The organism is Streptomyces sp. NTD91 (assembly GCF_059510455.1).
In genome coordinates this window covers 57672-115143 of record NZ_JCAJZW010000023.1, presented here as the reverse complement: position 1 = coordinate 115143, position 57472 = coordinate 57672, and the positions used below count along the sequence as shown (strand labels likewise).

Below are 57472 nucleotides of genomic sequence, written 5' to 3'. Positions count from 1 at the left end.
GCGGGCACCGACGGAGCCATGGCCGCCTGGGCCGGCTGGCCGGGCTGGGCCTCCGAGGGTGTCTGCGCGGCGGTGGCGCGGGCGGCGGCGGCCTTGCCGGCACCGAAGCCGGGGCCTGCCGACGGCTTGGCGGCGGGGTCGGCGGCGGACGGCGGGGTGGACGAGGCCGGTGAGGCGGGTGAACCGACGCGACCCTGCGGTCCGAAGCCTCCCGTGCCGGCGGCGGGCGAGGCGAAGCCGGGGCCCTGGGGTGCGCCGGGCGGGCCGAAGCCTGAGGCCGCGGCGGCGTCCGCGCCGGAGGCCGGGGAGCCGGAGGGCGGCGGGCCGGACGCGGGCCGCGCGCCCCGCCCGCCCTGGCCCGGCACCGGGCGGAACGTCATCGTGCCGTCGTCCTTGACCGCCGCGGGTCCCGGGACCGGGCGGCGGAAGACGAAGGTGCCGCCGGGGTCCTGGTCGTCGACCTCCCCGGAGGCGGGGGTGCCGCCCTCGCCGCCCGGCCGGAACGAGCCCGACGGCACCCGCGGATCGGCGCCGCCAACGGCCCGCCCGGCACCGTCACCATGACCACCGGCAGCGGACCGACCGGCATCCTGGCCGCCGGGTCCCGCCTGGCCGCCCGTACCGTCCTGCCGGTGCGTGCCACCGGCGTCCGCCTGCCCCGCGGCGCCCTGATCGCCGTACCCGGCGTGCCCCGTGTCGCCGCGCGCGCCGGTGCTCCAGGCACCCGCACCGCCCTGGGCGTCGGCTGTCCAGGCGCCCGCGCCGTCCTGCGCGGAGGGCATCGGCTGCGGGTCCTCGTCGAAGAAGTGGGGGCCCGTCTCCTCGACGGCCGGGACCGCGGGGCGGACGCCGGGCGGCGGGGTGAGCCGTTCGCCGTCCTTCGGCGCCGGGCGGCTGGTGCCGGGCACCCAGGAGGCGCCGTTCCAGTACCGGACGTATCCGGGGATGGACGGGTCCGGGTAGTAGCCCTCGCGGGGCCTGTCGTCACCTGGGGCCGGGGTTGGGGCGCTCATGTCCGTCGTCCCGTATCTGCTCGGGGGTGGGATGGGGGCCTCCACATCTATCAGACCGCGGCCGCCTACAGCGCCAGTCCCGCAGGACCCACCCCTTTCCGGGCAACGCCGTACCGAGGTCTCATGCGTCCGCGAAAAGAATTCCTCCCGACCCGCGTCATGGCGCAGCCCCTGCCCGCTCCCTCTCTGCGCGGGCCCGGTCCGAGCGGCCCCCAGGGGAAAGGAGACGCAGATCATGCATCACACCGTGGTGGAGCGGGAGCTGGAGACGAGGCTCGTCCTGTCGCCGGAGCGGAGCATCCCGGTGCCGGCCCGGCTGAGCTACCGGTCCGACGATCCGTACGCCGTCCACATCTCCTTCCACATCGACTCGGACCGCCCCGTCAACCGGACATTCGCCCGGGACCTCCTGGTGGAGGGCGTGTTCCGGCCGTGCGGGCAGGGGGACGTGCGGGCGTGGCCGACGAAGGCGGACGGGCGCAGCGTCGTACTGATGGCGCTCGGTTCCCCGGACGGGAACGCGCTGCTGGAGGCCCCGGTCCCGCAGGTGTCGGCCTGGCTGGAGCGGACGCTGCGGGCCGTGCCGCCGGGGACCGAGGGCGGGCAGCTGGGCATCGACGACGCGCCCGACCAGTTGCTCGCCCGGTGAGCCCCGGTTCAGAAGAGCTTGCCCGGGTTGAGGATGCCGAGGGGGTCGAAGGCCTGCTTCACGGCCCGCTGCATCTCGACCCCGACGGGGCCGATCTCCCGGGCGAGCCACTCCTTCTTCAGCACACCGACGCCGTGCTCGCCGGTGATCGTACCGCCGAGTTCCAGGCCGAGGGCCATGATCTCGTCGAAGGACTCGCGGGCCCGCCGGGACTCGTCGTCGTCCCGGGCGTCGAAGCAGACGGTGGGGTGGGTGTTGCCGTCGCCGGCGTGCGCGCAGACGCCGATGGTCAGGTCGTACTCGGCGGCGATCCGCTCGACGCCCTCCAGCATCGCGGCGAGCCGCGAGCGGGGCACGCACACGTCGTCGATCATCGTCGTGCCCCTGACCGCCTCCAGCGCGGTCAGCGAGAGCCGCCGGGCCTTGAGCAGCATCTCGGACTCGGCCGCGTCCTCGGCCGGGACGACCTCGGTGGCGCCGGCGGCCTCGCACAGGGCACCGACGGCCGCGAGGTCGGCGGCCGGGTCCGTGGTGTCGAAGGCCGCCAGCAGCAGCGCCTCGGTGGTCTCGGGCAGACCCATGCGGGCGAGGTCGTTGACCGCCTTGACGGTCGTACGGTCCATCAGTTCGAGGAGGGAGGGGACGTGGCCTCCTTCCATGATCCGGCAGACCGCGTCGCAGGCGGTGGCCGCGGAGGAAAACTCGGCGGCCAGCACCAGCTGCTGCGACGGCTTGGGCTTCAGCGCGAGCACGGCCCGTACGACGATGCCGAGCGAGCCCTCCGAGCCGACGAACAGGCGGGTGAGGTCGTAGCCGGCGACGCCCTTGGCCGTACGGCGGCCGGTGGACATCAGCCGGCCGTCGGCGAGCACCACGTCCAGGCCGAGCACGTACTCGGCGGTGACCCCGTACTTCACGCAGCACAGGCCGCCGGAGCCGGTACCGATGTTGCCGCCGATGGTGCACATCTCCCAGCTGGAGGGGTCCGGCGGGTAGTACAGGCCGTGTTCCGCGACCGCACGCGACAGGGTCGCGTTGATCACTCCGGGCTCGACCACGGCGATGCGGTCGACGGGGCTGATCTCCAGGATGCGGTCCATCTTGGTGAGGGACAGCACGACACAGCCCTCGGTGGCGTTCGCGGCGCCGGACAGACCGCTGCGGGCGCCCTGCGGGACCACCGGCACGCGCAGGTCGCTCGCGACGCGCATGACGTGCTGGACCTGTTCGACGGTGCGCGGCAGGACGACGACGGCGGGGGCGCCGGCCGGGCAGAAGCTCGCCATGTCGTGGGCGTACGCGCCGGTGACGTCCGGGTCGGTGAGGACGGCCTCGGCGGGCAGGCCGGCCAGGAGCCGGTCGGTGAGGTTGCCGGTCGCCTCGTCGCGTGGGGCTTCGATACGGCTCATGATCACAAGGTTCGCACTCCCGGCCATCGGTGTGAACCCCGCCGGGCCCCCGTCCGCTCCGCCGGGAGCGGGGCGTCGCTCGGCCCGCGGTGCGCGTCCGGGCCGGCCGTGCGGCGCCCGCGCGTGTTCCGGCCACCGGTCTCCCGGACCGCCGTGCGGCTGTGGCGGCCCTCGGTGGTCCCCGTGGTCGTCGCGTGCCGACGCCGTCACCGCACGCCCCCTGGGCCGGCCAAGGGGCCCGGTTCCTGGAGATCCCGCCGAGCCGCACCCTGTCCGGGCTCCGTCAGCCCACCGACCGGCACGAGCGGGAGCTGTGCCCGGCACCGCTTTCCACTCGCGCGAGACGGCCACGGCGAGCGCGCGCCGTGGCCGTCCTCTGCGCCTACCAGCAGGCCGCCCTGCTCAGAGGTTGCCGCGCTTGGCCTGCTCGCGCTCGATCGCCTCGAACAGGGCCTTGAAGTTGCCCTTGCCGAAGCCCATCGAGCCGTGCCGTTCGATGATCTCGAAGAACACCGTAGGCCGGTCCTGGACCGGCTTGGTGAAGATCTGCAGCAGATAGCCGTCCTCGTCGCGGTCGGCGAGGATCTTCAGCTCGCGCAGGGTCTCGATCGGCACCCGGGTGTCACCGACCCACTCGCCGAGGGTGTCGTAGTAGGAGTCCGGGGTGTCGAGGAACTCGACGCCGGCCGCGCGCATGGTGCGCACCGTCTGGACGATGTCGTTGGTGTTCAGCGCGATGTGCTGGCAGCCGGGGCCGCCGTAGAACTCCAGGTACTCGTCGATCTGGGACTTCTTCTTGGCGATGGCGGGCTCGTTGAGCGGGAACTTCACCTTCAGCGTGCCGTCGGCCACGACCTTCGACATCAGCGCCGAGTACTCGGTGGCGATGTCGTCGCCCACGAACTCCTTCATGTTCGTGAAGCCCATGACGTTGTTGTAGAAGGCCACCCACTCGTCCATCCTGCCGAGCTCGACGTTGCCGACGCAGTGGTCGATCGCCTGGAAGGTGCGCTGCGCGGGCGGTTCGACGATCGGCCTTGCGGCGGCGTAACCGGGCAGGTAGGGGCCGTCGTAGCCGGAGCGCTCGACCAGCGTGTGCCGGGTCTCGCCGTAGGTGGCGATCGCGGCGAGGACGACGGTGCCGTGCTCGTCCTTCAGCTCGTACGGCTCCGCGACGCTCTTCGCGCCGTGCTCGACGGCGTAGGCGTGGGCGGCGCGGGCGTCGGGGACCTCGATGGCCAGGTCGACGACGCCGTCGCCGTGCTCGGCCACGTGCCGGGCGAGGAAGTGGCCCCAGGTGCTGCTCGGCTTGATCACCGAGGTGAACACGAACCGGGCGGAGCCGTTCTCGAGCACGTAACTGGCGGTCTCGCGGCTGCCGTTCTCCGGTCCGGAGTAGGCGACGAGCTTCATGCCGAAGGCGGTGGAGTAGTAGTGCGCCGCCTGCTTGGCGTTGCCCACGGCGAAGACGACCGCGTCCATTCCCTTGACCGGGAAGGGGTCGGCCTGCCGTGCGGTGTCGGGAGTGTGGTGTGTGGTCTGCGTCATGGCGGAAGCGTGGCCCCGCTCTGCAAGGTGCGCAATAGTTCGCGTATTCACTGGGCAATGTGTTCAGCAGTACGGCCGTTTAGGCGGTATTTCTGTACACGATGCCCACCCCCTGGAGGTTGCCGTGGCCATCGATCGTCTGGACGGGCGGATCATCGTGCTCCTCGCCCGGGAGCCGCGCATCGGCGTGCTGGAGATGTCCCGGCGGCTGGGCGTCGCGCGGGGCACGGTGCAGGCGCGACTGGACCGGCTTCAGTCGAACGGGGTCGTCCGCGGATTCGGCCCGCAGGTGGATCCGGCGGCCCTCGGCTATCCGGTCACGGCGTTCGCGACGCTGCAGATCCGCCAGGGCCAAGGAGCCGATGTCCGGGCGCACCTGGCGACCGTGCCGGAGGTGCTGGAGCTGCTGACCACCACCGGCAGCGGGGACATGCTGTGCCGGCTGGTGGCCCGTTCGAACGCCGATCTCCAGCGGGTGATCGACCGCGTCGTCGGCTTCGACGGCATCGTCCGGGCCTCCACGGCGATCGTCATGGAGAACCCCGTTCCGCTGCGGATCATCCCCCTGGTGGAACAGGCTGCCGCGGACAGCGCGGAAGGGACGTAGGCCGGTCCCGGGACGCACACCTGGTGCCGCGGCAGGCAACGTTTGCCCGTCGAGGAGCGGCGTCCGGTGCGTGCTCTCGGCGTGCCGGGTGCAAGCCCTCGTACTGGAGGTACTTGGGTTTGTGCCCGGTGCGGCGAGTGGGGGCACCTCCCACGCCCTTGAGGCAGTGGGGGAGCGTGCCGGGCGTCGCGACGGGGCGGACGTTGCCTGTGGCGGCACTAGGGCGTGTTTCGAAAGTAGCGTCGTCCGCCCGGAGGGCGGGGTCCGCGGCGTCTGGTGCGGTGCATCGCAAGGCGGAGGGTCGTCCTCGTACCGGGCGTACGTGGACGATCCCGACAACGCGGCGAGGTGCCGTGCCAGGCGTCGCGGACCAGACGGGACTTTCGAAACACGCCCTAGCAGCCCGGTACGGAACCTCTGCCGGTGTCCAGCGTGTCCAGGGCGTTCACCGCGCCCTTGAGCGTGCTGACCGGGACCAGGCGCAGGCCCTTGGGGAGTTCCGCCTTGGCGTCGGCGCACTCGGCCCTCGGGACCAGGAAGACGGTCGCGCCGTCCCGCCGGGCGGCCTGCGTCTTCAGAGCCACCCCGCCGACCGCGCCGACCTTCCCGGAGGCGTCGATCGTTCCCGTGCCGGCGATGGTGCGGCCGCCGGTGAGGTCGCCGCCGCTGCCGTTGCCGTGCAGCTTGTCGATGATGCCCAGGGTGAACAGCAGCCCCGCGCTCGGCCCGCCCACGTCGGCGAGCTTCAGGCTGACCCGGACCTTGTCGGCGCTCAGCCCGAGGTACTTCAGCGCCGCCTGGGTCGCCGCGTCCTGGGACTGCTTCATCTGGGCCTCATTGTGCTTCTCGATCTCCTGCACGGTGTCACCGCTCGGGTAGACCGCGTCGCGCGGCATCACCGCGCGGTCGGTGCGGAACCAGCTGCCGAACACGTCACCGAGGGTGACCCGGGCGTCCGGCCCGGTCGCCGCGATGGTCACCATGCGCAGCTGCCCGGTGGTCCGCCGTACCGGCGCACCGGAGACGGTGATCACCTTGCTGCCCCTGTTCTCACCGAGCACGTTCGCCGTCATGCCGGGCTGCGCCACGGAGAACGGCAGCGGCGCGAACACCGCCGTGGCCAGCAGGGCCACGACGGGTACGGCGCAGACGGCTACGGCCTGGAGACGCGTGAGACGTGAGAGCACGCCCTCAATCTAACGTGACCGGGGCCTGTGCCCTGTGCCGCGTACGGCTTCCGTCACCGTCGGGTGAACCTGCGCCGGGCGTCCGGAGGCGGCTCGACGCCGACTCCGGGGCCGGACGGGACCGGCAGGTGGCCGCCTCGGGGACGAACGGTCGGTGAGGTCCTCGGCGACGTGGCGCGGCAGGGCGGCGGCTCGGGGCCCGCGGGCGACCGCGGCCGGCCCTCGGCGGAGTAGGTGACGAGGTGCAGCAGGAAGGTGCCCTTCGCCGCCTCCTGTGTCCGGGCCGGCGGCGGCGCGGCTCGACGGCGCCCTCCGGCACCGGACGTGCCGGTCGTCGCGGCGGGCGAGGGTTCGTCCCCCGGGGGCGACGTGGACGAGGGGGCACCGGCGGGATCCGGGGGCTCCTGCGAGCGGACCGCCGCCCACCGGCCCCGGGTCGTCGTGAGCCGGCCGCTCCCGTCACGGGCCGCTTCGCGGCGCCGCGGTGCCGTCCGCCGCTCGGCGCGGTCCGCGTCAGCGCAGCGCCTCCGCCACCTCGCGGGCCGCGTCCACCACCCTCGGCCCCACCCGTTCCGGTACGGAGTCCGCGAGCATCACGACACCGACGCTGCCCTCGACGCCGGTGACCCCGATCAGCGGTGCCGCGGCCCCGCTCGCCCCGGCCTCCAGTTCGCCGTGCGTGAGGGTGTACCCGGGATCCACGGCCGGAGACTGCCGCGCGGCCAGGATCGCCTTGCCCGCCGCCCCCCGGTCCAGCGGGTGCCGGAAACCGGCCCGGTACGCCACGTGGTAGTCGGTCCACGTCGGTTCGACCACGGCGACGGCCAGCGCCTCCGTCCCGTCCACCAGCGTCAGATGCGCCGTCGCCCCTATGTCCTCGGCGAGCGACCGCAGGGCGGGCAGAGCGGCCTCCCGCACCAGCGGATGCACCTGCCGGCCGAGCCGCAGCACCCCCAGCCCGACCCTGGCGCGCCCGCCCAGGTCACGCCGTACGAGGGCGTGTTGCTCCAGGGTGGCGAGCAACCGGTACACCACGGTACGGTTCACGCCCAGTTTCGTGGACAACTCGGTGACGGTCAGCCCGTGGTCGGTGTCGGCCAGCAGCTTGAGGACGCGCAGTCCCCGGTCGAGCGTCTGAGAGGTCTCCGCGGTCACGACGCCCACTCCTTTGGTGGTGAGGTCGGCGGTCCCCTGTGCGACGGATGCGTCGCCGAGTCCCGTCGGCGACGCGCTTCAGAGGCCGCCGATCGGCAGGACGGCCCAGCGGCTCCGGGCCATGTCGCTTCACGGCTGCGCTCCGCGGCGGCGCTGCCACGGGGCGTGTGCGTAGCGGGACAGTAGCGAAGCAGGTTCGCTCAGCGGAAGTCTTCGTCCAGAATCCGGTCAAGCCGAGATCCGGCCTGCTGTCATTCGTCCGGAAACGCACAGCCCCCAGGAACTGACACGCGCCAGTCCCTGGGGGGTCCGGGGCGTGGCCCAGCCACCTGCTGGGCAGGTCATCTCATCCGGGTCGCCCACTCCTGCACCTTGGCGATGCGCTGCCGCAGCTGCCCCGCCGTGGCCTCCGCGCTGGGCGGTCCCCCGCACACCCGCCGCAGCTCGGTGTGGATCACCCCATGCGGCTTGCCGCTCTGGTGGACGTACGCACTGACCAGGGTGTTCAGCCGCTTGCGCAGCTCCATCATCTCCTTGTGCGTGACCACCGGCCGCCGCTCGGCCGGCAGCTCCAGCAGGTCGGCCTCGCTGTCCGGTTTCTTGCGGCTGTGCGCGATCTGCCGGGCCTGCCGCTTCTGCAGCAGCAGTTGCACCTGCTCGGGTTCCAGCAGCCCGGGAATGCCGAGGTAGTCCTGCTCCTCCTCGCTGCCCGGGTGGGCCTGCATGCCGAACTCGGCGCCGTCGTAGAGCACCCGGTCGAAGACGGCGTCGGACTCCAGCGCCTCGAAGGGCAGCATGTCCTGCTCGCCGGTGTCCTCGTCCTGCTGCTTGTTCGCCTCCTCCATCTCCTTCTCGGATTCGGCGTACGGGTCCTCCTCGCCCTCCTTCTTCGGCTTGTCGAGGGCGTGGTCCCGCTCCTTCTCCATCTCGCCCGCGAAGGTCAGCAGGTCGGGCACGGTCGGCAGGAACACGGACGCGGTCTCGCCGCGCCGCCGGGACCGTACGAAACGCCCGACGGCCTGCGCGAAGAAGAGCGGGGTGGAGATGGTCGTCGCGTACACGCCGACCGCGAGCCGGGGCACGTCCACACCCTCGGACACCATGCGCACCGCGACCATCCACCGGTCGTCGTTCGCGCTGAACTCGTCGATCCTCTTCGAGGCGCCGGCGTCGTCGGACAGGACGAGCGTGGCCTTCGTGCCCGTGATCTCCCGGATCAGCTTGGCGTACGCACGCGCCGAGTCCTGATCGGAGGCGATGACCAGGGCGCCGGCGTCCGGGATGGCCTTCCTGACCTCGGTCAGCCGCTGATCGGCGGCGCGCAGCACGCTGGGCATCCAGTCGCCGCGCGGATCGAGCGCCGTACGCCAGGCCTGGCTGATCGCGTCCTTCGTCATCGGCTCGCCGAGCCGCGCGGCGACCTCGTCACCGGCCTTCGTACGCCAGCGCATGTTGCCGCTGTAGGAGAGGAAGATGACCGGCCGGACGACCCCGTCCGACAGGGCTGAGCCGTAGCCGTAGGTGTAGTCGGCGGCGGAACGGCGGATGCCGTCCGGTCCCTCCTCGTACGTCACGAAGGGGATGGGGTTGGTGTCGGAGCGGAACGGCGTACCGGTGAGCGCGAGCCTGCGCGCGGCGGGCTCGAACGCCTCCAGGCAGGCCTCGCCCCAGGACTTGGAGTCACCGGCGTGGTGGATCTCGTCGAGGATGACGAGCGTCTTGCGCTGCTCGACCCGGTTGCGGTGCAGCATGGGCCGTACGCCGACACCGGCGTAGGTGACGGCGACGCCGTCGTACTCCCGGCCGAGCGGGCCCGCGCTGTATTCGGGATCGAGCTTGATCCCTATCCTTCCGGCCGCCTCCGCCCACTGCTTCTTCAGGTGCTCGGTCGGCGCGACCACGGTCACCTGCTGCACGACGTGGTGGTGCAGCAGCCAGGAGGCGAGCGTCAGCGCGAAGGTCGTCTTGCCGGCGCCGGGCGTGGCCACGGCGAGGAAGTCGCGCGGCTGCTCCTGGATGTACTTCTCCATCGCCCCCTGCTGCCAGGCACGCAGTTTGCCGGCGGTACCCCAGGGCGCGCGGCCGGGGAAGGCGGGCGACAGGTGGTGGGAGTGAGCGGAGGAAGCGGCGGTGGTAGTCACGGTCTCCGTGGTGTGGGGCTCGTCTTGCGGGGCTCGGCCAGTTCTGACAACCGGGCCACCTTACCGGCGCCCTGGCGGTGTCAACGCGCGAACGAGGCCGGGGCGCTCACGGGTGGGACCGAGGTCACATCGCCTCGCGCGGCGCCTTCGAACGCCGCGTGTTCGCCTTCAGTGAGTCCGAAGCCGCCGCGTCACCCAGACCCCTGCCAGCGCCACCCCCGCCATCGGCAGGAACACGGCGGCGAAGGCGGCGGGACGGGAACCTTCGGCACCCGTGGCCGTGGCGGCCGTGCTGCCGCCGCCCAGCGCGGCGAACGCGGCGCCGGTCGCCGCGAGCAGCAGCGCGTTGGAGAGGGCGTCGGAGATCTGGAGAGCGGCGGAGTTGGCGCCGGCCTCCTCCGGAGCGGACAACTGGAACAGCAGCACGCCGGTGGAGGAGATCACCAGGCCCATGCCGAAGCAGCCGAAGCCCCAGGCGACGGCGACGGTCCACACGGGCACGGCGTGCACGAGCACGCTCGGCACGGCGGTGATCGCGGCGGCGACCAGCAGCATGCCGAGGGTCATCAGCCGCTCCCGGTGCCGCTGCAGCCGCGGCCGGGACTGCACCCACGAGCCCAGCGCCCAGGTGCCGCCGCCCGCGGCCAGCGAGAACCCGGCGAGCGTCGGCGTCAGCCCGCGCTGGGTGACCAGCATCAGCGGCACGAAGGACTCGGCGGCGACGAAGGAGCCGGCGGACAGCCCGCGCAGCAGCACCACGGAGGGCATGCCGCGGACGGCCCGGTAGGTGCCGGGCGGCAGGAGTCCGAGGACGGCGGGCACGAGCAGGGCGGCGCCGGCCAGCCCCGAAAGGAGGGAGAGGGGGCGCAGGTCCTGGGCGGCGTACTGCAGAAGGCCCGCACCGACGGAGACGCCGAGGGCGAGCCGGATCCGCCGCCGGTCGAAGGAGACGGCGCCGGCCTCCCCGTCCACCGGGCCCGAGGCCCTGTGCCGTATCTGCGGCAGGGCGAGGGCGAGCGGCAGGACGACGAGGGCCGGGATGCCGAGGAAGACCCACCGCCAGCCGAGGTGCTCGGTGACGGCGCCGGAGGCGAGCGGGCCGACCACCGACGGGACGACCCAGGAGGCCGCGAACGCCGCCATGATCGCGGGCCGCAGCCGCTCCGGGTAGGCGCGGCCGACGACGACGTACAGCGCGACGATGACCAGCCCGCCACCGAGGCCCTGCACCGCGCGGCCGAGGATGAACACCCACATGACCTGCGCGGTCCCGGCGACGACGAGGCCCGCCGCGAAGGCGCCGATGCCGGTGGTGAGCGCGCCGAGGGGACCGCGCCGGTCGGACCACTGGCCCGCCAGGACCATGCCGAACAGGCTGGTGGTGAAGTACCCGGAGAAGGCGAACGCGTACAGGCCCACGCCGTCCAGGTCCCGCGCCGCGACGGGCATCGCGGTGCCGACGGCGGTCGCCTCGAACGCGATCAGCAGCACGACGGACACGATCCCGACGCTGAGCGCCCGGTGGGCCCGGCCCAGCACACCGTCACCCTGCTCGACGGGCTTCACGACATCGGGGTCACGCGACTCCAGGGCACTCATGGGCACCAGAGTAAGGTCCGCAACCGGACTTTGCCCCTGTCGGTGGCCCGAACCGGTCCCCGACCTTGGTCCTACGCCCCCTTTCATGAACGGCGTGTGGCAGTCCCGTTGCGTCGCCGCCGATTCCCTTGAGCCCTCCGAGCCCCCAGCCACAACGTCATGCCCACGAACACGGCCGTGTGCCCGAGTGGTTCAGGGGCTCGCCTGCAAAGCGAGTTACGCGGGTTCGAATCCCGCCACGGCCTCCGACTGCGTCCGACCGCCTGGCCAGGCAGACCGAAATCCTTGTGTCCCGTTCAGGAAAGACGCTGGATGGTCGACCGCGTCCCGCCCTACGGTGGCGCCATGAGCGATCACCCGAAAGCCCCTGTCGCGCCCGTCGAGGCCTTTGAACCCCCCTACTACGTGGCGGTCTTCACTACGGTGCGGACCCAGGACCAGAGCGGCTACAGCGAGACCGCCGCACGCATGGAGGACCTGGTGAAGGACGTCCCCGGGTTCCTGGGGATGGACCACGCGCAGACTCCTGGCGGGCTGGGCATCACCGTCGGGTACTTCCGCGACGCCGAGGCCCTCACGGAGTGGCGGAGCAACGCGGAGCACCGCGCGGCACAAAAGCGCGGGCGGGCCGAGTGGTACCGGAGCTACACGCTGCATGTGGCGAAAGTGGAACGCAGCCACGGGTTCACGCGAGCGTGAGCGAACCGGCACAAGGGCCCCGGTGAGGCCGTCGTCGTCCGGGCCGCGCCGACGACGGTCATCGTGGTGCCACGGGGTTGCACGACGCACAGCGCCCACCGCACCACGTCGTCGGCGGTGTCGGTGGTGTTCCTGGCGTCGAACCGGTGAACGTCGCTCTGGCACCACGACGACAGTGCCACACGACCGGCCTCCGTCACCGGTCGGTCACCGGGCACCCGAACGAACGCCGCTGGGCAGCCCCGGATCACGCTCCGGCCGGGCGGGGTCGGGGGACTCCGCCCGACTCGTCCTGGAACAGGTGCGTCCAGTTGTGCCAGTCGGTGCCGGGCCGTGTGGCGGTGGGGTCGACGGTCGACAGGGTGTGGAGCACGGCCGCGGCCAGGTGGTCGTAGGCGCGGGTGGTCAGTTCGTGGCCGAGGTGTTCGTCGATGGTGCGCTCGTGGTGGAGGAGCCAGAGCGTGTAGGCGAGGGTGGAGACGTCGGTGTTGAGGGGGTAGAGCGTGGCCTCTGGTTCGCCGAAGGTCAGGACCGCGCCCGTTCTGCCGTCGAGGACCAGGCTGTTGTCCTCGACGAGGTGGCCCAGGCGGATCAAGTGGTCGGCGTGGGGCGGGAGTTCGTCGAGGGGGTGGCCGCCGGTGCACTCGTCGGTGAAGTACTCCCGGAGCGTCGGCAGCGGGACGTCCGTGTCGGCGTGGAAGAGGACCGCCTCCTCCGGCAGGCCGGTCTCGTGCAGGAAGCGGCGGGTCGGCTCGTGCGTGAGCGTCGGGGGGAAGTCGACCTCCTCGAAACGGGTCACGCGGCCGTGCCCGAACTCCTGGTCCAGGAGGCGGGCGGGGACGTCCAGGGTGAGGCCGGAGGCGGTGCCGGGGCCGGCGACCAGGGAGAGCGGGCGGATCAGGGCCGCCGCCTTCCAGTACGGCGGGACTTCGCCGTCCGTGCTCTCCTCGAAGAGCGAGAGGAGACGGCGAGTGGCCTCGGCCGCCGTCTGGGGGCCGTACCGGCCGGCGAGGGAGGCGAAACGGCCGCGCAGGCCCGCCAGTTCCTCGGTGACCGCGGCGAAACGCAGCAGCGTGTCCAGGGAGGGCGCGAAGGGACGGGAACGGGAAGGGGCGAAGAGGTAGGCCGTCGTCAGCTCGCCCGTGCCGCCGTCGAGCAGGATCGACTCGCGCCGCATGCCCGCCGGGTTGAGCAGTTCGCCTATCACCAGCCGGTCCCGCAGCTCGTCCGCCACCCGGAACGGACCGTCCGCGGCGTCGGCGAGCGTGCGCAGGCCGTGTGCGCGCAGCGGGGAGAAGGTCAGCAGGTCGGTGCCCGCGGGCAGTCCCGCGCCGCCGAGCAGGCCGCGTGTCGGCCCGTGCGTGACATAGCGGTCCAGCTCCGCCTCGGTCAGCGTGATCGCCGGGACCCCGGCGTCGGTCGTGCTCATCGCTCCCCCGCGATCTTCCCCGTCGGTGCACCCGTGCGTCCGTCCGCACGGGTGCCCGTGAGTGCGAGTGCCCCCACCGCTCAGCACACTACGCCGCACCACTGACAACGGCCCTCACCGGGAAAGGACGCCCGAGGAGCGGCGCACGTTGCCCGGCAGCAGCGATCACCGGCACTCCGAGCCGTCCGCGGTCACCGGAGTGTGACCGGCCGGGTCACTGGGGCGTGACCACCGCCGCCTGCGGGCGGATCGGGAGGCGGTTGACCGGACGGCCGGTGGCCGCGCGGACCGCGGAGGCGATCGCTGCCGGTGACGTCACGACCGGGACCGCGCTGACGGACTTGGCGCCGAAGGGGGCGACCACGTCCCGTTCCTCGACCAGTTTGACGATCCGGATGTCCGGGGCGTCCAGTGCCGTCGGCAGGGCGTACCCGGTCAGGTCGGGATGGCGGATCAGGCCGCGCGGCGTGCGCAGGTTCTCCGTGAGGGCGATGCCGACGCCCTGGGTCACGCCCGCCTCGATCCGGGCGGCCAGCTGGGTCGGGTTGAGGACCCGGCCGACGTCCTGGGCGACCGCCAGCTCCACCACCCGCACCGAGCCCAGCTCGATGTCGACGTCGACGACCGCGCGGATCGCGCAGAAGGCCAGGCCCACGAACGCGTCGCCCTGGCCGGAGGCGTTCAGCGGCTCGGTGGGGTGCGGGCGGCACTGGGCCGTGGCCCACAGCTCCTTGCCGTCCATCGCCTCCGTGACGGTCGTCGAGAGCACGCCGTCGTACGAGGTGATCTTGCCGTCGGTGATCTGGAGGAGCTCGGTGGACATGCCGAACTTGTGGGCGAGGGGCTGCAGGAGCTGGGTGCGGACCATCTTGGCCGCACGCTCCACCGCGCCGCCCGACACCCACGTGTGCCGGCCGCGGCAGCCCGCGCCGGCCGGCGGCTGGTCGGTGTCGACCGGGGCGACGTGGACCTCCTCGATACCGAGGGTCTCCTGGACGATCTGCCGGGCGAGGGTGGTGAAGCCCTGTCCTGTCTCCACGGCCGCGCACAGCACGGTCGCGACGCCGTCGTGGACCTTGACCGTCGCCGTGGACACCTCGTCGGCGCCCTCCGCGCCGAGCATGTGCACCATGCCGAGGCCGTAGCCGACGCCCCGGCGCACGGCGCCCGGCTCGCCCGCGCCCTCGGGGCCGCCGGGCAGCAGCCACTCCTCCTCGGGAGTGTCCTTGGGAAGCGCCGGCAGGGGGAAGTCCCGTACGGCCTGGAGGAGTTCGGCGACCGGAGCCGGGCAGGTCACGGTCTGGCCGATCGGCAGGACGTCACCGGTCGCGAGCACGTTGCGCAGGCGCAGCTCGGCCGGGTCCAGCCCGAGTTTCCTGGCCAGCTTGTCCATCTGCGCCTCGTAGGCGGCGCACACCTGCATCGCGCCCTCGCCGCGCACATGGCCGGAGGGCGGGTTGTTGGTGCGGACGGCCCAGCCCTCGATGAAGGCGTTCGGGACGACGTACGGGCCGCACGCGAAGGAGACGGCGGCGGCCAGGGCGTCGGAGGAGGTGTCGGCGTAGGCGCCGGCGTCCAGCAGGATCTGCGCCTCCACCTTCACCAGCCTGCCCTCGGCGTCGGCGTGGTGGCGGTACCTGAGCAGCGTGGGATGGCGGTGGGCGTGCCCCAGGAAGGACTCCTCGCGGGTCGCGGTGAGCTTCACCGGGCAGCCGGTCCTGAGGGCGAGCAGGCCGAGCGGGAGCTGGAAGCCCTGGTCCTCGCGGTCGGCGGTGGCGCCCGGCACACCGGTGACGACGATCTTCACCCGATCCGGGGACAGCCCGTAGCAGGCCGCGGCCGTGTTGCGGTCGAAGTGCGGGTCGGTGGAGGCCAGGTACAGCTCCACGCCGCCGTCCGGGCGCGGCACGGCGAGGCCGGCCTCGGCGCCGATCGGGGCGGGGTCCTGGCGCCCTATGCGGTACAGGCCCTCGACGACGATCTCGCCGACGGCGTCCGGGTCGCCGTGCCGGAGCGGGATGTGCCGGATCAGATTGCCGTCGGGGTGCAGCGGCTCGGCCTCGAAGGCCTGCTCGGGGTCGGTGACCGGGTCGAGTACCTCGTACTCGACTATGACGGCCGCCGCCGCCATCCGCGCGGTGTCCGGGTGGTCGGCGGCCACGGCCGCGATGGGCTCGCCGTGGTGCCGTACGACCTCGGAGGCGAACACCGGCCGGTCGGGCGTGCCCCGGCCGTGGCGGGGGGTGCCGGGAACGTCCTCGTGGGTGACGACGGCCCGTACGCCGGGCATCTCGCGTGCGTGGCTGGTGTCGATGGACACGATGCGCGCGTGCGCGTGCGGTGAGCGCAGGACGGCCGCCCACAGCAGGCCCTCGGCCCACAGGTCGGCCGCGTACGGGAAGGTGCCCTCGGTCTTGGCGCGGGCGTCGGCGTGCGGGAGGGAGGCGCCGAGGCCGTGCGGGAGCGGCTCGGCCTCGGGGGCCGCTTCCGCGGCCGTGGTCGCCGTGGCGGCTTCGTTGCTCACGCCTGTCCTCCGTCCTGGCCGTAGCTCGGGCCGTGCGGTCCCGGTGTGCCGTGCGGCGGTGTGCCGTACGGGTCGGGCGTGCCGTACGGCGGCGTGTCGGCGTAGCCGCCGGGAGCGGCCTGCGGCGTGTCGAACGCGCCCGGTGCCTCGAACGCCGACGGGTTGACCCCGCCGGCCCCGGGGGCCGCCTGATGGGGAATGCGGGCCTCGTCCGCGTCCGCCTCGGCGTCGGCGGCGTGCGAGGCCTCGCGTTCGGCGACGACCTCCGCGACGGCGTCCAGCACGCCCCGGTAGCCGGAGCAGCGGCACAGGTTGCCGCACAGCGCCTGCCGGGTCTCCAGCTCGGTCGGGGCGGGGTTGCCCTCCAGCAGGTCGTGCACGGTCATCGCCATGCCGGGGATGCAGAAACCGCACTGCACGGCCCCGCAGCGGGCGAGCGCGCGCTGCACGTCGGAGGGCTGCCCGTCGGCGGCCAGGCCCTCGACGGTGCGCACCTCGCTGCCGGCCGCGGTGGCCGCCGGGACCAGGCAGGAGGCCACCAGACGGCCGTCGACCTGGACGTTGCAGGCCCCGCACTCGCCCTGCGAGCAGCCGTCCTTGGCGCCCGCGAGCCCGAGCCGCTCGCGCAGGACGTACAGCAGCGACTCGCCGATCCAGGCGTCGCTGACGGGCCGGTCGACGCCGTTGACGCGCAGGACGTAGGAGGCGAGCGGGTGGTCGTCGTGCGGAGGCAGGGGTACGGCGGGTTTCTCGGCGGTCTCGTCGTCGTCCGCCTGCGCGGGGTCGGGGGCCTCGGCGGGCTCACCGGTGGTGCCCTCACCGGATTCCCCGGCGGATTCCTCGCGCGTGCCGTACGGTGCGGCCGCGTCGGCCGCGTCCGGGTGTGTGACCGCGGTCCCCGAGGCGGAAGAGGCCTCGGTGCCGGCCGTGTCCGCCGCCGTGGCGACCTGTGGGGTGGTGCCGCGGTCCGTGGGACCCTCGCGCTCGGTACGTGCCGCAGCGGCGCCCTCAGGGGCCTGCGCGGGGGCGCGGCCGTCGACGGGGGGCGGCGTGTCCGAGGGTTCGGCCTCGCGTTCGGCCGCCGTGGACCGTGCGTGGTCCGCGGCGCCGTGCGCGAACTCCGCGGCGTCTGCCCCGCCATGGCCCGGCTCCGGGCGGCCGGACTCCGCGCGCCCGGCCCGGTCGTGTCCGAACTCCGGGTGCCGGCCCCCCTCATGGCCGTGCTCCGCGTGACCGGTCTCCGCGCGGCCCTGCTCCGCGTGGCCGTACCGCTCGTCGCGCGCGAACGTGTCCGGTGCCGGCGTGCCGCCCGCCGGATGCGTGCCGGTGCGGCCCGGCTCGGCGGGCCGGTCCCAGGAGCCGGAGGTGTCCCCCGTCGCCCAGGGCGCGGGCGCGCCGCCGGGCAGGGTGGCCGGCGGGGTGCCGCCCCACTGCTCGACCAGCGAGGACGTGGTGAACTCGCCCGATTCGTCCGGAAGGTCGCCGCCGGCGACCGGGATCGACCACTGCCCGGTGACGTCGTGTCCCGGCGCGGACGGGCCCGCGGGCTCCTCGAAGGTCCAGTGCTGGGTCGCGCCCGGGTTGTACGTGAACCGGTCGTCCGCGTGCGGCGCCTGCTGCGCGGCGTTCGCCTCGGGCCACTCGGCGCCGCCCGCCGGTGCGGACCAGTTGCCCGTCGCCGCGGGGTCGCCGGTGCCGGGGGCGGCCGCTATCTGCGGCGGCACATAGCCGTGACCCGGCGCGGCCAGCGGGCTCTCGCCGTTCAGCAGGGCTTCGATGCCGCCCTCGGGGAGCTTGACGAAGGCGGTGGCGCCGTCGTCGTAGTCGCCCTGGGGCAGCGGGTTCCAACGCCCGCCGCCCTGGGGCGTGCCCTCTCCGTGCTGGTCGTCGGTCACGACAGCGCCCTCCCCAGTGCTCGTCGGGCCAGCGCGGCGACGGTGCGCCGCAGGTGCAGTACGGCGGGCGGAAGCGGGGGCACCGAGCCGTCGGGCTCCGGTACCGGGTCCGGGATGCAGGCCGCGGCGACGTACTCGCCGAAGGCGTTCAGGGCCTCCGGGACGAGCGCGCGGTCGTTGTCCCAGTCGATCAACTGGGCGACCCACTGCTCGGCCTCCAGGGGCCTGAGCGGCATCGGCGCTATGGCACCGACGGCGCACCGCACGCCGCGCCGAGCGGGGTCGAGGACCACGGCCACGGAGGCCAGGGCACGGCCCGGCCCGGTGCGTCCGGTGGCCTTGAGGAAGACCTGCGGGGCGTGCAGGAGCGGCACACGCACGTACCCGATGAGTTCGCCGCCGCGCAGCATCTCCATGCCGGCCAGCAGATGCGACACCGGGATCTCCCGGCGGACTCCGCCCGGGCCCGCGATGATCAGCGTCGCCTCCAGGGCGGCCAGCACCGGCAGGGCGTCGCCGGTGGGCGCGGCCGAGGCGATGTTGCCGCCCAGGGTGCCCGCGTTGCGGATGTGCGGCGGGCCCGCGGCGCGCGCGGCGGCGGCGAGCGCCGGGATCAGGGCCGCGAAGTCGGGGCGGCCCATGCGCGCGTGGGTGAGGCCCGCCCCGAGCAGCGCGTGGCCGTCCTGGTACTGCCAGCCGCGGATCTCGCTGATCCGCCCGAGGCCCACCAGGGCGGCGGGCCTGAGCTGGCCGGAGTTGACGGCGGCCATCAGGTCGGTGCCACCCGCGACGGGCACGGCGGCGGGCATGGCGGTGAGGGCCGCCACGGCCTCGTCCAGCGTCGTGGGCAGCGTGACGGCCTGCTCCGCCTGCGGTGCGTGCGTGGTCAAACCGGCTGCCCCTTCCCGCTGCCCCACCTGGTCCCACCTGTGTGGCCCGTACGGTACGTGCTCACAGGGCGGACGTGGCAACTCTGGCACATCTTCGCAAGGCCCGAGGACGGGGGTCCGCCGGTCGGCGACAGGAGGCGTTCGCCCACCTCACCGCAGAGATGTTCCGTTTTCGCACGGCATCGCCGGTGCGCGGGGATTGACACTCTTCGGTGACGCTTGGAGCGGTTTTCCGGCACTTGTTCGAAACGGTCGCCTCGAGGCGCCGGTCACCCGGCGGGCGGCGGCCCCTCGATCGGGCGGCCGAGGACGCCGGGGCGCCTCTGCCACGGCCGCGGGCCGGTGGGCGGCCGGTAGGCGACGCCGAGGGCGTCCAGTCGCGCGTAATGGGCCGTCATACGGCGCTCGAAGCCGGCGAAGTCCCGTTCCGCGGGGGCGGGCAGGTGGCTCCAGGCCACCTCGGCGAAGGCGGCGAGCCGGGGGAAGGTCTGGTAGTCCACGCGCGCGGGGTCCTCCAGCACCTCGGTCCAGACGTTGGCCTGAGTGCCCAGCACATGCCGGGCCTCGGCCCCGGTGAGCCCGTCGGGGACGGGCTCGAACCGGTAGACGTCCTCCAGGGTGCGCACGTACCCGATCGGCACGGGCTCGTCCTCACCCGGGGCCTGACGGTGGTCCAGATACACGTACTGCTCCGGACACATGACGACGTCGTGCCCGGCCCGCGCGGCCGCGATCCCGCCGGCGTAACCACGCCAGGAGGACACCGCCGCCCCCCGCGCGAGCCCGCCCTCCAGGATCTCGTCCCAGCCGATCAGCCGGCGTCCGCGCGCGGCGAGCCAGGCGTCGAAGTGGCCGATGAACCACGCCTGCAGCTCGTCCTCGTCGGCCAGACCGAGGTCGGCGATCCGGTTCTTGACGGTCGTCGACCCGGCCCACTGGTCCTTGCGGCACTCGTCGCCACCGACATGGACGAACTCCGACGGGAACAGCTCCAGGACCTCCTCGAACACCCCCTCGTAGAAACGCAGGGTGGTGTCGGTGGGGGCGAGTACGTTGGCGGAGATCCCCCAGGTGTCCCAGACGTCCAGGGCGGTGGTGTCGATGACGTCGGTGTTGCCGAGTTCCGGGTACGCGGCGATGGCGGCCTGCGAATGGCCGGGTACGTCGATCTCCGGGACGACGGTGATGTGCCGCTCGGCGGCGTAGGCGACGATCTCCCGGATGTCGTCCTGGGTGTAGTAACCGCCGTGCGGTTTCTCCTCCCACAGCGGGGAGGCCCGGTGACCGAATTTCGACCGCGACCGCCAGGAAGCGGTTTCGGTCAGTTTCGGATACCGCTTGATCTCGATGCGCCAGCCCTGGTCATCGGTCAGATGGAAGTGGAAGACGTTGAGTTTGTGCGCGGCCATCAGGTCGAGGTAGCGCAGCACGCCTTCCCTGGGCATGAAGTGCCGGGCCACGTCCAGGAGCAGACCGCGCCAGCCGAAACGGGGACTGTCCTCGACGGTGATCTCCGGAAGGTCCCAGTCCTGGCCCGGCCGCAGCGGCGCCCTGCGGAAGGCGTCGGCGCCGAGGAGCTGCCGGAAGGTCTGGGCGCCCCAGAAGACGCCGGCGGCGCTGCCGCCCTGGATGCGCAACGGCCGGCCGTCGATGACGACGCGGTAGCCCTCCGGCGGCAGGTCGGACTCGATGCTCAGCACGATGCGGTCGGCGCGGCCGGGCGCCTCCGGGAAGGGCAGGCCGGTCGCCGCCCCGACCGTGGACCGCAGCCAGCGCGCGACCCCCTCGGTCCCGGGCCCCGCCTCCAGCGCCGTCCCGCTGTCCAGGCTCGTGCAACCGGGCGCGTTCCGGATCACACGGCCCGGCGCCGGAATCAGCGCCTTGTCGGGTTCCACGAAATCGGATGTGCCGCTCATGCCGTCCGTCGCCCCTCCGCACCCCGGCGTTGCACCGCGTGACAACGGCTGTTCCGCCGCGTACGGACGCTACGGACTCCGCGCACCGCAGACAAGAGGTCTCGACCATTCCGCGCCCCTGACCGGGGCACGGCGAGGCCCCGGCGCACGCCGCGGCGCGCCGGGGCCCAGCGAGCAGACCGGGTACGGGGGCCCTACTTGTCGCCGCCCTTGTCGTCCCCGCCGCTGCCCATGGACTCGTAGATCTCCTTGCACATGGGGCACACGGGGTACTTCTTCGGGTCACGGCCCGGCACCCAGACCTTGCCGCACAGCGCCACGACGGGGGTGCCGTCGAGGGCGCTCGCCATGATCTTGTCCTTCTGGACGTAGTGGGCGAAGCGCTCGTGGTCGCCGTCGCCGTGGGACACCTGTGGCGTCGGCTCTACGAGGGTCCCCGTACCAGTCCCGCGCTCGGGCTCGAGAGTGCTCATATCAGCAAGGGTACTGAAACGCACCCGCATCAGTTGAGCGACGGGTCGTCCGGATACGTCGCCACCATCGCCAGCTCGTTGCGCTGGCGGCGGAGCACTTCTCGCCAGAGCTTCTCCGGGGCCGGCGAGGAGACGTCCCCCGGCTCCGACTCGACCACGTACCAGGCCCCCTCGACCAGCTCGTCCTCCAGCTGGCCGGGACCCCAGCCGGCGTATCCGGCGAAGATCCGCAGGGACCCCAGGGCGGAGGCCAGCAGTTCCGGCGGCGCCTCCAGGTCGACCAGGCCGATCGCGCCGTGCACCCGGCGCCAGCCCAGCGGGGCGAGGTCGCCGTTCGACCCGCCCGGGATCACCGCGACGCCGAGCGCCGAGTCCAGCGAGACGGGGCCGCCCTGGAAGACCACACCGGGCTCACCGGCGAGGTCGGCCCATCCCTCCAGGATGTCGCCCACGTCCACCGGCGTGGGGCGGTTGAGGACGACACCGAGGGAGCCCTCCTCGTCGTGGTCGAGAAGGAGCACCACCGCGCGGTCGAAGTTCGGGTCCGCCAGGGCGGGAGTGGCCACGAGCAGCCGCCCTGTGAGCGAGGACACCTCGGTCATGCCAGACATGATCCCGCATCTTCCCCGTCGGTGGGGAGCCAATCGGTGCCGGGGAGTGAACGCAGCTCGGGGAGGAGGGAAGCGCTCCGGGCGCACGCCGCGTGCGGTGACCCCATGTGCCCGATAGCGCACGGTTCGTGTTGTGACACAGCTATGACGGGGCTGGGTGGTACTCGGACTTACGGACGGGGGGTAATCGGCGATTACGCTGTCTCCCCGGCCCCTGCGCGAGTGATCGGCCGCAGCCACCCCCTGCCCAACTCATCGGAACGCGAGATACATGACCGTCAACGACGATGTCCTGCTTGTCCACGGCGGAACCCCGCTGGAGGGCGAGATCCGTGTCCGAGGTGCGAAGAACCTCGTACCGAAGGCCATGGTCGCCGCCCTGCTGGGCAGCGCGCCGAGCCGACTGCGCAACGTTCCCGACATCCGTGACGTGCGGGTCGTGCGCGGCCTGCTCCAGCTGCACGGCGTGACGGTCCGTCCCGGCGAGGAGCCCGGCGAGCTGGTGCTCGACCCGACGCACGTGGAGAGCGCCAACGTCGCCGACATCGATGCCCACGCGGGTTCCAGCCGTATTCCGATCCTCTTCTGCGGCCCGCTGCTGCACCGCCTCGGGCACGCGTTCATCCCGGGCCTCGGCGGCTGCGACATCGGCGGCCGGCCCATCGACTTCCACTTCGACGTGCTGCGGCAGTTCGGCGCGGTCATCGAGAAGCGCGCGGACGGGCAGTACCTGGAGGCCCCGAAGGGTCTGCGCGGTACGAAGATCCGGCTGCCGTACCCGTCTGTCGGCGCGACCGAGCAGGTGCTGCTGACGGCCGTACTGGCCGAGGGCGTCACCGAGTTGTCCAACGCGGCCGTCGAGCCGGAGATCGAGGACCTCATCTGCGTGCTGCAGAAGATGGGCGCGATCATCGCGATGGACACCGACCGCACGATCCGCATCACCGGTGTGGACAAGCTCGGCGGCTACGCCCACCGCGCCCTGCCGGACCGTCTGGAGGCCGCGTCGTGGGCGTCGGCGGCGCTGGCGACCAACGGCAACATCTACGTCCGCGGCGCCCAGCAGCGCTCGATGATGACGTTCCTGAACACCTACCGGAAGGTGGGCGGCGCCTTCGAGATCGACGACGAGGGCATCCGCTTCTGGCACCCCGGCGGCCAGCTGAAGTCCATCGCGCTGGAGACGGACGTGCACCCCGGTTTCCAGACCGACTGGCAGCAGCCGCTGGTGGTGGCCCTGACCCAGGCCACGGGGCTGTCCATCATCCACGAGACGGTGTACGAGTCCCGCCTCGGCTTCACCTCCGCGCTGAACCAGATGGGCGCCCACATCCAGCTCTACCGCGAGTGCCTGGGCGGCTCGGACTGCCGCTTCGGCCAGCGCAACTTCCTGCACTCGGCGGTCGTCTCCGGCCCCACGAGGCTCCAGGGCGCCGACCTGGTCATCCCCGACCTGCGCGGCGGCTTCTCCTACCTCATCGCGGCCCTGGCGGCCGAGGGCACGTCCCGCGTCCACGGCATCGACCTCATCAACCGCGGCTACGAGAACTTCATGGAGAAGCTCGTGGAGTTGGGCGCGAAGGTGGAACTGCCGGGCAAGGCGCTCGGCTGACGGGTTCCGGCCCGGCACGGCGAAGGGGCGGCCCTCCGGCTGAGGAGGGCCGCCCCTTCGACGTCATCGCGCGTCAGAACGCACCGTACGCCGTCCCGTGGCGTACGACCGACAAGGTCACTTGCCCTTGGCGGCTTCCTTGAGCTTGCTGCCCGCGGTGACCTTCACGCTGTACCCGGCGGGGATGTTGATCGGCTCGCCGGTCTGCGGGTTGCGGGCGGTGCGAGCGGCACGGTGGGTGCGCTCGAAGGTCAGGAAGCCGGGGATGGTGACCTTCTCGTCGCCCTTCGCGACGATCTCGCCGACGGTCTCGGCGAACGCGGCCAGCACGGCGTCGGCGTCCTTGCGGGTCACCTCGGCGCGGTCGGCCAGCGCGGCCACCAGCTCACTGCGGTTCATGTTGTTACTCCCGTGTATTTCTTGCCGTTGGGGTGTGCCACGCGGCGGATCCGCCCGAGGCACTGCGATGCCGATGCGCTCGCGCCCTTGGGGGTGCCCCCGGGGGGACGAGGTCCCTGGGGGAGCATCCTGCCCCTACCTGCGGCGGTAAAGCCAATCCGGCACCCGTAGGAGTCGTGAGAACACCCTGGGGAGTCACACGAAAGGCGCCCGCTCGGCGTCACCCTAGAGGGCGCACGGCATCGGCTGGTTCCACGACGCGCCGGTGCGGGGGCCGCCGTGGTGATCCTCACAGCCCCTGCACAGTACGGCACGCCGTCACCGGGACGTCGCCCGGGCGCCGCTCCGCCGTCACCCGGCCAAGCGGCGCGGAGGGCGGCGCCAGGGGGTTTCGTTCGGATCGGGTCGGACGGGCCGCGGCGTCCGGTGCGGCGCGTCGCGAGGCGGAGGCCCACCCGCGCACCGGACGTACCCGGGTGGTCCGACGACGCGGCGAGCTGCCGTGCCGGGCGCCGCGGACCCGTGCCGATCCCGACGAAACTCCTGGTCAGGCCGTCGCGCCGGCCGCCTTCGCGGCCTCACGGACGGCGCCGGCGACCGCGCCCGCCACCTTGTCGTTGAAGACGCTGGGGATGATGTAGTTCGGGTTCAGCTCGTCCTGGCTGACCACGTCGGCGAGGGCGTGCGCGGCGGCGAGCATCATCTCGGTGTTGACGGTGCGCGACTGGGCGTCCAGCAGGCCGCGGAAGACACCGGGGAAGACCAGCACGTTGTTGATCTGGTTCGGGAAGTCGGAGCGGCCGGTGGCGACAACGGCCGCCGTCTGACGGGCGATTGCCGGGTCGACCTCGGGATCGGGGTTCGCGAGCGCGAACACGATGGCGCCTTCGGCCATGGCGGCCACGTCGTCGCCGTCGAGCACGTTCGGGGCGGAGACGCCGATGAAGACGTCCGCGCCGCGCACGGCCTCCTTGAGGGTGCCGGTCAGGCCCTCGGGGTTGGTGTTGTCCGCGATCCAGCGCAGCGGGGAGTCCGCGGGCGCGGCCACCAGGTCCTCGCGACCGGAGTGGACGACACCGTGGATGTCGGCGACGACGGCGTTCTTCACGCCCGCCGCGAGCAGCAGCTTGAGGATGGCCGTACCGGCCGCGCCGGCGCCGGACATGACGACCCGGATGTTCTCGATGGCCTTGCCGGTGACACGCAGGGCGTTGGTCAGGGCGGCGAGGACGACGATCGCGGTGCCGTGCTGGTCGTCGTGGAAGACGGGGATGTCGAGGGCCTCGCGCAGCCGGGCCTCGATCTCGAAGCAGCGCGGCGCCGAGATGTCCTCGAGGTTGATGCCGGCGAACCCGGGGGCGATCGCCTTGACGATCTCGACGATCGCGTCGGTGTCCTGGGTGTCCAGGCAGATCGGCCAGGCGTCGATGCCCGCGAAGCGCTTGAAGAGGGCCGCCTTGCCCTCCATCACCGGCAGCGCGGCCTTGGGACCGATGTTGCCGAGGCCCAGCACGGCGGAGCCGTCCGTCACGACCGCAACGGAGTTGCGCTTGATGGTGAGGCGGCGGGCGTCCTCGGGGTTCTCGGCGATGGCCATGCAGACGCGGGCGACGCCGGGCGTGTAGACCATGGACAGGTCGTCACGGTTGCGGATGGGGTGTTTCGACGCCATCTCGATCTTGCCGCCGAGGTGCATCAGGAACGTACGGTCGGAGACCTTGCCGAGGGTGACGCCCTCGATCCCACGCAGCTTCTCGACGATCTCCTCGGCGTGGGCCGTGGAGGTGGCCGCGATGGTGACGTCGATACGGAGCTTCTCGTGGCCGGACGCGGTGACGTCGAGGCCGGTGACCGATCCTCCGGAGGACTCCACGGCGGTGGTGAGCTGCGAGACGGCGGTTCCGCTCGCGGGCACCTCCAGCCGGATGGTCATCGAGTAGGAGACGCTGGGCGCCGTTGCCATGGCCGACTTCCTCTGCTTTCACCGTGTCGCGAGTTGTAGCCGTCCGATCGTCGCACCTACCGCGGAGTACGTGGTAGTCGCCCTGGATTGCGGACGTTTTGTTCATGAGCGGCGTACAGATTTCGGAAAACCACTTCCACCATACGAGAAGTGATCGCGCAAAAGAAAGAGACCCACGTCACAGGGACGTGGGTCTCTCACGCTGACGGCACCGACCCGCCATGCTCGCCTCGCGGCAAGTGGTCCCTCGCAGGGACGAAGGTTGGGCCCGGGGGCTTGGATCGGGCCGGTGCCGCATCCAGGCTAACAAACGGATGCCGCGGACCATTCCTGTCGCGGTGATTCACCGGAAAATCAGTCCCGCAGCAGATCCGGCACCCCTGCCGCGTCCGGCTCGTCGCGGTCGCCCGAGACCACCGTGAGCTGCTGGGTCGCCCGGGTCAGCGCCACGTACAGCACGCGCAGGCCGGCCGGGGACTCGTCGGCGATCTCCGCGGGCGAGACGACCACCGTCGCGTCGTACTCCAGGCCCTTGGCCTCCAGGCTGCCGAGCGCCACCACCCGGTCGCCCAGCCCGGCCAGCCAGCGCCGGGCCTCCTCGCGCCGGTTCATCGCGACGACCACGCCGACCGTGCCGTCCACCAGGTCCAGCAGCCGCTCCGCCGCTGCCCGCACGGTCCGCTGCAGAGAGTCCCGTACGACGATGAAACGCGGCTCGACGCCCGTGGAACGGACGGCGCTCGGCGCCTCGGCACCCGGCATGGCGAGCGCGAGCACCTTGGCGGCCACCTCGGCGATCTCCGCCGGGTTGCGGTAGTTCACGGTGAGCTGGAAGCGGCGCCGGGGTCGGGTGCCCAGGGCCTCGTCGCGGGCCTCGGCCGCCTCGTCCGGGTCGGACCAGGAGGACTGGGCGGGGTCGCCGACGACCGTCCAGGTGGCGTGCCGGCCGCGGCGGCCGACCATGCGCCACTGCATCGGGGTGAGGTCCTGCGCCTCGTCCACGATGACATGGGCGTACTCGGTGCGTTCCTGTGCGAGGCGCTCGGCCCGCTCGCGCTGCGTCTCCTCGCGCACCGGCATCAGCTCCTCCAGCCCGGTGAGCTGGTCCAGCGGGTCGAGCTCGCGCTTCTTCCGCGGGCGGGCCGGGACACCGAGGATCGCCTGGAGCTCGTCGAGCAGGGCGATGTCGTGCACGGAGTACCCGTCCCGGGTCAGGGAGCGGGCCACCTTGCGGACCTCGCCGGGGTTGAGGATCCGGCGGGCCCAGCGGCCGAGCCGTTTCTCGTCGGCCATGGCGGCGAGCACGGCCTTCGGGGTCAGCTCGGGCCACCAGGCGTCGAGGAAGGCGATGAAGGCGTCCTCGCCGCTGACGTCCTCGTCGAAGGAGGAGCGCAGTTCGGCGACCAGCTCCGGGTCGATGTGCCGGGTGCCCGCCCCGGACTTGGCCCACAGGGCGTCCAGCAGCAGTTTGCGGGCGCGCGGGCGCAGCAGGTTGACGGGCGCGGTGCCGCCGAGGGCGGTACGGCGGACACGTTCCAGCTCCTCCGCCTCCAGCTCCAGACGACGGCCGAAGGCGACGACACGCAGGCGGGAGGGCGGCCCGGCGGGAGCCTGCGGCCGGGTGCCGGAGTCGTCGTCCGAGGCGTACGGGGCGAGCCGCCCCGCCGCGCCGGCGGCGCCGCCCGGCCCCAGCTCCAGCGCGCCCCGGGCCGCCTTCCGCAGCACCTTCAGCATCCGGTACGAGCCCTTGGCGCGGGCCACCGCCGGGGAGTCGTACAGCGTGGCCGCGGCACCGTCGACGAGTGAGCCGATGGCGCGGATCGCGACCTGACCCTCCTCGCCGAGCGAGGGCAGCACGCCTTCGGTGTAGGCGACGAGCAGCGGGGTCGGGGAGACGATGAGGATGCCGCCCGCGTACCGGCGTCTGTCCTGGTAGAGCAGGTAGGCCGCGCGGTGCAGGGCGACGGCGGTCTTGCCGGTGCCGGGCCCGCCCTCGACGTAGGTGATGGAGGCGGCGGGGGCCCGGATCACCAGGTCCTGCTCGGCCTGGATGGAGGAGACGATGTCCCGCATGGTGTGGGTGCGGGCCTGGCCGAGCGCGGCCATGAGGGCGCCGTCGCCGATGACGGGCAGCTCACGGCCGTCGAGGTGGGCGGTCAGCTCGGGACGCATCAGGTCGTCCTCGACGCCGAGCACGCGGCGGCCCTTGGAGCGGATGACCCGGCGCCGTACGACCCGGCCGGGCTCCACCGGGGTGGCCCGGTAGAAGGGGGCGGCGGCGGGCGCGCGCCAGTCGATGACGAGGGGTGCGTAGTCCTCGTCGAGCACACCGATCCGCCCGATGTGCAGGGTCTCGGCGATGTCGGCGGTGTTGTCGTCGCGTACGGCGCCCTCGGCGGGCTCGACCGCCGTATAGGCGCCGTCGGGCCCCTTCTTGCCGTCCTTGCCCAGGAGCAGGTCGATGCGGCCGAAGAGGAAGTCCTCGAACTCGTTGTTGAGCCGGTTCAGGTGGATGCCGGCGCGGAAGACCTGGGCGTCCCGCTCGGCCAGCGCCCCCGGAGTGCCCACCTGGCCGCGCTTGGCCGCGTCGTGCATCAGGAACTCGGCCTCGTGGATCTTCTCCTCCAGCCGCCGGTACACCCGGTCCAGGTGTTCCTGTTCGACGCCGATCTCCCGGTCACGGACGGAATCGTGTGCGCCGTGTACCGAGCCGACCGCGGACTGCTGAACCTGAGCGGCCACCTGGCCCCCTTCTGACGTGCTGGGCAGCCGTCAACCGTACGCGAAGGGGGCCGGTGGAAGCTACGCGTCGACTTGTACCAGCTTCTTCCCCTGGAAGGTCACGACCTCGAAATGGTCGATCTCGTTCGGCTTGAAGGCCGCCGCGCCGCCGATGTAGAGCGGCTTCCTGGACTCGGGCGTCTTGCCGTTCGGGATGCCGTAGCCCCAGTTCGGCACCGACCAGGAGGACATCGTCACGCGCTGCCCGTTCTTCGCGACGAGCACCAGGGAGCACTTGATCGGCCCCTTGGCGTTCTTCAGTTCGAGGACCGCCTGGGTGCCCCAGTCCTTCGGGGCCATGGCGACGGTGGCGCTGATCTGGGACGACGGGTCCGTGGCCGACTTCTTGTCCGGCATGGAGGCGAACGCCGTCTGCGCCGAGGACGCGGTGACCTGGCCGCCGCCCCCGTCCGAGCCGCCGTTCACCGCCACCGCGGCCAGCGGTCCGGCGATGATCAGCGCGGCCGCCGCTGCGATCATGTAGAAGCTGCGCCGGCGCTTCTGGGCGCGCTTCTCCGCGACTTCGTCGACCAGCCTCTCCACCAGCCGGGGAGTGGGCTTCGCGGACAGCGACTCGCCGATCGCGGGTGTGCTGCCGGAACCGGGCAGGTCCGCCAGGGCGGCCAGCATCGGTTCCATCCCGGCCAGTTCGTCCAGCTGCTGGGCGCACCACTCGCAGCCGGCGAGGTGGGCCTCGAAAGCGGTTGCCTCGGCGTCGTCGAGGATCCCGAGGGCGTAGGCGCCCACGGTCTCGTGCTCGCTCGGCACCGAAGATCCCGGACTGGGGTTCATGGGCCCAGGCATACCCGGACCTCCCGCCCCGAATCCCTGCATTCCCCCGAAACCACTGCTCATCACGCCGTCACCCCCCGCTCCTCCAGTGCCAGCTTCATCGAACGCAGGGCGTAGAACACCCGAGACCGCACCGTGCCACTGGGTATGCCCAGCGTCTCGGCCGCCTCATTGACCGTACGCCCCTTGAAGTACGTCTCGACGAGCACCTCCCGGTGGGCCGGGGTCAGGTCGTCGAGCGCGTCCGACAGCGTCATCAGCCACAGCGCCTTGTCGATCTCGTCCTCCGCGGGGATGACCTCCAGCGGCGACGGATCGACCTCCTGCGGCCGGGCCTGCCGGCTGCGGTGGCCGTCGATGACGATGCGGCGTGCGACCGTCACCAGCCAGGGGCGTACCGAACCGGTCGCCCGATTGAGCTGACCGGCGTTCTTCCAGGCACGGATGAGCGTTTCCTGTACGACGTCCTCGGCGCGCTGCCGATCACCGGCGACCAGGCGCAGGACATACGCGAGCAGGGGTCCGGCGTGCTCTCGATACAGGGCACGCATCAGCTCCTCGTCTGGTTCCGAGGGCTGTGAGGACATGCGATGTCGGGCCCTCGATCCACGTTCATTGGCCACGGCCGCATCCTTGCGCACGCCCACCTCCGGTGTCCGGGGGTTCCCCCAGTCGGTCGCTCGCCCACCCGTACGGAAGGAAGCGGCGCGGTGTTCAAACGGAGGTGACAGTTTTCTCGGGGCTGACGTGACGACAGGGACATGCGTACACATTCCCACCCCGCGATCTTTACAATTCAGACACGCGTCCGGAGCGGGCCGCAGCTTCCCGTGTATGCGCCATCCAAACCCGGTGTTGCGGAAATCACGCCCGCGCGAGCGCGGCCCGCCGCCGGTGCCGGGCCACCCGCTCGCGGTTGCCGCACACCTCACTGGAGCACCACCGCCGGCGCCGCCCGCGTGACGTGTCGAGGTACACGAGCGGGCAGTCGTCCCCTTCACACTCCCGTACGGCGGCCCGCGCGACGGGATCGGTGAGCAGGTCCACGGCATCCCGCGCGACGAGCGCGAGCAGCCCGGCGCAGGTCGGCGGCGCGGCCAGTTCCCTGGTGAGACCGCCTTCCGGATCGCGCACGGCACGCGGGGCCGGGGTCTCGTCCTGCGCGACCTCGTTGACCCGCCGGAGCGCGCGCTCGTACGACGGCGCGTCCGGCGCGTGCGGGTTGCGCACCAACTGCCCGACGTGAGCACGCAGTTCCCGGAACCCCACGAGCCAGGAGGCATCGGCGTGCCCGAGCCCCGTACCCTCCGGCACGAGCCCCACCCCACCGATCCACGCGCACAACGCCCCGACGCCGTCCAGCCGTTCGGCAGGATGTGCGGTCGCGAGGAGATCGAGACAGATGCGTCCGGCATCGAACCGCGGCTCGTACCGCGGCGTGGCCGTACCCAGTGCCATGTGCCTGTCACCGCCTAGGCAGGTAGCGGGGGGGCTCTTTCGGGCTCCGTGGAACTCTCCTCTTCACAGTGCCTGCCCCGAGCCTGGGCCGGAACCCTCGAGTGCGTAATCACTCGCCTCCGTGCCCGAGTCACCAGATCACGAAGCTCGCCGACGAGCCGCTCCTCAGGACGCGGCTAGGGCGTGTTTCGAAAGTGGCGTCGTCCGCCCGGAGGGCGGGGTCCGGGGCGTCTGGTGCGGTGCATCGCAAGGCGGAGGGTCGTCCTCGTACCGGGCGTACGTGGACGATCCCGACAACGCGGCGAGGTGCCGCGCCAGGCGTCGCGGACCAGACGGGACTTTCGAAACACGCCCTAGTCGTCCTCGAAACACCACAGCACCAGTACGCGCTCGTCCGACACTCCGATGAGGCAGACGTCGACGGTGGTGCCGGCAAGGCCGTTCACGTGAAACGCCGAGGCCAGGAAGTCACCCTCTGCACCGTCTTCCGCGTGCCCGTGGTTGGTGAAGAACCGTGCGCCGTCCCCCATCTCTCCCAGGAGCAACCGCAGACGGGTATCGCGTTCCGCATCCGGCGCGCGAAGGGATGCGCTGGAGCTGGACAGAAGAGACCCGGCCGATATCAGCTTGGCCAGATCCATGGCCTGAGCGGGCGAGACCGGCAGGATGCTCTCTCTCGCAGCTCCCCCGGGTCGACGTGCCGCAGCACGGCATGCCCCTGGATCGCCTCCATCACCGTGTCGAGCCAGTCGCCACGCCCGCGCGCCACGAGGATCCGCGAGGCAGTACAGCCACTGCTGGATCGCGTCCTGGGGCAGGCCGACATCGGGAACGGCATAGAACTCGCGCCGGTGGCTTCTACGCGGTCCCATGTCCGGGTTCACTCCAGGAGACCGCCGTCAACGCGGTTCGCTTGCCGCTCTGGTCCCGATCGCGTGCGTCAGGAAGTCCGCCCAAGTGGAAAGGGTGACGGCGAGGTAAGGGGCGGTGGGGTTCTTGGAGTCGCGGATGTGAATAGTGGTGGGGGTGGTGGCTATTTCGACGCAGTTGGAGCCATCGCCGCTGTAGCTGGACTTCCGCCAGTGGAGTGTCTGCATGGTGGACTCCTTCACAGGTCCTGGATGAGGCGGTGAATGAGGTCCCGCGTTTCAGCGGGGTCGAGTGCGCAGGATTCCATACGGTTCAACACAGCCCGGTACTTACTCAACTGCGCCTCTGAATCGAGGAATTCGCAGGCGCCGTGGTGCGAGTCCAGCTGGACCGTGTCGAGCTGCGTCACGGGACCCTCGACGTAGTCGAAGGACTGGCCGGTGGTCGGGAACTGGTCAGTGCCGAAAGGGATCACCCGTACGGTGACGTGGGGCAGTTCACTCATGTCGAGCAGGTGCTTGAACTGGCCGCGCGCAACGACAGGACCACCGAAGTTCATGCGCAATGCCGCCTCATGAATGATCGCCGTGTAGGGGGGCGGATCCACTCTGTGCAGGACGCCCTGCCGCTTCATGCGGTGTGTGAGGCGGTGCTCGATCTCGTACTGACGCATCGGCGGCACCACTGCCCGGAAGAGGGCGCGCGCATGGTCGGTCGTCTGGAGCAGCGCCGGAACGTGGATCAGAAGCGCCACCCGCAGCGCGGACGCGTGATGCTCCAGCTCGGCGAGATCGACCAGCGCCACCGGCACGTGCTCCCGACAGTCCTCCCACCAGCCTCGGGTGCGTCGCCCCGTCATCGCGGCCAGGGCATCGATGAGCGGCTCGTCCGTGCAGTCGTAGACGTGCGCCATGGCGCGGAGCCGGTCGGCGCTGATGGGCGTGCGGCCGGTCTCGATCATGCTTATGCGCGCCTGGTTGGCGCCCAGCAGTTCGGCGGCGCCGGTCGCGGTGAGTCCCGCGCGCTCACGGAGTTTGCGCAGTTCCGCACCCAGCCTTCGCTGCCGGAGCGTAGGGCTGTTGGTGGGCGGCACCCCTTCTCCTTCCTGGCCGCGACGCGGCGCAACGCTCCCTCACATGAGTGAAGAATGGACGCATCCAACGCATCCAACGCATTCCGTTAGATGCATCTAACCATCTGCCCTACGGTAATCACGTCCCGCCCAACTCCCCCCGTCCCTGAGCCGGAAGCGCACCTCCCCAGGCAATGCCACCGCCGGGCGTGAACGGTTGAGCGAGCCCGAGTCCCTTCTCTCGACGGAGGCTTCCATGGGCACCGTATCCCTGCCCGAGACCTGGGTGTACGCCCTTCGCCTGCCTCATGATCCGCGCGCGGCACCGGTCGCACGTATGACCGTGCGGAGCGTGCTGAGCGGGCACGGCAGACAGGACGTGCTGGAACCGGTCGAGCTGCTGACGTCGGAGCTGGTCACCAACGCCTACCGGCACACCAGGGGCCCCGCCTCCCTGCGGCTCACCGCGCTGGCGGACGGAAGGCTCAGGGTCGGGGTGTGGGACAGTCACCCGCGCATCCCGTCGCCCTTCGGGGACCCGCCCTGGGACCGGGTTCCGGCGGCCCCGGCGGACGCCGAGCGCGGGCGCGGGCTGCGTCTCGTGCAGGAGTACGCCGACTGGTGGGGCGGTTTCCGGACCGGTGACGGTGTGCTGGAGCGGGGCGCCGGGAAACTGCTGTGGTTCGAGGTGGGCGGCGGAAGGCATGCCGTCTGAAAGTCACTCCTCGGCCTCCTGGACGACGGTGCCCTGGTGGTAGAGGATCTTCCAACCGTCCGATGCGCGCTGCCGGATCGTCACGCGACGGGTTTTACGCCCGTCCAGAACGAGGGTGTACGTCAGGAGATAGAGGTCGGCTGCCAGCTCCCGGCAATGGAAGTCGGACGTCTCCCAGTCCTCGACCGGTGGTTCCTTGTACCACTCCTCGAGGACGTCCAGCACGTGAGCACGACTGTGACGTCGCCCCGACGCTCCCGTCTCCCCGAAGTCGGGCGCCGTCATGGCCTCGAAATCGGCTCGCGTGGTCCCGAACTCGGTTCTGTGGAAGAGCGGTTCCCGGCGAACGAGTTCATCGAGAACACCCTGCAGTCGCTTGTCGGTGCCGAGGTCGGGCCCCATCCCCCAGAGCCAACACACCGGGCCCGGACGAGCACCCGAGTTTGCGGAGGTTGCCGATCGCCGCCGTCATGCCCTACGCGTCCGCGTACTTCGCGTCCGTCGCCGGGTCCAGGGCCAGGCGGTAGCCGCGTTTGACCACCGTCTGGATCAGCTTCGGGGCGCCGAGGGCCGTGCGGAGGCGGGCCATCGCCGTTTCCACCGCGTGTTCGTCGCGGCCCGCACCGGGCAGGGCGCGCAGGAGGTCCGCGCGGGCGACCACCCAGCCGGGGCGGCGGGAGAGGGCACGCAGCAGGGACATCCCGGCCGGGGGGACCGGTTTCAGGTCGCCGTCGACCAGGACCGCGTGTCCGCGGATCTCCACGCGGTGGCCGGCGACCGGCAACGTGCGGGCGCGGGAGGGGAGTTCCTGGCACAGGAGCTGGACCAGGGGGCCGAGGCGGAAGCGTTCCGGCTGGATGGTGTCCACGCCGTGCGTCTGGAGGGGAACCGCCGTGACCGGGCCCACGCAGGCCGGGAGCACGTCGTGGGCCAGGGCCGACAGCAGTTCCTCCCGCAGGCCCCGGGTCTCCGCGCGGGAGAGGAGCGAGGCAGCAGCGGGAGCGCTGGTGAAGGTCAGGGCGTCCAGGGAGCGGGAGACCGTCGCGTCCAGCAGGCGGTCCAGCGGGGTGATGTCCTCCGGGGGCATCCAGCGGTACACCGGCACGGGGACCACCTCCGCTCCCCCCGCCCGCAGGGACTCGACGAAGCCCGGCAGAGGTTCGCCGTGCAGTTGTACGGCGATACGGCGACCGTCCACGCCCTGCGCCAGCAGGTGGTCCAGCACCTCGGCCAGGGACTCCGACGACGGCGACCACTCCTCCGTCAGGCCGGCCGCACGGATCGCGCCCTTGACCTTCGGGCCTCGGGCCAGGAGCCCCACCCCGCGCAGCCGTGCGAGCAGCGACTCGCCGAGGCCCCAGCCGTCGGCGGCCTCCACCCAACCCCGGAAGCCGATCGCCGTGGTGGCCACGACCACGTCCGGCGGCCGGTCGATGATCTCCTTGGTGGCGGCGAGGAGTTCGCCGTCGTCGGCGAGCGGCACGATGCGCAGGGCGGGTGCGTGCAGGACGGCGGCACCGCGCCGCTGGAGCAGGGCGCCCAGCTCTTCGGCACGGCGTGCGGCGGTGACGCCCACCGTGAATCCCGCGAGCGGACCGTGCCCGGCTCCGGGTTGCTGCTCTTCGTCGTACATGGGATCTCCTAGCTGACCGGCACGCGAATCGAGCCTGTCAACGGCGCGTCACAGGCTCGGTTCGACTGCATTGCACCGGTGTTACGTCACACTTCGGCGTAGCTGAGCTGCGACTTCGTCTCCGAAGCCGCCACGGGCGCCGCCTGCCGCGCGGGCCGGCGAAGGTATACGGCCCACGTCACCGCGAAGCAGAGGCCGTAGTAGGCGAGGAAGGCGACGAACGCGCCGGTGCCGGAGCCGTAGGACAGGAAGGACTGCCGGAAGGCGAGGTTGATGCCGACGCCGCCGAGCGCGCCGACCGCGCCGATCAGGCCCATGGAGGCACCGGAGAGCCGGCGGCCGTGCGCCACCGCGGCCTCCCCCTCCAGGCCTTTGGCCAGGGCCTTTGTGTGGAAGATGCCCGGGATCATCTTGAACGTCGAGCCGTTGCCGATACCGGTGAGCGCGAACAGCACGACGAAGGCGATGACGAACAGCGGCAGCGACTTCTGCAGGCTCGCCGCGACCAGGACGGCGGTGGCGGCACCCATGGCGACATAGTTCCACAGGGTGATGCGGGCGCCGCCGAAGCGGTCCGCGAGCCGGCCGCCCACGGGCCGGACCAGCGAGCCGAGCAGCGGGCCGATGAAGGTGAGGTACGTCGCCTGCAGCGGGGTCCGGCCGAACTGGTTCGTCAGCACCTGGCCGAAGGCGAAGCTGTAGCCGATGAAGGACCCGAAGGTGCCGATGTACAGGAACGACATGATCCAGGTGTGGGCGTCCCCCGCCGCGTCCCTGGCCGCGCCCGTGTCGTTCTTCACCGTCGCCAGGTTGTCCATGAAGACGGCGGCGAGCCCGGCGGCCACCACGATCAGCGGGATGTAGATGCCGAGCAGGACGCGCGGTCCCCCGTTCGCGCCGATCACCGCGAGGGCCACCAGCTGGATCGCCGCCACGCCGATGTTGCCGCCGCCCGCGTTCAGGCCGAGCGCCCAGCCCTTCTTCCGGAGCGGGAAGAAGGCGTTGATGTTGGTCATGGAGGAGGCGAAGTTGCCGCCGCCGATGCCCGCCAGCAGGCCCACGAGCAGGAACGTGGTGAAGGACGTGCCCGGCTCCATGACCGCGAAGGCCGCGATCGTCGGGATCAGCAGCAGGCTCGCCGAGATGATCGTCCAGTTGCGGCCGCCGAAGACCGCCACGGCGAAGGTGTAGGGGACGCGTACGACCGCGCCGACGAGAGTGACCATCGAGGTCAGCAGGAACTTGTCGGCGGGGGTGAGTCCGTACTGCGGGCCCATGAACAGGACGAGGACGGACCACAGGGTCCAGACCGAGAAGCCGATGTGCTCGGAGAGGATGGAGAACCACAGGTTCCGGTTGGCGATCCGCTCCCCGGCCGCCTTCCAGAACCCCTCGTCCTCAGGGTCCCAGCGCTCGATCCAGCGGCCACTGCGACGGGTTGGGGCTGGGGTCGTCATCACGCCTCCACGGGGCTCCGGCTGCTCGGTCTGCCACACCAGTGACTGAGCCCGAAGGTAGGGAGGACGCATTTCCGGCCTGTGGCTGTGAGTGACCGGAAGGGAACGTTGCTCTCACCCCGGCCGGAGCGGTGATGAGAGGTCCCGCTCCACCGGGGGCGCGGCCACGCCGCCCATGCGGCGCAGCTTCTGCCAGCGCAGCCGGCCGCCGGTGAGCGCGGTGATCCAGGACTGGAGCAGCACGACGTACATCAGCTGGCGGTAGAGGATCTGCTGCAACGGCAGCGAGAGCAGAGGAGTGAGCGGCTCACGGTCCAGGGCGAAGGCGTACGCCGCGCACACCGCCTGCACCGCGAGGACGCCGAACCAGGCGCCGATCGTCCTCGCGGTCGGCCCGAAGACCAGGCCGTACACGAGGAAGAGGTCGATCAGGGGCGCCAGCAGCGGGGCCACCACCATGAACAGCGACACGAGCGGCAGACCCACCCGGCCGAAGCGGCCGGAGGGACCCCGCTCGAACAGGGCCCGGCGGTGCTTCCAGATCGCCTGCATGGTGCCGTACGACCAGCGGTAGCGCTGGGACCACAGCTGCTGGACGGACTCGGGTGCCCTCGGTCCAGGCGCGGGCGCGCTCGGAGTACACGACCCGCCAGCCGTCGCGGTGCAGCGCCATCGTGATGTCGGTGTCCTCGGCGAGCGTGTCGTCGCTCATCCCTCCGACGCGGTGCAGGGCCGCGCGGCGGAACGCTCCGACCGCACCGGGGATCGTCGGCATGCACCGGGCATCTCTTCCGGCCGCGCGTCACCCTCTCATCACGATCTCGTCCATGGCCGGAATCCATCCTCCGGCGGGCCGTCGCAGCCACCCCTGCGTCTCCGCGAGCCCCGCCGCCGCCCGGCGCAGTGCGTCCAGTGCGGGATGGACCAGCCCTTTCCGCCACACCAGGGACACCGGGGACAGCGGGACGGGGTCGACGAGCGGGCGGCGGACCGTGCGGGGCAGGGCCGGGAAGTCGACCACGGCCAGCACCGGGTGGCGGGTCTTGGCCATGATCCGCTCGAACTCCTCGTCCCCGACGGCCAGCGGAAGCGGCTCGGCGAGCCGGATACCGCGCCCCTCGAAGAGCCGGTACGCCAGGTCGGTCCACTCCAGGGTGCGCGGGTTCCCGGCGCCGCCGTACACCGTCTCGCCGGCCAGCGCGGCCAGCGGCACCTCCGTGCGGGCGGCCAGCGGATGGTCCTCGGGCAGGACGACGGCCATCGGCTCGTAGCGCACCGGCTGCTGTGCGAGGCCGGACCGCAGCGCCGGGTCCAGGCCCGCGAAACGGCCGAAGGAGGCGTCCAGCCGGCCGGCCAGCAACTCGGCGGCGGCTCCGGTCAGGCCGCTCTCGTAGCGGGCCATCAGCTCGCAGTCCGGGACGAGTTCACGAGCCCGGTGCAGCACGCGGCGGCCGGTGGCCAGGCCGGGCGAGTTGAGGTCCACCAGCAGCGGGCGGGACTGGCCGGGGGCGAACGCGGCGAGCAGGTCGTCCTGGGCCGACAGGACGCGGCGCGCGTGCGGGAGCAGCCGTACGCCGTCGGGGGTCAGCGTCACCTGCCGGGTCGTCCGCACGAACAGCTCCGCCCCCAGCTCCCGTTCCAGCCGCCGTACATCGCGGCTGAGCGCCTGCTGGGCGACGTACAGGCGGGCCGCGGCGCGGGTGAAGTGCAGTTCCTCGGCGACGGCCAGGAAGGCGCGGAGCAGGCGGGGGTCCAGGTCGGTGGGCGCGGGCATGCCCGTGAACTTACAACGAAAACGCGTGGATCGGTGCCGGGAAGGTGTTGGACCCGTTGATCCACTGCGAGCGAGGGTGGGTCCATGCCCTCGGCCATATCCACCACCAGCGGCTATCGCCGTCTCTTCGGTCTCCCCGGTGCCCGTGCCTTCACCACCGGCAACCTCCTCGCCCGATTGCCCATGGGCATGTTCAGCGTGAGCGCGGTCGTGATGATCGCCGGCTCGCGGGGCTCGTACGCCCTGGCCGGTGCCGTCACCGCGACCGGTCTCGCGGCGACCGCGCTGGCCGGGCCCTGGGTCGCCCGGCTCGTCGACCGGCACGGGCAGGCCCGGGTCGCCGTACCGGCCACGATCACCTCCGTGCTCGGCAGCCTCGCGCTGCTGCTGTGCGTCCGCTACGGCGCCCCCGACTGGACCTTGTTCGCCGCCTACGCCGGCACCGCGGCCACCCCGAACATCGGCGGCCTGTCCCGGGCCCGGTGGGCCCATCTGCTGCGCGACGACCCCGGCGCACTGCACACCGCGAACTCCTTCGAGCAGGCCGCCGACGAACTGTGCTTCATGCTCGGCCCGGTGCTGGCCTCCTTCCTCACCGGCACGTTCTTCCCGGAGGCCGGCACGCTCACCGGCGCGCTGCTGCTCCTTTCCGGCATGCTGCTGTTCACCGCGCAGCGGGCCACCGAGCCGCCGCCGCGGGGGCGTTCACAGGCGCGCTCGCCACTGCGCACGCCCGGGATCCCACCGCTGCTTGCGTGTTTCACCGCGACCGGGGCGGTGTTCGGCTCGATGGAGGTCGTCACGATCGCGTACGCCGACGCGCAGGGCCACCGGGCGACGGCCGGTGCCGTGCTCGCGTTGCAGGCGGCGGGATCGTGCGCGGCGGGGCTGGGGTACGGCGCACTGAAGCCGACGGGGGTGCGGCTGGTGCACTGCCTGGCGGCGATGGCCGTGCTGATGACCCTGCCGTGGGCCGCCGCCGGCCTCGCCGGTTCGCTCTGGGCGCTGGCGGGAGCGCTGCTGGTGGCGGGGATGGCCACGGCGCCGACGATGGTGACCGCGATGACCCTGGTCCAGCGGCGCACCCCGGCCGACCGCCTGAACGAGGGCATGAGCCTGATGGTGACGGGACTGCTCACGGGGGTGGCCTGCGGCTCGGCGACGGGAGGCTGGGCGGCGGAGCACATGTCCCCCGTCGTGGCCTTCGCAGTCCCGGCCGGCGCCGCCACGCTCGCACTGGGGGTGGCCGCACTCGCCCGTGGACAGCGCCCCCGAGCCGATGAGCGCCACGCGCCCTGACGGCGCCACCCCATGACGAACGCCCCGCCGCTCGAGAGCGACGGGGCGTTTGTGAACATGGGGCGAACCCCCGGAGGGGCTTGGTGGAGATGGCGGGAATCGAACCCGCGTCCAACGGTGCGGAACCAGGGCTTCTCCGTGTGCAGTCCGCTTCGCTTTTCTCGGCCCCGGAGATCACGCGGACAAGTCTCCGACGGGCTCAGTCACTGTTTGGTTTCCCTCTTCACCCCGTGACCGGGATCAAGGTTTAGTTCCCTAGCTGATGCCAGGATCCGGGTCGGGAACAGCCCCGGGCTGACACTTCGCAAGTCGCTACTTAGGCAGCGAGGGCGAAGGAATCGCGCTTGGTATTGGCGATTATTTTTTTCGGCCTGTGGTTTACGAGATCATGGCCGCTTCCTCGACACGCTTCCCCTGCTTCGACAGCCGCTGTCGAAACCGATCATCCCCATGTTGATTTTTCAAACCCTCCGAGGAGGGTCGCACGCACCCGCTGTGGAGTGTGCACTCATCGTAGAGCAACAACGCCCGCCGATGCCACCGTATTCCCGCCGGTCACCCGGCCGTCGTACGGCATCCGCCAGGTCCAGCACGGCCCCGCGCCGGAACATTCCCGAAACCGGCGCCGAACACCCGCGGGCTCAGCCGCGCTGCTTGCGCCGGACCACCGCCATCGCCCGGTCCGCCTCGCGGCGGTCCTGCTTCTCGCGCAGGGTCTGCCGCTTGTCGTACTCCTTCTTGCCCCTCGCCAGCGCGATCTCGATCTTGGCCCGGCCGTCCTTGAAGTACAGGGCGAGGGGCACGATGGTGTGACCCGTCTCCTGGGACTTGGACTCCAGCTTGTCGATCTCCGCGCGGTGCAGCAGCAGCTTGCGCTTGCGGCGGGCGCTGTGGTTGGTCCAGGTGCCCTGGCTGTACTCGGGGACGTGCACGTTGTGCAGCCACGCCTCGTGGTCGGTCAGCTGCACGAAGCCGTCCACCAGCGACGCCCGCCCCTGGCGCAGTGACTTCACCTCGGTGCCCATGAGGACCAGACCGGCCTCGTAGGTGTCGAGGATGTGGTAGTCGTGCCGCGCCTTCTTGTTCTGCGCGATCAGCTTGCGCCCTTTTTCCTTAGCCATAGTGCCCACCATTTTCGCACTACGCGGGGGGCGCGCGTACAGCCGATCAACGAGGTTACGAGGGGTCGCCCAGGCCGGCGAGGACCGTCTCGGCCCGCCGCACGGCCTCGTCCGGCGCCACTTCGAGGTCGGGGGTGATGCCCCGGCCGTCGACGGCGTGCCCCAGCGGGGTGCGGTAGTGGCCCACGGTCAGCTCGGCCACCGAGCCGTCGGGCAGGTCGGTCGGCATCTGGATGGAGCCCTTGCCGAAGGTGCGGGAGCCGACGACCACCGCACGGCCCCGGTCCTGCAGGGCCCCGGTGAGCATCTCGGCCGCGCTCATCGTGCCGCCGTCGACCAGGGTGACCAGGGGCCGGGTGGTGTCCCCGCCGGTGTCGGCGTGCAGGGAGCGCTGGGCGCCGTCGACGTCGTAGGTGGCGACCAGGCCGCCGTCGAGGAAGGCGGAGGCGGTCTCCACGGCCTCGGTGACCAGCCCGCCGGAGTTGCCCCGCAGGTCGAGCACGATCCCGCCGTCGGCCGGGGCCTGCCGTACCGCGGCGCGGACGGCGTCCCCGGAGCCCTTGGTGAACGCGGCGATCTTGATGATGGTGACCCCGCCCGGCAGCCGGCGCACGGTCACGGAGTCGGTGGACAGCCGGGCCCGGCGCAGGGTCTCGGTCCACGCGCGCGTGCCACGCTCGAGGCCCAGGGTGACCGTCGTACCGGCGGCCGCGTCGTCGGCGTCACCGCGCAGCAACGAGACCACCTCGGTGACCGGCCGACCGTCGACCTTGCTGCCGTCGACGCTGCGCAGCCGGTCGCCGGCGCGGATCCCCGCCTCGGCGGCCGGCGAGCCGGGCTGCACCCGGGTCACCTCGATCCGGCCGTCCCGCTCGCGCCGCGCCCACAGGCCGACGCCGGTGTAGCAGCCGTCGAGGGCCTCCTGGAACTCCTGGTACTCGCCCTCCGAATACACGGCGCCCCAGCGGTCCCCGCTGCGACTGACGGCCCGCTCGGCCGCCTCCATCGGGGACGTGCCGTCGGCCATGGCCTGGGCGGCGGCCCGCTCCACGTCCTCGTGCCCGGTGGCCGCACCCTTCGGGGAGGGGGCGGCCTTCCGCGCGGACGCCACCGGTGCGGCGGCGTCGGGTTCCGGGAAGGAGCCGGTGGCGGCGCCGGTGACCAGGACCCCGGCGAAGACCAATGTCAGGGCGGCCCCGCGGCGGAAGCGGCGGGGCGGGCAGAACAGGTCACGACCTGACATGGCGGTGAGTCTAGGACAACGCGAAGGGCCGTACGGCCGGTTGCCCGTACGGCCCTCTTGGCATGCGTCACACCTTCAGGTACTTGCGCAGAGCGAAGAACGCCGCCAAGGCCGGCATCAGCACGCTCGTCGCGAGGATCAGCGGCAGCTTGGTCAACACCGCGTCCCAGCCGACGAAGTTGATGAGCGTGAGCTTGTGGGACAGGTCCATGCCGTGGTCGATGGTGAAGTACCGGCCCACCACCAGCGCCACACAGGCGAGTCCACCGCCGATGAGCCCGGCGACCGCGGCCTCGGCGATGAACGGCGCCTGGATGTAGAAGCCCGAGGCACCGACCAGGCGCATGATCCCGGTCTCGCGCCGACGGCTGAACGCCGACACGCGCACGGTGTTGACGATCAGCAGCAGCGCGACGATCAGCATCATCGCCATCACGCCGAGCGCGCCCCGGTTCATCAGGTTCAGCAGCTGGAAGAGGTTGTCCAGGATGCCCTTCTGGTCCTGCACGGACTGCACACCGGGCCGTCCGTTGAACGCGGACGCGATCACCTGGTACTTCTGCGGGTCCTTGAGCTTGATCCGGTACGACTCCTGCATCTGGTCCGGCGTCAGCGAGCTGGCCAGCGGGGAGTTGCCGAACTGCTCCTTGTAGTGCTTGTACGCCTCGTCCTGGGACTCGTAGGAGACCTTCTCGACGACCGGCATCTTCTTCAGGTCGGAGAGGATCTGGTTCTTCTGGTCCTCGGTGACCGCGCCCTTGGCGCAGTTGACGTCCGAGTCGGCGTCGTGCTTGTTGCACAGGAAGATCGAGACGTTGACCTTGTCGTACCAGTAGCCCTTCATGGTGCTCACCTGGTCGCTCATCAGCAGCGAACCGCCGAACAGCGCCAGGGACAGGGCGACGGAGACGATGACGGCGAAGGTCATCGTCAGATTGCGGCGGAGACCGACACCGATCTCCGACAGGACGAACTGGGCGCGCATGGCGTCTGGTCGAGCCTTTCCGTCGTGGAACTTGCTTAGTGCTGGTAGCCGTAGACGCCGCGGGCCTGGTCGCGGACGAGGCGGCCCTTCTCCAGCTCGATGACGCGCTTGCGCATCTGGTCCACGATGTTCTGATCGTGCGTCGCCATGATGACGGTGGTGCCCGTCCGGTTGATGCGGTCGAGCAGCTTCATGATGCCGACGGAGGTCTGCGGGTCGAGGTTGCCGGTGGGCTCGTCGGCGATCAGCAGCTTGGGCCGGTTGACGAAGGCCCGCGCGATGGCGACGCGCTGCTGCTCACCACCGGACAGCTCGCCCGGCATCCGGTCCTCCTTGCCGCCGAGGCCGACGAGATCCAGCACCTGCGGCACGGACTTGCGGATCTCGCCCTTGGACTTGCCGATCACCTCCTGCGCGAAGGCCACGTTCTCCGCGACCGTCTTGTTGGGCAGCAGGCGGAAGTCCTGGAAGACGGTCCCCAGCTGGCGGCGCATCTGCGGCACCTTCCAGTTGGACAGACGTGCGAGGTCCTTGCCCAGGACGTGCACCTGGCCGTGGCTGCACCGCTCCTCGCGGAGGATGAGCCGCAGGAAGGTGGACTTTCCGGAGCCGGAGGACCCCACGAGGAACACGAACTCGCCCTTCTCCACCTCCAGGGAGACATCCCTGAGAGCGGGGCGGGTCTGCTTGGGGTAGACCTTGGAGACGTTGTCGAATCGGATCACGGATGCACCACGGGTCGCCGGGGGTAGATGAGCGTGACCATACGCGAACCGGGTGTGCAAGTGCAGTCGCAGGTCGAGGTTGGGTAAGGCTTGTACCTTTTTGTACCTGCACCTGCTCTCTTCCGGCTCTCCCGGGGCCCGCGCACGCGCTCCGCGAACCTGGCACAGTGGAGGGGGAACGTTCTCGTTCCCATGAGCGTTGTACGTGTGATGGCCGGTGCAAGGAGGGCGAGCGCATGACGTACGACCGGTTGGTGTGCGCGAACTGCGCGGCGCCCGTGAGCGAGGGCCGGTGCCCGGTGTGCCGTGCCAACCGCGAGCGACTGCAGCAAGAGGGCTTCCTGGGCGGGGTGAACCCGGTGGCGCTGATCGCGTTGCTGGCGGTACTGATCGCCGCGGTGGCGCTGCTCGCGCACCAGACCGCGTGACGCGGGCCGCGCAGAAAAGTCTCGGAAACCCGTCAGGGCCCGGAGCGCCAGGCTCCGGGCCCTTCGGTGTGCGCGTCGCGCGCGCTGCGTGACCGTACGGCTACACTCAGGCGGCCGCGCCGCCCCGCCCGTTGACCAGGCGCGGCAGGACACGGAAGCCGATACCGCCGGCGATCATCGTCGCGGCGCCGATGACCAGGAACGCGGTCTGGCCGGCACCGGTCTCGGCGAGCTGCTTGTCACCGCCCTGCGCCTTGCTGTCGGAGCCGGTGTCGGTGAGCGCCGAGGAACCCTCCTCCTGGGGGGCGGTGCCGCTGCCACCCTGCGGGTTGTCCTGGTTGCCACCGGTGCTGGAGCCACCGGTACTGCCGCTCCCGCCCGTGCTGGAGGAGCCGCCGGTGCTGCCGCCGTTCCCGGAGCCGCCGTTCCCGGAGCCGCCGTTCCCTGAGCCGCCGTTCCCGGAGCCGCCGTTCCCGGAGCCGCCGTTCCCGGAGCCGCCGTTCCCGGAGCCACCCTCGGTGCTGCCCTGGGTCGAACCCTGGGTGCTGCCCTGGGTCGAACCCTCGGTGGCCCCCAGCGACGTGCCCTGGGTGCTGCCCTGAGTCGAGCCCTGGGTGTCACCCTGAGTCGAACCCTGCGTGTCACCCTGCGTGTCACCCTGGGTGTCACCCTGAGTCGAACCCTGCGTGTCACCCTGCGTGTCACCCTGGGTGTCACCCTGAGTCGAACCCTGCGTGTCACCCTGCGTGTCACCCTGAGTCGAACCCTGCGTGTCACCCTGGGTGTCACCCTGAGTCGAACCCTGCGTGTCACCCTCGGTCGAACCCTCCGTCACCCCCAGAGTGGCGCCCTGGATGGAACCATCGGTCGTCCCTTGGGTCGAGCCGTCGGTACCACCGTTGTCGCCCGCGTCGTTGGTGTGGACGCCCAGGCTGATCGGGCCCGCCTGGACACCGAGGTCCAGGGCGGAGGCCGCGCCGGCTGCGGTCAGTGACGCACCGGCCGCGATCACGGCGCCGGCGGCTATCCGCGCGACGCGGATCCGCGTCTTCTTCGTCATATGGTTGCTACCCCCAGTAGCTGTTCGTCAATGAGGCGGCGCATGGGGTGCCGTGATCGACGGGAGGCAGCCGGTGACGAAGTCCGCGTCAACTCATTCCCCCGGTTCACATGCGCCCCTGAAGTACGCATGCCACACTTCACCCTTCCGATTTTTCAAAGCAACGTCAAGGTCGTTGCGGGCGCTATGTCCCGTCGGGGGTTTTATGCGGTGAGTCGAAGCGTGTGAGTGTGATGTAAAACCCAGACAAAAGGCAACTGCCGCCCCGCGGGCGGCAGTTGTCATGTCGACAAAGTTACTTCTCCTGCTGCTTGCGCCAGCGAATACCGGCCTCCAGGAACCCGTCGATCTCGCCGTTGAACACGGCCTCCGGGTTGCCCACTTCGTAGTCGGTGCGCAGGTCCTTGACCATCTGGTACGGGTGCAGCACGTAGGAACGCATCTGGTTGCCCCAGGAGTTGCCGCCGTCGCCCTTGAGGGCGTCCATCTTGGCCTGCTCCTCCTGCCGACGGCGCTCCAGCAGCTTGGCCTGGAGGACGTTCATCGCGGTGGCCTTGTTCTGGATCTGCGACCGCTCGTTCTGACACGAGACCACGATGCCGGTGGGAAGGTGGGTGATGCGCACCGCGGAGTCGGTGGTGTTGACGCCCTGGCCGCCGGGACCGGAGGACCGGTAGACGTCGATGCGCAGGTCGGACTCGTCGATCTCGACGTGGTCGGACTGCTCGACGACGGGCAGCACCTCCACACCCGCGAAGGAGGTCTGGCGGCGGCCCTGGTTGTCGAAGGGCGAGATGCGCACGAGGCGGTGGGTGCCCTGCTCGACGGAGAGGGTGCCGTAGGCGTACGGCGCCTGGACGGCGAAGGTGGTCGACTTGATGCCGGCCTCTTCGGCGTACGAGGTCTCGATCAGCTCCGTCTTGTAGCCGCGCTGCTCGGCCCAGCGCAGGTACATGCGCTGGAGCTTCTCGGCGAAGTCGGCGGCGTCGACGCCACCGGCCTCGGCGCGGATGTTGACGAGCGCCTCACGGGAGTCGTACTCCCCGCTGAGGAGCGTGCGGACCTCCATCTCGTCCAGCGCCTTCTTCACCGCGGTCAGCTCGGACTCGGCCTCGGCGCGGGTGTCCGGGTCGTCCTCCTCCTCGGCCATCTCGAAGAGGACCGCGAGATCGTCGATCCGTCCGCGCAGCGCCTCCGCCTTCCTGACCTCGGCCTGGAGGTGGGAGAGCTTGCTGGTGATCTTCTGCGCCTCGTCCGGGTTGTCCCAGAGGGACGGCGCGGCCGCCTGCTCCTCGAGCACGGCGATGTCTGCCCTCATCCTGTCGAGGTCCAGGACGGCCTCGATCGACTCCATGGTCGAGGAGAGGGACTTCAGCTCTTCGGATACATCGACGACTGCCACGGTTCCAGCGTAACGGCTGTCGCAAGCGACCTCGGCCGAGCGGTCCCCGGTACCACGGTGGCCCGGGCGGGTCAGGGGGCCGATGTGCTGTGGGTGCCGGACGGTGCCCCGGAGTCGTCGTCGGCCGACACCCACCAGGCCCCGACGCCCAGGAGGGCCGCCACGACCAGTCCGGCCACGCCCAGGGTCAACCGCCGCCGCCGCAGGGCCGCCCGGTGCCGCGCCGACCCCGGCCGGGGCGCGCCGGTGGCCCGGGGGGCGCGTGCGGTTCCGTGTGCGCCTCCGGCCAGCTCGTCCGGCGCCGGCACGCGCATCGACGTGTGCGTGTCGCGGTTGGAGTCCGGCTTGGCGCCGGGGACCAGCGGGACCGCGCCCCGCCGCCGTACGGGCTCGCCGCCCGGCGCCGCCGGCGGGACCGGCTCCTGCGCCGGGTCCTCGGACAGCTCCGGCTCGTCGACGTCCAGCGGCGGCATGCCGGCCAGCGTCGGCAGCTGCTCGCGCAGCCGGGCCGCCAGCTCCGAGGCGCGCAGCCGGGACGCGGGCGCCTTGGCCAGGCACTGCACGATCAGCTGCCACAGCTCCTCGGGGATACCGGGCAGGGGGACGACGGTCTCGGTGACGTGGCGGCGCAGGACCGCGCCCGGGTGGCCGCCGCCGAAGGGGGTGAAGCCGGCCAGCAGCTCGTACAGGACCGTCGCCAGGGCGTAGATGTCCACCGCCGCGCGGGGCGGCAGGCCCTCGACGATCTCCGGGGCCAGATAGTCCGGCGTGCCGATGATCTTCGTGGCCCGCGTCCGTTTCGGCGAGTCGATCAGCTTGGCCACACCGAAGTCGGTGAGCAGGGCGGGGTGCGATCCGCCGGGACCGAGCGGGCCCTGCATGTCGAGGAGCACGTTCTCGGGCTTGACGTCCCGGTGGACGACCCCGGCCGCGTGGGCCGCCGCCAGCGCATCGGCGATGTCGACGACGATCGCGACGGCCGCCTCGGGGGCGAGCCTCCGCTCGCGCTCCAGTCGGGTGCGCAGGTCCGTGCCGCGCACGAGGTCCATGACGAGAGCGAGGTCGTTGCCGTCGACCACCAGGTCGCGCACGGTGACGATGTGCGGGTGCTCCAGGCCGAGAAGCGCGGTGCGCTCCTGCACGAAGCGTCCGACGAGCTCCTGGTCGGAGGCGAGGTCCTCGCGCAGCGTCTTGATGGCGACGGGCCCCTCCGGCCCCTCGCCCAGCCACACCGTGCCGGCGCTGCCCCGACCAAGGATCTGGTTCGCGGTGTACCGGCTGCCGATCTTCCGTGCCAAGACTGCTCCTACAGGCGCGCGTTGTCGCGTGGTGTCGCCAAAACTACGCGTCCGGCGAGCCAACCTTCACCGCAGAGACGGAAATCACCCGCCAGATGTCGACAAATCCGCAAACTCGCGACGCGTCACCGCGGGTTCGCGTCTTCGGCCGCCACGGGCGCGTGCGTTCAGCCCCCGCCGCCCGAGGAGCCGCCCAGATCCTTGATCCACTTGCTCGTCCGGCCGACCCAGTGGCTCACCTCGTGCCAGTAGCTGCGGCCCTGGCCGATCCAGGTGTGCACCGGCGTCAGCTCGTAGATCAGCCAGCTCGCCACGACCAGGATGACGATCGTGAACAGGCAGCCCTTCAGGCAGCCCAGGCCAGGGATCTTCATCGGGTTGGCGCTGCGCTGCCGGGGCGCCCGCGGCTCGCGCGCGGGCCGCTGCGGCTCCGGCGCGGGCGGCGCGTACCGCTGCGGGCGCCGTGGCGGCGCGTACTGCTGGGGCTCGGGCGCATAGCCGTACCCCTGCTGGTAGCCCTGCTGCCGGCCGCGTGGCTGCGGGCGGCCCTGCGGGGCCTGCCGCTGCTGCGGCTGCGGCCGGGCGACCTGCCGCTGCGGCCGGTGGTGCAGCGGGTCGTCCTCCGGCGAGAGGTACTGGATCTGCGTCTGCTCGTTGCGGTCGCGGGCCGCCCGCAGCTGGGTCTGCCAGGGGTGCGGCTGTTCGGGCTGCTGTCCCTGCGGCCCGGTGTTCGGCAGCACCGCCGTCGGGTCCGCCGCGCCCGTGTTCTGCAGGACGGCGGTGGGGTCGGCGGCGCCCATGGGACCGCCGGTGTGCGGCAGCACGCTGGTCGCGGCGTTCGGGTCGTACGTCCCGGCGGAGCCGTGCGGCAGCACCTGGGTGGGGTCGGCGGCGCCGGGCACGCCGGGTACGGCGGTCGGGGCCGGGTCCGGGGCCAGCAGCGCGCCCACGCCCTCGGCGGCGGCGATCTGCGCGGCGTTCGCGTGCACCCCCACGCCCTCCGCGACGACCCTCAGGGCGCGCGCGAGGTTCTCGGCGCTCGGCCGGTCGTCGGGGTTCTTGCGCAGGCAGCGCTCGATGACCGTCCACAGCGGGTCCGGGACGGTGGAGGGGCGGCGCGGCTCGGCGCTCAGATGCTGGTGCAGGACTTCCAGGGCCGTGCTGCCGGAGAACGGCGGATGACCGGTGACCAGCTCGTACAGCAGGATGCCGGCGCCGTAGACGTCCACGGCGGAGGTCTGCGGGCGGCCCTCGGCGGACTCCGGTGCCACGTACGCGGGCGTGCCGACGAACTCCTGGGTGCGGGTCAGGCCCGGGGAGTCGGCGAGCCGGGCGATGCCGAAGTCGGTCAGCATCGGGTGCATCTGGCCGTCGTGCTGCATGAGCAGCACGTTGGCGGGCTTCAGGTCCCGGTGGACCACCCCGTCGGCGTGGCTCGCGGCGAGCGCGTCGGCGATCTGGGCGGTCATCAACGCGGCGGCGACCGGCGAGAAGGGGCCGCTCTCGCGCAGGTAGCGGTGCAGGTCCGGGCCGTCGACGAGGTCCATGACCAGCGCCAGCAGATCGCCCTCGACGACCAGGTCGCGCACCCGGACGATGTTCGGGTGGGTGAGGCGGAGCAGGACCGAGCGCTCGCGCAGGAAGCGCATCACGATGTCCGGGTCGCTCGCCAGCTCCTCCTTGAGGACCTTGATCGCGACCGTCTCGCCGGGCTGTCCGGGCACGGCCGCCTCGGCGCCCGCGGTCTCGCGCTGGCGGGCACGCCAGACGGTGCCTGTGGCGCCGCGTCCCAGCGGCTCCTCAAGCAGGTACTTGCTGCCGACTGGCCGCACGTCACGCGCTCCCTGCTGCTTGCTGATGCTTGCTTGCCTGCATTCCGGTTGTCGTTCCGGTTCCGATCCACTGTAGTGCCGCCCTCGAGGGCACTACGTATGCGTTCCCGAGCATGTTCGATGTGTTCGACGGAAAGACGCGCGGGCCGGTCCGCCGGTTGCCGCGGGCCGGACGTGACCGATCTCAAGTGATCGTTCGTACAGCACTGGTCAGGCACTTTTGCGGGCAGAGCCGACCATTCAAGATCACTTGGTGCCGGGTGCCGGGCGTGTTGTCGGTGGCAGGTGCGAGGATGCCTTCCAGTACTGGCCGACGTGCTCGTGTTGGGGTGGGGATGCAGATCCGGCTGACCGTCGTAGACCCGCTGGGCCAGGCCCCGCAGCGGGGCCGCGCCGCGAGCCGCGACGTGCTGGTCACGGCACCCGCGGGCACGGATCTGGCCGCGGTCGCGCCGGCGCTGGCCGGGGCGGTCACCGGGGAGGGCCGCGACTCCGGCACCCCCGTGCTGTACGCCGGCACCGAGCGGCTGGACCCGCGCCGCCACACCCTCGGCGAGCCCCCGCTGGTCGACGGCGCGGTGCTGTCCCTGGGCGCCCCGGCGGCCCCCGAGCCGCACCCCGAGGTCGACGAGGCGCCGACCCGGCTGCACGTCGTCGCGGGCCCGGATGCGGGCGGGGTCCATCTGCTGCACGGCGGCCGGATCACCGTGGGCCGCTCGGCCGACGCGGACGTGCCGCTGGACGACCCCGACGTGTCCCGGCTGCACTGCGCGGTCACCGTCGACGCGGACGGCCGCGTCTCGGTCGCCGACCTCGGCTCCACGAACGGTACGGCGCTGGACGGGACGCGGGTGGGCGAGCGCCCGGTGCGGGTCCCCTCCGGGGGGTTGCTGCGGATCGGCGAGTCGGCGCTGCGGGTTGCTCCGTCCGGGGGACCCGGGGCCCGGCTGCGGACCGTTTCCGACGGGGAGGGATGCGTACGGGTCGCCGGGGACGCGGTGTCGGGATCCGGTGCAGCGGGGTTCTCCGGATCCGGGTTCGCGCCCGCATCGCCCGGGCGGGGATCGTCGTCGGGTGCCGGCGCACCCGTGGGGGCGGTCCAGCACGGCTATGGGGCCGCCGGCTGGGGGACCTCCGGCAGCGGGGGGCAGGAGCATCGGCGGGGGGACCCGGCCGTGGTGCCGGAGCAGACCGGGGCGGCGCGCGTCGAGAGTGCGGCCGGTGCCCCCTCCGGCGGGGACACGCACGCGGGGCGGCTCGGCGTCGGCGGGACGGGCGGGGAGCCGCCGGGCACTCCTGCCCGCGGCGTCGACGCCCCTCAGGGGGCCCGGCGGCGCGGGCTCGGCGCGTGGGCGCGCCGGCTGGCCGGCGGACGCGGGGAGCAGCCCCCGGCACCCGAGACGCTCGGCGGCCCCGTGGCTCCCTCAGGTGCCGCCCCCGCCGCCGGCACCGCGCCGCAGCGGCCCGAGGCCTGGCCGGATCCCGCCGCGCTGCTGCTGACGGCGCTCGGCCCCGGGCCCCGGCTGTGGGAGCGCGGACCGGGCCATCCGGAGACGCTGACCGTGCGGCTCGGCACGGCCGACCGGGGTGCGCCGGACGGCTCCGGCCTCGTGCCCGCGGTGCCCGTGACGACCGCGCTGCGCGAGGCGGGCGCGCTGGGCCTCGCCGGTCCGCGCCCCCGAATCTCCGGGCTGGCCCGCGCGGTGCTGGCTCAGCTGGCCGCGCTGCACTCCCCCGATCTGCTGGAGATCGTGCTGATCAGCGCCGACCGCTCCCGCCCCGTGGAGGAGCGTACGGCCGAGTGGGCCTGGCTGGGCTGGCTCCCGCATGTCCGGCCGGGCCACGGCCAGGACTGCAGGCTGCTGCTGGCCTACGACCGCGAACAGGCGGCGGCCCGTGTGGAGGAACTCCTGCGCCGGGTCGACGACCACACGGCGACCGGCAGGACCGCGGCCCACCCCACCTCCGTCGGCGTCCCGTCCGGCCCCGCATCCGGCTCGGCCGAGGGCGTGCCACAGGACACCGGGACCCCGGGGACGGCTTCCGGCCACCCCGGCACCCCTTCACAGGCCCCCGGAGCCCGGACTCGGGCGGAGGCCGAGTGGGACGCTCCCGCCCGGGCGGGTCTCTCCGGCCGTCCCGGCACCGGGGCCCGCGGGACGGCCTCGGGCCACCCCCCCGCCTCCCAGGTCACCGTGTCCGCCCAAGCCGGCGGCCGCCCCGGCCCTCCCGCCCCCACGGGCGCCACCTCCCACGCCGTCGGCGCTCCCGCTCAAAGGCTCGCGCCCGGACCCGCCCGCGACGGCCACGCCCCGAGCGGCACCCACTCCTCGGGCCCCCTCACGACGCCCGTCCGCCGCCCCTCCTGGGCCAGGGAAGACACCGGGACCGGCGGGGCAGGCGGGTTCCCGGGGCCGTACACCGTCGTCGTCGTGGACGGCGATCCCGGAGGCGGCGCACTGCGGGACGCGGTCGCGCGGCTGGCCGTGGCCGGGCCGCGGGCCGGGGTCCATGTGGTCTGTCTCGCCGAGACCGAGCCCGCCTCCCCCGCCTCCCCGGTGTCGCTGACGTACGAGGCCGCGTGCGCGATGACGCCCGCCTTCCGGCACTGCGGTGCCGTGGCGCTGCTCAGCGGCGACGTCGCGACGGCGCTGCGGCTGATGCGGGTGGCGCCCGGCGGCCCCGTCGGCCCGGGGACGCTCGCCGCCGTGGACGCCGTGTCCGGCGCCTGGGCGGAGCGGTTCGCGCGGGCGCTGGCGCCGCTGCGCCCCGACGCCCCGGCCGGTGAGCGAGGACCGCGCGTGGCGGCGCCGCTGCCGCAGTCGGCGCGGCTGCTGGACGAGCTGGGGCTGGCCCGGGCCACTCCGGCGTCGCTGATGGCGCGCTGGGCCGACGCGGCCGACGACCCGCGGTCCCGGGGCGGGCGGGCGCGCGCCGTGCTCGGCGCCGGGCCGCGCGGGCCGGTCACCGTCGACCTCGTCGCCGACGGGCCGCATCTGCTGGTGGAGGGGCCGGCCGGCAGCGGTCGTACGGAGTTGCTGCGGGCCGTGGTGGCCTCGCTGGCCGCCGCCGAGCGGCCGGACCGGCTGGGCGTGGTGCTGGTCGACGGGCGGGACGGCGTCGGAGCGGGCACCGGGCGCGGCGAAGGCCTGCGCCTGTGTACCGACATACCGCATGTCAGCACGCATCTCATCGCCAACGACCCCGTGCGGATGCGGGACTTCGCCCAGTCACTGGCCGCCGAGCTGAAGCGGCGGGCGGAGCTGCTGGGCCGGACGGACTTCGCGCAGTGGCATGCGGGGGGTGCGGTGGCGGGGCGGATCGTGGCGCAGCGCACGCCCGCGAACGGTGACCTGGAGGCTCCGCCCAGCTCCACCCTGCGGCTGCGGCCGGGTGCGGCCGCGCGGCAACAGGCCGAGGCGGCACCACCGTTGCCCCGGCTCGTGGTCGTCGTCGACGACCTGGACGCGCTGGTCTCGCCCCCGCTGGGCTCGCCGGGCCGGCCGGCCGCCGGTTCGGTGCTGCGCGCGCTGGAGGCGGTGGCCCGGGAGGGCGAGCGGCTCGGGGTGCATCTGGTGACTGCGGCCGGGGCCGGTGGTCGTACGGCGGAGACGGAGCCCGCGCGCCGGGCGGTCCTGCGGGTCGCGCTGGACGCTCCGCAGCAGGGACCGGACGAGCCGGCTCCAGGGCGTGGCCGGTTGGCGTACGCGGACGGCCGGGCCGTCGGTTTCCAGGGCGGCCGGGTGACGGGCCGTATCCCGCGGACCGCGACCCAGCGGCCCACGGTGGTCCCGCTGGACTGGCGGCGCATGGGCGATCCGCCGGCCCGTCGGCCCGTGCGGGAGCTGGGCAACGGCCCCACCGACCTGGCCCTGCTGGCGAGCGCGGTGGAGCGGGCGGCGCGCGAGGTGTCCGCGGCCCGGGTTCCGTCGCTTCTCTAGGACTTGTCCGCATACTGACCCGGTCACGAGCCGGTCACGATGCGTCGCTCGACACAGCAGGCGCTCTTGCCCGCCGTGAACGGCCCGGCGTAGACCGGAGCGCACGGGACAGAGTTCTGACGTTCGACGAAGAACGAAGAACGGGGAAGTGATGCACAGAAAGAGCAGCACCATCCGGACAAGCAGGGCTGTCACGACACTCGCCGCACTGCTCGCGGGAGCCCTCGCGCTCACCGCCTGCTCCAGCGGCAACAACAAGAAGAGCAACGGGAACAACAGCGAGCCGTCCCAGGCCGGCTCGACCGTCAGCCTGCCGAAGCTGAACGGCGCCAGCCTGGAGATCGCCGCCGTGTGGACCGGTCAGGAGCAGAAGAACTTCAAGCAGGTCCTGGCCGAGTTCACCCGGCGCACCGGCGCGAAGGTGACCTTCGTGCCCGCCCAGGACCCGATCATCAACTTCCTCGGTTCGAAGATCGCGGGTGGCCAGCCGCCGGACGTGGCCATGCTGCCGCAGCCCGGCGCCATCAAGCAGGCCGTCCAGCACCACTGGGCCAAGCCGCTCGGCCCGGAGGCCGTGCAGGAGTTGCAGAAGAACTACTCGCAGGGCTGGCAGGACATCGGCAAGGTCGACGGCAAGCAGTACGGCGTCTACTACAAAGCCGCCAACAAGTCGCTGATCTGGTACAACGCCAAGGTGTTCGCGAACGCGGGCGCCAAGGAGCCGAAGACCTGGAAGGACCTGCTGACCACGGCGCGGGCGGTGTACGACTCCGGGGTCACGCCGTTCTCGGTGGCCGGCGCGGACGGCTGGCCGCTGACGGACTGGTTCGAGAACGTCTATCTGTCCCAGGCGGGGCCGCAGAAGTACGACGAGCTGGCCCAGCACAAGATCAAGTGGACGGATCCGTCGGTCAAGCAGGCGCTGACGACCCTCGCCCAGATCTGGGGCAAGAAGGACTATCTCGCGGGTGGCCAGGACGGCGCGCTGCAGACGGAGTTCCCGGCCTCGGTCACCCAGACGTTCACCGGCGGCGACCAGCCGAAGTCCGCGATGGTCTACGAGGGCGACTTCGCGCAGGTCAACATCGGGGAGACCAAGGCGAAGGTGGGCACGGACGCGAAGGTGTTCCCGTTCCCGGCGGTGGGCTCCACCGCGCCGGTGGTCTCCGGCGGTGACGCGGCGGTGGTCCTGAAGGACTCCAAGGCGGCCCAGGCCCTGGTCACCTTCCTGGCCTCCCCGGACGCGGCGACGATCCAGGCGAAGCTCGGCGGCTACCTGTCACCGAACAAGAACGTGCAGATCTCGGCGTATCCGAACCCGGTGCAGCAGAAGATCGCCAAGGCGCTGATCGCGTCCGGCGACGACTTCCGCTTCGACATGTCGGACCAGGCCCCGCAGGCCTTCGGCGGGACGCCCGGCAAGGGCGAGTGGAAGGACCTGCAGGACTTCCTGAAGAACCCGACGGACGTCGCGGGCACCCAGGCGAAGCTGGAGAAGGACGCGGCGGCCGCGTACGGAAGCGGGAGCTGAGCCGGCGATGGCGTCGGCGGCAACGGCGGCCGGGGCCCCACCGGGCCCGGCCGCGCCCCGCAGTCGCAAGAGCGTGACCGGCACCCGCAAGGCGGTGGCAGCGCTGTTCCTGCTGCCCGCCCTGGTGCTGCTCGGCGCGCTCGTGGTCTACCCGATCGGGTACTCGCTCGTCCGCAGCTTCTACAACGCCTCCGGCGACGGTTTCGCCGGCGTCGACAACTACAGGACGCTCTTCACGGACGACGGCATCCGCACCGCCCTGAAGAACAACGTGATCTGGGTGGTGTTCGCGCCCACGGTCTCCACCGCGCTCGGTCTGGTCTTCGCGGTGCTGACCGAACGGGTGCGCTGGGGAACGGCGTTCAAGCTGGTCGTCTTCATGCCGATGGCGATCTCGATGCTGGCGGCCGGGATCATCTTCCGGCTGGTGTACGACCAGGACCCGCACAAGGGCGTCGCGAACGCGGTGTGGGTGAGCGTGCACGACACCTTCGCGCAGTCGTCGGCCTTCCCCAAGGCCCATCCCGGCCGCCGGTCGCCGCTCGTCCCGCAGAGCGGTGGCTACATCACCAGGGCCCCGGTCCACACGGGACAGCCGGTCACGCTTCCCCTGGTCGGGGTCGCCCCGGACCAGATGCCGGGCGACGCCGAGAAGGCCGTGGCCGCCAGGCCGGAACCGGGGAAGATCACCGGTACAACCTGGCAGGACTTCACCCGGGGCAAGGGCGTGGGACGGCTCGGCGCGCCCGATCCGTCCGAGCTGGGGTACGCCGGGATGCGGATCGAAGCGGTGCGGGACGGCAAGGTGATCGCCTCCACCAAGGCTTCCGGGGACGGCACGTTCACGCTGCCCGCGTCCGCCGACGGGGCCCGGCTGCGGCTTCCGGCGAGCAACTTCAAGGAGCCGTACAACGGTGTGGAGTGGCTCGGCCCGTCGCTGGTCACCCCCGCGATCATCGGGGCGTACGTGTGGATGTGGGCGGGCTTCGCGATGGTTCTGATCGCGGCCGGGCTCGCGGGCGTGCCCCGGGAGCTGCTGGAGGCGGCGCGGGTGGACGGCGCCAACGAGTGGCAGGTGTTCCGCAAGGTCACCGTGCCGCTGCTGGCCCCGGTCCTCGCGGTCGTCGCGGTCACACTGATGATCAACGTGCTGAAGGTGTTCGACCTCGTCTACATCATCGCCCCGGGCTCCTCCCAGGACGACGCGAACGTGCTCGCGCTGGAGCTGTACCGCAAGGGCTTCGCCGAGAACCAGCCGGGCGTCGCGAGCGCCATCGCGGTCCTGCTGCTGGTCCTGGTGATCCCGGTGATGCTGTTCAACATCCGTCGGCTGAGGCGGGAGGTCAGGCGATGACGGCGACCGCCGGGAATGTCACGAAGGCCGGGCCGGTGCGGACGGTGACGGCGCGGCAGTCGCTCGGCTCGAAGATCGCCGAGAAGCTGAGCGGCGGCCTGGTCCGGGTGGTCTTGATCGTGGTCGGCCTGTTCTGGCTGGTGCCGACGATCGGTCTGCTCGTCTCCTCGCTGCGGGCGCCCGAGGACATGAGCGCGAGCGGCTGGTGGAAGGTGTTCTCCGAGCCGTCCCAGCTGACCTTCGACAGCTACCGCAAGCTGCTGGAGAACGGCGACATCACCCACTCCCTGTGGAACACCGTGCTGATCACGGTCCCGGCGACGGTCCTGGTCGTCGTGGTCGGCTCCCTCGCGGGCTACGCGTTCGCGTGGATGGAGTTCCCGGGGCGGGACTGGTGGTTCCTGGGTGTGGTGAGCCTGCTGGTGGTACCGGTGCAGGTGGCGCTGATCCCGATCGCCGAGCTGTTCGGCAGGATCGGGCTGTTCGGGACGATCCTCGGGGTGATCCTGTTCCACACCGGTTTCGGTCTGCCGTTCGCGGTGTTCCTGCTGCGGAACTTCTTCGCGGAGATCCCGCGCGAGCTGCTGGAGGCGGCCCGCCTGGACGGCGCCGGTGAACTGCGGCTGTTCGCCCGGGTGGTGATGCCGCTCGGCGGACCGGCGATCGCGAGCCTCGGCATCTTCCAGTTCCTGTGGGTGTGGAACGACATGCTGGTCGCGCTGGTGTTCACCAGGTCGGGCACCCAGCCGATCACGGTCGCGCTGCAGACCCAGGTACGGCAGTTCGGCAACAACATCGACGTGCTGGCGCCCGGCGCGTTCATCTCCATGGTGATCCCGCTGGCCGTCTTCTTCGCGTTCCAGCGGCAGTTCGTGTCCGGGGTGATGGCGGGCGCGGTCAAATAGGCGCACCCGCGCGGAGGGGGCGGGTCGCTGCGGCCCGCCCCTCGCCGTTCACCGGCGGTCCTCCTGGTGTCCCCCAC

46 protein-coding genes, 1 tRNA gene, 1 other RNA gene and 1 pseudogene (1 of these 49 running past the window's edge) are annotated in these 57472 nt (G+C 72.0%); 12 read left to right on the top strand and 37 right to left on the bottom strand.

Annotation, left to right across the window (positions count from 1 at the left end):
• Positions 1–1013, bottom strand: the 5' portion of a protein-coding gene (locus AC5WRT_RS23330) for an RDD family protein (RefSeq protein WP_496095456.1). It extends 646 nt beyond the left edge of the window; only the first 1013 of its 1659 coding nucleotides appear in the window; its start codon is at positions 1011–1013; its stop codon lies beyond the left edge, outside the window.
• Positions 1014–1248: 235 nt separating this feature from the next.
• On the opposite strand from AC5WRT_RS23330, the gene AC5WRT_RS23325 reads away from it, so the two are divergent.
• On the top strand, positions 1249–1662 hold the full coding sequence (locus tag AC5WRT_RS23325; protein ID WP_496095457.1) for an SsgA family sporulation/cell division regulator: 414 nt from the start codon (positions 1249–1251) through the stop codon (positions 1660–1662).
• Between the two features lie 8 nt (positions 1663–1670).
• On the opposite strand, the gene AC5WRT_RS23320 is transcribed toward AC5WRT_RS23325, so the two are convergent.
• Entirely contained in the window at positions 1671–3077 is a 1407-nt protein-coding gene (locus AC5WRT_RS23320; RefSeq protein ID WP_496100581.1) for an FAD-binding oxidoreductase, read from the bottom strand.
• A 396-nt stretch (positions 3078–3473) separates the two neighbouring features.
• Positions 3474–4619, bottom strand: coding sequence for a 4-hydroxyphenylpyruvate dioxygenase (hppD, locus tag AC5WRT_RS23315; protein ID WP_496100575.1), 1146 nt, complete (start codon positions 4617–4619; stop codon positions 3474–3476).
• A 124-nt stretch (positions 4620–4743) separates the two neighbouring features.
• Between hppD and AC5WRT_RS23310 the strand changes: the two genes are divergently transcribed.
• Positions 4744–5226 (top strand): Lrp/AsnC family transcriptional regulator, encoded by a 483-nt coding sequence (locus AC5WRT_RS23310; RefSeq protein ID WP_496095459.1) that lies wholly within the window; start codon positions 4744–4746, stop codon positions 5224–5226.
• A gap of 395 nt (positions 5227–5621) precedes the next feature.
• Here the strand turns inward: AC5WRT_RS23310 and AC5WRT_RS23305 are convergent, their stop codons facing one another.
• From AC5WRT_RS23305 to AC5WRT_RS23290, 4 genes are all read right to left on the bottom strand, one after another.
• Positions 5622–6413, bottom strand: a complete 792-nt coding sequence (locus AC5WRT_RS23305; RefSeq protein ID WP_496095460.1) for a S16 family serine protease — start codon at positions 6411–6413, stop codon at positions 5622–5624.
• A 513-nt stretch (positions 6414–6926) separates the two neighbouring features.
• A complete protein-coding gene (locus AC5WRT_RS23300) occupies positions 6927–7568 on the bottom strand; it encodes an IclR family transcriptional regulator (protein ID WP_496095461.1) in 642 nt (213 codons plus the stop codon).
• A 341-nt stretch (positions 7569–7909) separates the two neighbouring features.
• Positions 7910–9709 carry a DEAD/DEAH box helicase gene (locus AC5WRT_RS23295; RefSeq protein WP_496095462.1) on the bottom strand — a complete coding sequence of 600 codons (1800 nt, stop codon included), beginning with the start codon at positions 9707–9709 and terminating at the stop codon, positions 7910–7912.
• Between the two features lie 168 nt (positions 9710–9877).
• A complete protein-coding gene (locus tag AC5WRT_RS23290; protein WP_496100574.1) occupies positions 9878–11308 on the bottom strand; it encodes an MFS transporter in 1431 nt (476 codons plus the stop codon).
• A 173-nt stretch (positions 11309–11481) separates the two neighbouring features.
• Between AC5WRT_RS23290 and AC5WRT_RS23285 the strand changes: the two genes are divergently transcribed.
• Together AC5WRT_RS23285 and AC5WRT_RS23280 are read left to right on the top strand one after the other, a co-directional pair.
• A tRNA-Cys gene (locus AC5WRT_RS23285) sits at positions 11482–11553 on the top strand.
• A 100-nt stretch (positions 11554–11653) separates the two neighbouring features.
• Positions 11654–12007: an antibiotic biosynthesis monooxygenase family protein gene (locus AC5WRT_RS23280; protein WP_496095464.1), complete on the top strand. Its 354-nt coding sequence runs from the start codon at positions 11654–11656 to the stop codon at positions 12005–12007.
• 247 nt (positions 12008–12254) lie between these two features.
• On the opposite strand, the gene AC5WRT_RS23275 is transcribed toward AC5WRT_RS23280, so the two are convergent.
• The 7 genes from AC5WRT_RS23275 to AC5WRT_RS23245 all read right to left on the bottom strand — a co-directional run bounded on the left by AC5WRT_RS23275 (position 12255) and on the right by AC5WRT_RS23245 (position 21736).
• Entirely contained in the window at positions 12255–13436 is a 1182-nt protein-coding gene (locus AC5WRT_RS23275; protein ID WP_496095465.1) for an SUKH-4 family immunity protein, read from the bottom strand.
• Positions 13437–13650: 214 nt separating this feature from the next.
• Positions 13651–15960, bottom strand: a complete 2310-nt coding sequence (locus AC5WRT_RS23270) for a xanthine dehydrogenase family protein molybdopterin-binding subunit (RefSeq protein WP_496095466.1) — start codon at positions 15958–15960, stop codon at positions 13651–13653.
• Positions 15957–17855 (bottom strand): (2Fe-2S)-binding protein, encoded by a 1899-nt coding sequence (locus tag AC5WRT_RS23265; RefSeq protein WP_496100573.1) that lies wholly within the window; start codon positions 17853–17855, stop codon positions 15957–15959. Before AC5WRT_RS23265 ends, AC5WRT_RS23270 begins: the two co-directional genes overlap by 4 nt.
• Positions 17852–18745, bottom strand: coding sequence for an FAD binding domain-containing protein (locus tag AC5WRT_RS23260; protein ID WP_496095468.1), 894 nt, complete (start codon positions 18743–18745; stop codon positions 17852–17854). The genes AC5WRT_RS23265 and AC5WRT_RS23260 overlap by 4 nt, the downstream gene beginning before the upstream one ends.
• 269 nt (positions 18746–19014) lie before the next feature.
• Positions 19015–20661, bottom strand: a complete 1647-nt coding sequence (locus AC5WRT_RS23255; RefSeq protein ID WP_496095469.1) for a beta-N-acetylhexosaminidase — start codon at positions 20659–20661, stop codon at positions 19015–19017.
• Between the two features lie 194 nt (positions 20662–20855).
• Positions 20856–21134, bottom strand: coding sequence for a DUF3039 domain-containing protein (locus AC5WRT_RS23250; RefSeq protein WP_143638399.1), 279 nt, complete (start codon positions 21132–21134; stop codon positions 20856–20858).
• A gap of 29 nt (positions 21135–21163) precedes the next feature.
• The gene (locus AC5WRT_RS23245; protein WP_496095470.1) at positions 21164–21736 is read right to left on the bottom strand and encodes a YqgE/AlgH family protein; all 573 of its coding nucleotides are present in this window, start codon (positions 21734–21736) and stop codon (positions 21164–21166) included.
• Between the two features lie 280 nt (positions 21737–22016).
• Here AC5WRT_RS23245 and murA point away from each other — a divergent pair, with 280 nt between their 5' ends.
• Entirely contained in the window at positions 22017–23357 is a 1341-nt protein-coding gene (gene murA, locus AC5WRT_RS23240) for a UDP-N-acetylglucosamine 1-carboxyvinyltransferase (protein WP_496095471.1), read from the top strand.
• 117 nt (positions 23358–23474) lie between these two features.
• Here murA and AC5WRT_RS23235 read toward each other — a convergent pair whose 3' ends face one another.
• The 9 genes from AC5WRT_RS23235 to AC5WRT_RS23195 all read right to left on the bottom strand — a co-directional run bounded on the left by AC5WRT_RS23235 (position 23475) and on the right by AC5WRT_RS23195 (position 32713).
• On the bottom strand, positions 23475–23756 hold the full coding sequence (locus tag AC5WRT_RS23235; RefSeq protein WP_023550134.1) for an HU family DNA-binding protein: 282 nt from the start codon (positions 23754–23756) through the stop codon (positions 23475–23477).
• A gap of 547 nt (positions 23757–24303) precedes the next feature.
• Complete coding sequence (locus AC5WRT_RS23230; protein WP_496095472.1) at positions 24304–25719, bottom strand: NAD-dependent malic enzyme; 1416 nt, start codon at positions 25717–25719, stop codon at positions 24304–24306.
• Between the two features lie 354 nt (positions 25720–26073).
• Positions 26074–28461 (bottom strand): HelD family protein, encoded by a 2388-nt coding sequence (locus AC5WRT_RS23225; protein WP_496095473.1) that lies wholly within the window; start codon positions 28459–28461, stop codon positions 26074–26076.
• Positions 28462–28521: 60 nt separating this feature from the next.
• Entirely contained in the window at positions 28522–29292 is a 771-nt protein-coding gene (locus AC5WRT_RS23220) for an anti-sigma factor family protein (RefSeq protein ID WP_496095474.1), read from the bottom strand.
• A gap of 62 nt (positions 29293–29354) precedes the next feature.
• Positions 29355–29939: a sigma-70 family RNA polymerase sigma factor gene (locus AC5WRT_RS23215; protein ID WP_030167252.1), complete on the bottom strand. Its 585-nt coding sequence runs from the start codon at positions 29937–29939 to the stop codon at positions 29355–29357.
• A gap of 217 nt (positions 29940–30156) precedes the next feature.
• On the bottom strand, positions 30157–30750 hold the full coding sequence (locus tag AC5WRT_RS23210) for a CGNR zinc finger domain-containing protein (protein WP_496095475.1): 594 nt from the start codon (positions 30748–30750) through the stop codon (positions 30157–30159).
• A 353-nt stretch (positions 30751–31103) separates the two neighbouring features.
• Complete coding sequence (locus AC5WRT_RS23205; RefSeq protein ID WP_496100572.1) at positions 31104–31391, bottom strand: hypothetical protein; 288 nt, start codon at positions 31389–31391, stop codon at positions 31104–31106.
• 258 nt (positions 31392–31649) lie between these two features.
• Positions 31650–31847 carry a DUF397 domain-containing protein gene (locus tag AC5WRT_RS23200; protein WP_496095477.1) on the bottom strand — a complete coding sequence of 66 codons (198 nt, stop codon included), beginning with the start codon at positions 31845–31847 and terminating at the stop codon, positions 31650–31652.
• 11 nt (positions 31848–31858) lie between these two features.
• Entirely contained in the window at positions 31859–32713 is an 855-nt protein-coding gene (locus AC5WRT_RS23195) for a helix-turn-helix domain-containing protein (RefSeq protein WP_496100571.1), read from the bottom strand.
• Between the two features lie 235 nt (positions 32714–32948).
• Here AC5WRT_RS23195 and AC5WRT_RS23190 point away from each other — a divergent pair, with 235 nt between their 5' ends.
• Entirely contained in the window at positions 32949–33407 is a 459-nt protein-coding gene (locus tag AC5WRT_RS23190) for an ATP-binding protein (protein ID WP_496095479.1), read from the top strand.
• Between the two features lie 3 nt (positions 33408–33410).
• Here the strand turns inward: AC5WRT_RS23190 and AC5WRT_RS23185 are convergent, their stop codons facing one another.
• From AC5WRT_RS23185 to AC5WRT_RS23165, 5 genes and pseudogenes are all read right to left on the bottom strand, one after another.
• The gene (locus AC5WRT_RS23185) at positions 33411–33692 is read right to left on the bottom strand and encodes a DUF4440 domain-containing protein (protein ID WP_496100580.1); all 282 of its coding nucleotides are present in this window, start codon (positions 33690–33692) and stop codon (positions 33411–33413) included.
• A gap of 190 nt (positions 33693–33882) precedes the next feature.
• Complete coding sequence (locus AC5WRT_RS23180) at positions 33883–35040, bottom strand: uroporphyrinogen-III synthase (RefSeq protein WP_496095481.1); 1158 nt, start codon at positions 35038–35040, stop codon at positions 33883–33885.
• An 86-nt stretch (positions 35041–35126) separates the two neighbouring features.
• Entirely contained in the window at positions 35127–36497 is a 1371-nt protein-coding gene (locus AC5WRT_RS23175; protein WP_496095482.1) for a nitrate/nitrite transporter, read from the bottom strand.
• A 114-nt stretch (positions 36498–36611) separates the two neighbouring features.
• A pseudogene (locus tag AC5WRT_RS23170) lies at positions 36612–37278 on the bottom strand (glycosyltransferase family 2 protein); the annotation flags it as partial.
• 21 nt (positions 37279–37299) lie between these two features.
• Positions 37300–38271, bottom strand: coding sequence for a LysR family transcriptional regulator (locus AC5WRT_RS23165; protein WP_496100570.1), 972 nt, complete (start codon positions 38269–38271; stop codon positions 37300–37302).
• A gap of 84 nt (positions 38272–38355) precedes the next feature.
• Here AC5WRT_RS23165 and AC5WRT_RS23160 point away from each other — a divergent pair, with 84 nt between their 5' ends.
• Positions 38356–39570: an MFS transporter gene (locus tag AC5WRT_RS23160; protein ID WP_496095484.1), complete on the top strand. Its 1215-nt coding sequence runs from the start codon at positions 38356–38358 to the stop codon at positions 39568–39570.
• An 81-nt stretch (positions 39571–39651) separates the two neighbouring features.
• Here AC5WRT_RS23160 and ssrA read toward each other — a convergent pair.
• From ssrA to ftsE, 5 genes are all read right to left on the bottom strand, one after another.
• Positions 39652–40020: a transfer-messenger RNA gene (gene ssrA / locus AC5WRT_RS23155) on the bottom strand.
• Between the two features lie 191 nt (positions 40021–40211).
• Entirely contained in the window at positions 40212–40691 is a 480-nt protein-coding gene (gene smpB / locus AC5WRT_RS23150; protein ID WP_496095485.1) for an SsrA-binding protein SmpB, read from the bottom strand.
• 55 nt (positions 40692–40746) lie between these two features.
• Entirely contained in the window at positions 40747–41934 is a 1188-nt protein-coding gene (locus AC5WRT_RS23145) for a S41 family peptidase (protein WP_496095486.1), read from the bottom strand.
• Positions 41935–42001: 67 nt separating this feature from the next.
• The gene (ftsX, locus tag AC5WRT_RS23140; RefSeq protein ID WP_496095487.1) at positions 42002–42919 is read right to left on the bottom strand and encodes a permease-like cell division protein FtsX; all 918 of its coding nucleotides are present in this window, start codon (positions 42917–42919) and stop codon (positions 42002–42004) included.
• Positions 42920–42954: 35 nt separating this feature from the next.
• A complete protein-coding gene (gene ftsE / locus AC5WRT_RS23135; protein ID WP_330339656.1) occupies positions 42955–43644 on the bottom strand; it encodes a cell division ATP-binding protein FtsE in 690 nt (229 codons plus the stop codon).
• 236 nt (positions 43645–43880) lie between these two features.
• Here ftsE and AC5WRT_RS23130 point away from each other — a divergent pair, with 236 nt between their 5' ends.
• Positions 43881–44072: a hypothetical protein gene (locus AC5WRT_RS23130; protein WP_496095488.1), complete on the top strand. Its 192-nt coding sequence runs from the start codon at positions 43881–43883 to the stop codon at positions 44070–44072.
• Positions 44073–44178: 106 nt separating this feature from the next.
• On the opposite strand, the gene AC5WRT_RS23125 is transcribed toward AC5WRT_RS23130, so the two are convergent.
• The 4 genes from AC5WRT_RS23125 to AC5WRT_RS23110 form a co-directional block, all read right to left on the bottom strand.
• Positions 44179–45132 (bottom strand): hypothetical protein, encoded by a 954-nt coding sequence (locus AC5WRT_RS23125; RefSeq protein ID WP_496100569.1) that lies wholly within the window; start codon positions 45130–45132, stop codon positions 44179–44181.
• A 295-nt stretch (positions 45133–45427) separates the two neighbouring features.
• On the bottom strand, positions 45428–46534 hold the full coding sequence (gene prfB, locus AC5WRT_RS23120; RefSeq protein ID WP_496095490.1) for a peptide chain release factor 2: 1107 nt from the start codon (positions 46532–46534) through the stop codon (positions 45428–45430).
• Between the two features lie 71 nt (positions 46535–46605).
• The gene (locus AC5WRT_RS23115) at positions 46606–47832 is read right to left on the bottom strand and encodes a serine/threonine-protein kinase (RefSeq protein ID WP_496095491.1); all 1227 of its coding nucleotides are present in this window, start codon (positions 47830–47832) and stop codon (positions 46606–46608) included.
• A gap of 167 nt (positions 47833–47999) precedes the next feature.
• A complete protein-coding gene (locus tag AC5WRT_RS23110) occupies positions 48000–49664 on the bottom strand; it encodes a serine/threonine-protein kinase (protein ID WP_496095492.1) in 1665 nt (554 codons plus the stop codon).
• 335 nt (positions 49665–49999) lie between these two features.
• Between AC5WRT_RS23110 and AC5WRT_RS23105 the strand changes: the two genes are divergently transcribed.
• The 4 genes from AC5WRT_RS23105 to AC5WRT_RS23090 all read left to right on the top strand — a co-directional run bounded on the left by AC5WRT_RS23105 (position 50000) and on the right by AC5WRT_RS23090 (position 57395).
• On the top strand, positions 50000–53605 hold the full coding sequence (locus tag AC5WRT_RS23105; protein WP_496100579.1) for an FHA domain-containing protein: 3606 nt from the start codon (positions 50000–50002) through the stop codon (positions 53603–53605).
• Positions 53606–53756: 151 nt separating this feature from the next.
• Positions 53757–55136, top strand: coding sequence for an ABC transporter substrate-binding protein (locus AC5WRT_RS23100; protein ID WP_496095493.1), 1380 nt, complete (start codon positions 53757–53759; stop codon positions 55134–55136).
• A 73-nt stretch (positions 55137–55209) separates the two neighbouring features.
• Complete coding sequence (locus AC5WRT_RS23095; protein WP_496095494.1) at positions 55210–56490, top strand: carbohydrate ABC transporter permease; 1281 nt, start codon at positions 55210–55212, stop codon at positions 56488–56490.
• Positions 56487–57395, top strand: a complete 909-nt coding sequence (locus AC5WRT_RS23090; protein ID WP_496100568.1) for a carbohydrate ABC transporter permease — start codon at positions 56487–56489, stop codon at positions 57393–57395. Before AC5WRT_RS23095 ends, AC5WRT_RS23090 begins: the two co-directional genes overlap by 4 nt.
• Positions 57396–57472 lie beyond the last annotated feature (77 nt).

Excerpts from the sequence above, each read along its gene's own strand:
- AC5WRT_RS23325 (WP_496095457.1), top strand. The coding sequence starts at position 1,249 with ATGCATCACACCGTGGTGGAGCGGGAGCTGGAGACGAGGCTCGTCCTG.
- hppD (WP_496100575.1), bottom strand. The coding sequence starts at position 4,619 with ATGACGCAGACCACACACCACACTCCCGACACCGCACGGCAGGCCGAC.
- AC5WRT_RS23290 (WP_496100574.1), bottom strand. The coding sequence starts at position 11,308 with ATGAGTGCCCTGGAGTCGCGTGACCCCGATGTCGTGAAGCCCGTCGAG.
- AC5WRT_RS23280 (WP_496095464.1), top strand. The coding sequence starts at position 11,654 with ATGAGCGATCACCCGAAAGCCCCTGTCGCGCCCGTCGAGGCCTTTGAA.
- AC5WRT_RS23275 (WP_496095465.1), bottom strand. The coding sequence starts at position 13,436 with ATGAGCACGACCGACGCCGGGGTCCCGGCGATCACGCTGACCGAGGCG.
- AC5WRT_RS23255 (WP_496095469.1), bottom strand. The coding sequence starts at position 20,661 with ATGAGCGGCACATCCGATTTCGTGGAACCCGACAAGGCGCTGATTCCG.
- AC5WRT_RS23250 (WP_143638399.1), bottom strand. The coding sequence starts at position 21,134 with ATGAGCACTCTCGAGCCCGAGCGCGGGACTGGTACGGGGACCCTCGTA.
- AC5WRT_RS23245 (WP_496095470.1), bottom strand. The coding sequence starts at position 21,736 with ATGACCGAGGTGTCCTCGCTCACAGGGCGGCTGCTCGTGGCCACTCCC.
- murA (WP_496095471.1), top strand. The coding sequence starts at position 22,017 with ATGACCGTCAACGACGATGTCCTGCTTGTCCACGGCGGAACCCCGCTG.
- AC5WRT_RS23235 (WP_023550134.1), bottom strand. The coding sequence starts at position 23,756 with ATGAACCGCAGTGAGCTGGTGGCCGCGCTGGCCGACCGCGCCGAGGTG.
- AC5WRT_RS23230 (WP_496095472.1), bottom strand. The coding sequence starts at position 25,719 with ATGGCAACGGCGCCCAGCGTCTCCTACTCGATGACCATCCGGCTGGAG.
- AC5WRT_RS23220 (WP_496095474.1), bottom strand. The coding sequence starts at position 29,292 with ATGAACCCCAGTCCGGGATCTTCGGTGCCGAGCGAGCACGAGACCGTG.
- AC5WRT_RS23210 (WP_496095475.1), bottom strand. The coding sequence starts at position 30,750 with ATGGCACTGGGTACGGCCACGCCGCGGTACGAGCCGCGGTTCGATGCC.
- AC5WRT_RS23205 (WP_496100572.1), bottom strand. The coding sequence starts at position 31,391 with ATGGATCTGGCCAAGCTGATATCGGCCGGGTCTCTTCTGTCCAGCTCC.
- AC5WRT_RS23200 (WP_496095477.1), bottom strand. The coding sequence starts at position 31,847 with ATGCAGACACTCCACTGGCGGAAGTCCAGCTACAGCGGCGATGGCTCC.
- AC5WRT_RS23190 (WP_496095479.1), top strand. The coding sequence starts at position 32,949 with ATGGGCACCGTATCCCTGCCCGAGACCTGGGTGTACGCCCTTCGCCTG.
- AC5WRT_RS23185 (WP_496100580.1), bottom strand. The coding sequence starts at position 33,692 with ATGACGGCGCCCGACTTCGGGGAGACGGGAGCGTCGGGGCGACGTCAC.
- AC5WRT_RS23180 (WP_496095481.1), bottom strand. The coding sequence starts at position 35,040 with ATGTACGACGAAGAGCAGCAACCCGGAGCCGGGCACGGTCCGCTCGCG.
- AC5WRT_RS23175 (WP_496095482.1), bottom strand. The coding sequence starts at position 36,497 with ATGACGACCCCAGCCCCAACCCGTCGCAGTGGCCGCTGGATCGAGCGC.
- AC5WRT_RS23165 (WP_496100570.1), bottom strand. The coding sequence starts at position 38,271 with ATGCCCGCGCCCACCGACCTGGACCCCCGCCTGCTCCGCGCCTTCCTG.
- AC5WRT_RS23160 (WP_496095484.1), top strand. The coding sequence starts at position 38,356 with ATGCCCTCGGCCATATCCACCACCAGCGGCTATCGCCGTCTCTTCGGT.
- smpB (WP_496095485.1), bottom strand. The coding sequence starts at position 40,691 with ATGGCTAAGGAAAAAGGGCGCAAGCTGATCGCGCAGAACAAGAAGGCG.
- AC5WRT_RS23145 (WP_496095486.1), bottom strand. The coding sequence starts at position 41,934 with ATGTCAGGTCGTGACCTGTTCTGCCCGCCCCGCCGCTTCCGCCGCGGG.
- ftsX (WP_496095487.1), bottom strand. The coding sequence starts at position 42,919 with ATGCGCGCCCAGTTCGTCCTGTCGGAGATCGGTGTCGGTCTCCGCCGC.
- AC5WRT_RS23130 (WP_496095488.1), top strand. The coding sequence starts at position 43,881 with ATGACGTACGACCGGTTGGTGTGCGCGAACTGCGCGGCGCCCGTGAGC.
- AC5WRT_RS23125 (WP_496100569.1), bottom strand. The coding sequence starts at position 45,132 with ATGACGAAGAAGACGCGGATCCGCGTCGCGCGGATAGCCGCCGGCGCC.
- AC5WRT_RS23105 (WP_496100579.1), top strand. The coding sequence starts at position 50,000 with ATGCAGATCCGGCTGACCGTCGTAGACCCGCTGGGCCAGGCCCCGCAG.
- AC5WRT_RS23100 (WP_496095493.1), top strand. The coding sequence starts at position 53,757 with ATGCACAGAAAGAGCAGCACCATCCGGACAAGCAGGGCTGTCACGACA.
- AC5WRT_RS23090 (WP_496100568.1), top strand. The coding sequence starts at position 56,487 with ATGACGGCGACCGCCGGGAATGTCACGAAGGCCGGGCCGGTGCGGACG.